Genomic DNA, 50,177 nt, shown 5'->3' with positions numbered 1-50,177 from the left:
CGCTCACCCACGGTTTCCCCGCCGCCGCACCCTCCTGAGCGCCGCGCCGTGGGGCGGGCTCGCCCATCCAACGGCACCGCCGAGGCCCGGAAGGACTCACTGATAACCGACGTGGACGATCAGCTTGCCCTCCTTGGGGCGAGCCCCCACGTAGACGGTCGCCGGGTCGAGCACTGTCGGCGGCAGGCGCAGGCCCTCGGAGAGACCCATTTCGCGTGCCAGGTCCTCCGGAGACTGGCCCGCCGCCGGCACCAGTGTGATCGTTCGCCAGCAGCCACCGGAGGCACACTCCATGCTCTTGTCGGCGACCGTCGCTCCGGGCGGCACCCGCGGCATCCGTGACTCCGGTGGCAACGATCCCTCGGTCTTGAACATCTGCAACCAGAGGAACGACAGGCACCACAGGCACGACAGCAGGCCCAGCGTGACGGACAGGGCCACGAGGATGCGCTTGGTGCGTCTCCTCAGCGCGGTCCGCGACGTCATCGCGCGAGGATAGCGGGGCACCGTCGGCCAGCCGGGGCGGGAGTGGGCTCGGGTCAGCCGGTGAAGGGCTCGGGTCCGAGACGGCCCCAGGCCACGAACGCGGCCAGCGCGAGGTAGATCAGATTCAGCACCACGAACCGTGCCTCGCCGTAGCGCAGGTGGGTGATCATCGCGCCGACCATCAGCAGGATCCAGCAGACGGCGGTCACCGGCACCAGCACCGGTGCGATGTCGAGCACGCCGGGCAGGATCAGGCCGACGGCGGCCAGGATTTCGAGGGCCCCGAGGGTCTTGACGAAGCGCACGCTGGCGTCGCCGGTCCACCCGCCGCCGTTGGCCGCGGACAACTTCTGCTTGGGTACGAATGTCTTGGTGATGCCGCCGGCCAGGGCAATTGTGGCCAACAGTCCGGCCGCGATCCACAGTGCCAGGTTCATGGTTTGCCTCCGTATCGGTTCGCACAGGAGACACCGCCGGCCGTCGCGCTGTGACAGCTCGTGAAGTGACGAGGAGCACTGACGGCCGGCGTCACAGAAGGCGGTTGGCCGGTGTCTGGTGGGCGAGCAGCGGAACTGATGGTCCGCGTCCCTCGCCGGTCGCCGCACGGCGCTGCCTGACCGCGACGGCGACGCTGCGTCCGGTCGGGGCGCTCCGTCGGCAGGCATACCTGCTGTTGAGCGTGATGTCTGTGAGTCATCGTGATGACTCATAAACATCACGCTCAATAGGGGACATGGCTTGCCTGGAGCCGGGCCGAGCCGGGCCGACGCCGAGCAGAACTGGAGGACGCATGGATGCTGAGGGCGGAATCGTGGGTGCGGACGGCCGGGGGGACGCTGCTGTCGACGCGTTCGTCAGTCACCGGAACCTGCTCTTCACAGTGGCCTACGAGATGCTCGGCTCGGCCGCCGACGCGGAGGACGTACTCCAGGAGACCTGGCTGCGGTGGGCGGACGCGGATCTCGCGACGGTCCGGGACCAGCGGGCGTACCTGGTCCGGATCGCCACCCGACTGTCGCTCAACCGGCTGCGTGCGGTGGGCCGGCGTAGGGAGTCCTACGTCGGCTCCTGGTTACCCGAGCCGCTGTTGACAGCGCCCGACGTCGCAGACGACGTCGAACTCGCCGAGAGCGTCTCGATGGCGATGCTGCTGGTGCTGGAGACGCTGACGCCGACCGAGCGGGCGGTGTTCGTCCTCCGTGAGGTCTTCGACACTGGATACGACGAGATCGCCGAGGCCGTCGACAAGAGTTCGGCGGCGGTCCGTCAGATCGCCCACCGTGCGCGGGCCCATGTCGCCGCGCGCCGGCCGCGCGGGATGGTCTCCCCGGCGGACACCCGACGTGCGCTCACGGCGTTCCGGCTGGCGGTCGAGACCGGCGACGTGCAGGGCCTGCTCGACGTGCTCGCGCCGGATGTCGTGCTGCTCGGCGACGGCGGCGGGATCAAGCAGGCCGTGCTGCGGCCTGTCGTCGGGGCCGACAAGGTGGCCCGCCTGCTGTGCAGCACACACGCCAGGGTCGCGACCATGTCGCTGCATCCCGCCCAGGTCAACGGTCACCCGGCGCTGGTTCTGCGGCTCGACGGCGAGCTGGACACTGTCCTCGCGCTGCGTATCGACGGCGGCCTCATCAGCGGGGTCTACGCGGTGCGTAACCCCGAGAAGTTGTCGCACATGGGCAGCGAAGCGGTGCTGCGTCGCTGATGGCCCGGATCCGCTCTCAGGGGGGTCGGCCCGCGTTACGCCCGTCGGAAGGGATGGGCGAGATGGCTGAGCGGCAGGGTAGGGGTAACTCCCAATCCGACTGGGAGGTAGCAGGATCGAGCAAGATCTAGAAACCGTGGAAGCTCATTTCCATGACCACGCAGAAGATCTCCGGGTTTCATCGGGCCGCCCTGGCCCTCGTCCTTCCCGTCGCCGTGATAGCGGCAGTCGCCGGGTGTGCTGACTCGGCGGCGCCGAAGGCCGCGCCCGCTGCCAGTTCGGTAGCCGCAGCTCCCTCGACCTCGACAGGCGCGGCCGGCCCGGCAAGTGCGGCCCCCGCAGCGGGCTTGCACATGATCGCCAACAACGGGCATCAGCTTGCCTTTCACGTCACGCCCGGAAGTTCTCCCACCATCGTGCTGGACGCCGGCGGTGGCGAGGACTCCTCGTACTGGGATGCCCTGGTGCCGCAGCTGTCGCAGGCCACCGGATCGCAGATCATCACCTACGACCGGGCCGGTATGGGTGCCAGCGAGGAGGTGAAGGGCCCATGGGACCCCAAGGCCGCCGCCTCCGACCTGCAGGCCGGTCTGCGTGAACTCGGCGTCACCCAGAACGTGGTCCTCGCGGGCCACTCGCAGGCAGGAGAAGTGGCCCACTACTTCGTCCTCGCGAACCCCGGCGTTGTCTCCGGGGCGGTGCTCATCGATGCCAACGTGCCGCAATTCTTCACCGACACCCAGACCCAACGCCTCGTCGCGCTAACCACGCCGCAGATCGAAGAGCTCAAGAAGGCGCCGTCGACGAAGGCGAACCGCCAGCTCATCGCCACGGCCGACAACTTCGGTCCCACGCACCAGGCGTACCACAAGGTCTCCTGGCCCGACGGCGTTCCCGTCATCTATATCGTGTCGGACAAGACGCCCTTCGATGGATCTCCGCAGGACGCTCAGGCCTGGCGCGACGCAGCAGCGGCGTTCACCAAGGCGGGGCCCGACCGCACACTCGTCATCGCCGAGGGAAGCTCGCACGACGTTCCCCAGGACAAGCCCGCCCTGGTGCTCAAGGAAATCGAACAGATGACCGCCACCGTCAAGTAAAGGCCATCGGGCCGACGGCTGACAGGACCGGCGAGCCTGGTTGACCGGGGCACTGCCGTAGGCGAGCGCGACAAGCCACACGGTCCGGATCCCGATGACGGCGAGGCGGTGGTCGAGATTCGGGGAGCGGGCCGAGAGTGCTGACGCGATGGGTAGCGTGTGTGCGGGTGTCGATCGATCGAGCCGTCGATCGGCGATGCGAGCCTCCGTGGACCGCGGACGGACACCATGGTTGCTGGATTCCACGCGACGTGGGGGGACACCGACCGTGGGGAAGTGCGGATCGCCGGCCAACATGAATCACCAGCCAGGCGGCGCGGCACGGTGCGCAATGATGGAGTGAGATGACCGATAACAGCGGAACCGCCCTGTCCGGCGGCTCCTCGCCCTCGCGGGAGGGCTCCGAGCCGGGTCGCGTCGCTCGCAGCGGTCCGATCCCGCGCTCGGCGCTGGCTCAGCGGATGAGCCTGCTGGGCTGGTCGCTGGTGCTGCTGCCGGGCGCGGCCCTGGGTGCCGTGCTGGCCACACTCTGGATCACCTCGATATCGATCGCCGCGCTTGGCGCCGGAATCCCACTGACCCTGCTCGCGACCGTACTGGTGCGCTGGTTTGCCGACCGGCATCGCCAGTGGGCCGCCGACCGGCTCGGCGAACCGCTGCCCGCCCGGCCCTATCAGCCGACGCCGGACGCCGGGTGGCCGGTGCGGCTCTGGACGATCCTGCGCGACCCGGCGACGTGGCGGGACTGGATCTGGTTGGTGATCAACTCGATCACCATTTGGTTGAGTTGCGGACTGTCGCTGCTGTTCTTCGTCCTCGGAGTCGTATACCTGATCTATCCACTCATCTATCAGCTGACGCCTTCTCAGGTATTCCGCACTCCGATGGGGGAGGGCTTCCGGCTGCACAGCGTCGCGCAGTCGTTCGGGCTGGTACCGCTCGGTCCGGTTCTCCTTCTGCTCTGGTACGTCACTGCGGTGCGCCTCGCGAACCTCAACGCTCGGGTGATCCGCGCTCTGCTCGGCCCCACCGAACAGGCGCGCCTGCGGGCCCGCGTCCAACAGTTGGCGACCTCGCGAGCTGAGACCGTCGACACCCAGGCCGGTGAACTGCGCCGGATCGAACGCGACCTGCACGACGGCGCGCAGGCCCGGCTGGTGTCGCTGGGTATGAGCCTGGGCTTGGCCGAACAGTTACTGCCCAAAGATCCGCAGGCCGTCCAGCAGTTGCTGGCCGAGGCCCGCGAGTCGATTTCCAGCGCCCTCACCGAGCTGCGCGACCTGGTACGAGGCATCCATCCGCCGGTACTGGCCGACCGTGGCCTGGACGGCGCCCTCAAGGCCTTGGCCCTGGTCAATCCGATCCCGACAACGGTGGTGACCCGCCTGCCCGGACGGCTGCCGGCCCCGATCGAGTCCGCGGCCTACTTCGCCGTCGCCGAGGCCTTGTCGAACGCCATCAAGCACGCCCAGGCCCAGCAGATCCGGATCAGCGTGGAGTTCGCACCCCACCGGGGCGGCGCTGCCGGGGAACTGACGATGCTGGTGTCCGACGACGGCCGTGGGGGTGCTTCGATCGATTCCGGCACGGGCCTGCATGGCATCGTCCGTCGCCTGGCGGCCTTCGACGGCACGCTGACCGTTGACAGCCCGCCGGGCGGACCAACCGAGGTGAGGATGTCGCTGCCGTGCGTATCGTGATAGCCGAGGACCTCGCCCTGCTCCGCGAGGGCCTGATCAGGATCCTGCGGGCCAATTCATTCGAGGTCGTGGAAGCCGTTGACAACGGCCCCGCGCTGATCCGGTCGCTGACGACGCACCGCCCCGACGTCGCCATCGTCGACGTGCGGTTGCCGCCGACCTTCACCGACGAGGGGCTGCGTGCCGCGATCGAGGCCCGCCGCCAGATCCCAGGGCTGCCCATCATGGTGCTATCGCAGTATGTCGAGCAGATCTACGCCAGGGAGCTGATGTCGGATCGCGCGGGCGCGGTGGGCTACCTGTTGAAGGACCGGGTTACGGACGTCGACCAATTCGTCGCCAGTGTCCGGCAGGTCGCTACCGGCAGCACCGTTATGGACCCCGACGTGGTGAGTGCGCTACTCACCCACCGCTCCACCGACCCTAAGCTCCTGGAGCTGAGCCCACGCGAGCATGAGGTCCTCACCCTGATGGCCGAGGGCCGCTCGAACGCTGCGATCGCCGCCCGGATGTTCGTCACCGAGAAGACCGTCAGCAAACACAGCAACAACATCTTCACCAAGCTCGGTCTCAAGCCCTCCGAGGACGACAACCGCCGCATCCTGGCGGTCCTCGCCTACCTGGAAGGCTGACCCCTCGCCCAGGGGCTTCTAGTACGGGGGCGTGGGCGTCTCCGGCGATCGGTGGCGGGAGCGTCGGGCGTCCGCTGCGGCGACGCCGAGCAGCACCACGGCCGCGACCGTACCGGCGGTGAGCGGCTGGAGGTGCAGTGCTGCCGGGATCAGCAGGCCGAAGGCCAGGAGGCCGGCCAGCCGGGACCGGGAAACCCGACCGAAGACCTGGTATTCGAGTGCCGATCGTCCGGCGAGGAAGAGCACCGGGCCGCCGAAGATGGCGATGAGCCAGGTCGCCGGGAGGTGCCCGAGCGGCTCGGCGATGAACAGCTCGAAGCCGACGCCGGTGAGCACGATCCCCGCGATCATGACCATGTGGGCGAAGGCCATGTCGGTCGCGAGCCGGGCCGGGTTGCGGGAACTGTCGACGGCAGTGCCCAGCATTCCTCCCGCCACGTGGAAGTAGATCCGCCAGAGCAGGACGGTGCTCGCCAGCGCCAGGACGAACCCACCAGTCTGGTCGGTGTGGAACTCGCTGCCGCTGAAGGCGAGGCCAATGACGAAGATCGCCTCGCCGAGAGCGATGAGGAGGAACTGTTGGTACCGCTCGGCCAGGTGCTCGGCCGCGATCATCTGGACGCCGAGCCGTTGCGCGCCGAGTCGGGGGGTCGGCCAGCCGAGGAACAGCCCGGTGTAGTCGATCAGCACGGCGAGGGTCCAGAGCGCCCCGCGAACAGTGCCGTCGTTGACCAGCCCGCCGACGACCCAGAGCGGTGCGCTCAAACCGAACCAGAAGAGGATCCGGATCGACTGGTGGGGGTCCGGCCGGCCGTGCCCGGCGACGTGGAAGAAGACCACTCGGCCGATCTGGAGGGTCACCAGGGTGATGGCGAAGAGGGAGGCCCGTGCGCCGAAGCCGTGCGGCACGGCGACGGCCATCGTCATGGCACCGACCAACGTCATGATGATGACGGTCTGGACGATCGGGGCGTCCGGGTCCAGCCAACTCGTCGACCAGACCGTCACCGACCAGATCGCCCACAGCGCCAGGAACAGCAGCAGAGCCTGGCCGAGACCCGCGTACACGCCGCGGTGGCCGTCGGTGAAGTCGGCGATCAGCCGCGCCGAGATCCGGGTGAGGGCGAAGACGAAGACCAGGTCGAGGAAGAGTTCCAGAAAGGTGGCCCGCTGGCGGGTGGCTTCGCTGCGCAACAGTCCGTCGGGGGTGTTCCTCATCGGCTCGCCACGCGCTGGTGTCGGCGAACGATCACGTGCCCTCCCGTCGCGGTGATCTCCTGGCCTAACGAGCCAGGGGGCGGCTGTGGCACGTGGAGCGAAGGGGCCGGCGTCCCACAACAGTCACCAATCCGTCACCCGACCACTACGGCAGGTGTACGCCTCTACGCTCGTGGGCGTGCCCGGACCTGCCGAGAAGGCCACTGAACAGGACCGGCGTGACCTCATCGTCACTGTCGCGCGAGAGCTGGCCGAGACGGAGGGCTGGGCGGGTGTGACCACTCGACGGCTCGCCGAACGAACCGAGATCGACATGGGCGACATCTATCGGCACTTCGCCGATCTGGAGGCGCTGATCGCCGCCGTCGCGGTGTGCGCCTTCGCCGATCTGGCCGCCGACCTCGCCGAGGCGCACGCGGAGACCGTCGGGAGCCCCGAGGGGGTCTGGCCGGCGGTCGCGACCGCGTACCTCGACTTCGCGTACACGAATCCTGAGGTCTATGACGCGATGCTCGCGCTGACCCCCGACCTGGCCCTCGGCGTGGATGGTGTGCCGGCCGCGCCGCGGGCGGTCTTCGCCGAGCTGCGGGCGGCCCTGACCCCGCTGGCCGAGGGGCGGGACCCGGACACCCTGGCCGAGGTGGGTTGGAGCCTGCTGCACGGCGTGGTGATGCTCACCCGCGGTGGTCGGCTGCGACCCGAGGGGCAGGAGGACCGCGAGGCGTTGATCGCGCAACGGTTGCTGCGGTGGCCCTGACCAGGGCCGCCGCCGACGCCCCCGGTCGTGCTCAGTTGATGGGCTGGCGGTCGGCCGGGCCCTTGTCGGTGAACCGGAACGTGGTGTTCAGCTTGGCGTTGCCCAACTCCTTGAGGACGAGGCCGTTGCCGGGGAGGTGTTGGAGGAATCGGGTCTCGCTGCCGATCGCGTACGTGCCGTCGCCCTTGGCGATGATGGTGAACCGCTGGATCGGGTCGTCCTGGTCGCAGACGACGGCCCCGATGGTCAGTTCGGGTTCGATGTCCAGGCCGTTCACCTGCCAGCAGGACGGGTCGTCGTTGGCGGGGTGGTCGTCCTTGGTGCCGAAGGCCCTGATCACGTACCGGTCGCCGCCGATCGGTGTCGGCACGAACAGGATGCGACCGCCGCTGTCGCCGCCCTCCTCGAGTCGCCCGCTGATCTCCAACGGTTGCCCCGAACCCTGCACCCGGGTGATGGTGACCTCGCGCTTGCCGGACAGCAGTGGGTCGGTCGCCGCCGCCGATGACGTGGTCGGCGCCGCTGCCGTCGGCGTCGGCGCGCCCGTCACGGTGCCCGACGGCGTCGGCGTGCCCGCCGCGGTGCCCGGCGCCTTGTCCGCACCGCCCTGGCACGCCACCAGCGCGCTGGCGCAGGCCAGCATCGCCGCGCCGGTGACCCACTTTCTGGTGACCATGCCGTACTCCTCACGAGCCGTCCCGAACCTGGGCGGGAATCATCATGGATGTCGCCTCCGCTCGACGACGGCCGCGCCGGAACGGTTCACGAAAATCAGGAAGATCTCCCATCGATCTCCCGCCTATCCTGTCTCTCGGCCTTGGGGGCTGTTGCACGGGGAGGGCATGGCATGACGGTCGACGTGGCGGCGCGACGACAGGCGCAAGTGTTGATCTTTGATGCGGACGACACGTTGTGGGAGAACAACGTCGTCTTCGAGCGGGTGATCGACGACTTCCTGGGCTGGCTGGACCACCCCACCCTGGACCGGGCCGCGCTGCGGGTCGTTCTCGACGACATCGAGCGGGCCAACGCGGTGGCGCACGGGTACGGCAGCAAGGTCTTCCTGCGCAGCCTGGCGGAGTGCCTGGAGCGGCTGCGCGAGCGGCCGGCCACCGACTCCGAACGTCAGGAGATCGACCGGCTGGCGATGGCCCTCGTCGAGCACCAGGTGGAGCTGATGCCCGGGGTGGCCGACGCGCTCGACGAGCTGGCCGGCCGGCACGAGTTGCTGCTGCTCACCAAGGGCGACCAGGAGGAGCAGCAGCGCAAGCTGGACGCCTGCGGTCTGCTGCACCACTTCGGGGCCGCGCACATCGTCGCCGAGAAGAACGTCGACACGTACCGGTGGCTCACTCGGGAGCACGGCTTCGCGCCGGACGGCGCGTGGATGATCGGCAACTCCCCGAAGTCCGACATCCTGCCGGCGCGGGCCGCTGGGTTGAACGCGGTGTTCATTCCGAACGCGAACACCTGGGTGCTGGAGGACGACGAGCTGGACCCGACCGACGGCGGGGTGCTGCGGCTCGCCGCGTTCCGGGACCTGCTGCGCCACTTCTGACCGTACCGAAGCCAAACAGCGTCGGCGATCATGGTCGTGTTACGCCGTCCTGCCCGATTTTCAGCGTGGGATCAGTCCTGCCGCCGCTCGTCCGACGCGGCTTGTCCGGCCGGTCGGAGCGCGCCTAACCTGGTCCGGCGCTCACGACCCTTCGGGGTGTGTCGGGGCGCGTCGGCGTTCGGCGGGTGAGCACCGTGGAGCTGAGTGCGAAGTGGCTGGCTCACCCCGTTCTGGCGCGTGGCGTCGTGCCACGCCCGCGCGGCGGGGTGCCGGAGCTGTCCGCTTCCCTGCCGGACGGCCGAGGGTCAGGGCCGGGTAGTTGCGGACCCGGTCCTGACTCGGCCCGCGAATCGTTCGACCGCTGCGAGCGGGGCAGACCGCACGCCGGTCCGACTGTCAGGATGGCGGCATGAAGCGCAGATCTCTCCTCCTCGGCGCGGCGGCCGGTCTGGTCACCCCGGCGGTGCTCACCCCGGCCGCGCCCGCACTCGCGGCGGACCGGCCGCTGCTGCCGGGCTCGGGCACGGCCGTGGTGAAGCGACCCCTGCCGAAGTGGCAGCCCCGCAACCGCGCCAGCGCATTGACCACGTTGCCGGCGGAGACGAAGCAGGTGATCATCGTCGGGGCCAGCAGCTACACCACCACCTACGCCACGCTGGAGGCGTTCGTGCGGGTCCGGAGCAACTGGCAGCCGGCCTCGGCGTCGTTGCCCGCCCGGATCGGCTCGAAGGGCTTCAGCGACAACCACGTGGAGGGTGTGCCGACCACGCCGACCGGCGTCTACTCGATCGGCCCCACCATGTACGGCATCGCCGCGAACCCGGGCATGCGATTCCCCTACCACCCGCTGGTCAGCGGTGACTGGTGGAACGAGAACCCGTCGTCCCCGCTCTACAACACCTTCCAGCACAGTGCGACCAACCCGGGCGGGGCCAGCGAGGCACTGTGGAAGGAGGTCCCCGCGTACACGCACTTCGCGGTGATCACCTACAACATGCCGCCGAACGTGCCGAAGCCGGTGCCGAACGCGGGCAGCGGGATCTTCCTGCACCAGTTCAGCACCAGCGCCGGCAACGCCACAGCTGGTTGCGTCTCCCTCGCCCATTCTCACCTGGTCGACGTGCTCAAGTGGCTTGACCCGGCGCTCTCACCTCGCATCGTGCTCAGCCCGTACGCCCAGCTCAGCCGATACTGAGAGCCGCCGCGACTCAGCCGGCCTCGCGCCGGACGATCGCCACCGCAACCCGGCAGAACTCGTCCATGTCCGGGTTGAACCCGGCAGCGATGTCGGGATGCAACCCGGAGCGGGTCTCCTCCAACAGTCGCTGGCAGACCTGCTCGACCGGTTCGCCGGCGTAGCCGGAGCGGACCCGCTCGGTGGCCGCCTGAAGCGCCGAGGTCAGCTGCTCCTCAAGCGGGCCGCGCAGCTTCTGCTGCACGGGATCGAGCCCGCGGGGGTCGAGCGTGACATGTGGCTCCGACATCGGTGCTCCCTTCGTCGGCGTCCGCGATACCCCACCGCGGACGTCGGTCAAACCCCGGTCGGTACGGCGGCGACCCGCACCTGGTACGAGAATTCCTCCGCCGGCTCCTCGTGGTACGACAGCCGGCGGATCTGCCGGTCGTCGTCGTAGAGTGCGACGTCCACCAGCACGCCGAGGTGGGCGAGGCCGATGCTCGACACCCGCTTCTTGTCCTGCAACACCGCGCAGACGCCGCCGAGAAGGGTGCTGGCGTCGGACGTACGGTGCCCGGGCGGGCAGCGCAACACCAGGTCCACCTCGATCGGCCCGGGCAGCGGCGTCCAGCCGGTGCGTTGGGCCGCGGCGAGGGCGGCCTGGAGCAGGGTGCGGACCCTCGTCGCCTGCCGGTGTCCGGCGGCGAAGATGGACAACGCTTCGGTCTTGACCGGTGGCAGGCCGCTCACCTCGAACGTCAGGGCGAGAGCGCGGGTGTCCTGCACGACGGCACCTCCTCGTTGGGACGATCCTGCCGAACCGGGGGTGCGGCGGTGGGACGTTCCCGCGATTACCAACCGATCGGGCAGGCAGGGGTCGGCCGGAGGCGTGTCGACGGCGGCGGCGAACGCGCCGGCTAGGAAAACGCTAGCCGACGACGCCCGCTCTCGGTAGTCGGTCGTTCACCCGGTGGGGCGTGGTGCGAAGGCGCAGAACTCGTTGCCCTCGGGGTCGGCCAGCACCCACCACCAGTGCGCCTCGTCGAGAGGCTCGCTCAGCAGCGTCGCGCCCGCCGCGATCAGCGCGCTCGGCTCCGGGTCGACCAGGTCGACGTCCCAGTGCAGCCGGTTCTTGACCGTTTTGGGCTCGGGCACCCCGACGAACACCCAGTAGTCCCAGGGGAACCCGGCAGCGCCGGCCACCGACGAACTGCTCGACTCGTGCTCGACGGTGCCGCCGACCACCCCGGCCCACCAGGTCGCCTGCGCCGCCGGGTCGGCCGAGTCCACGACCAGCTCGAACGGGCCCGGTCGGGTGCCCTCTCGGGCCGGGAACGCGCAGAACTCGTTGCCCTCCGGGTCGTCGAGCACCCACCAGGACGCGTCGCCGGCCGGCTCGCGGACCAGCCGGGCGCCGTCCGCGAGCAGCGCCGCCGGGTCCGCGTCGGCCAACCGCAGATCCAGGTGTACGCGAGTCGTGCCGACCCGAGGCTCGGGCACCTTGTTCACCCAGATGGACTCGGCGTTGGAGCGCGCCGAGCGCGGGTCCACCCGGGTGTCGTCGTCACCGGCATCGGCCACGTCGCCGTCGAGTATCCGGGCCCAGAAGGCACCCAGTGCGAGCGGGTCGGCGGCATCGAGGCAGAGGTCCTTGAAGCGCGCGATCATCGTCCCAGCATGCCTGGTCCGGGCGAACGTGTCCGGGCAGAAGGTCCTTCGCCGACCTTCCGTTGCGCAACTCAACGACGGCTGGGCGCAGAGCAGGCCCATGTTCCTACCTCTGATCGTGATGGGCATCCTGACCGGACTTGTCGTCGGGTGGCTGTTCGCAGCGGCACTCGCCTACCGGATCGTGGAGGCGTCGGCCGAACGGCGACGCGCCTCCGCCGGGCTCTGGGCCGTCGCGCTGATCGCGCTCGCTCTGCCGGCAGTAGCCCTGTACGGCAACGTGCTGCGGACATTCCGAGATCACGGCGACGTCGGTCCGGTCTTCACCGTGCACAGCGCATTCACACCCGGCCCCTACTACCCGTTGGGGCCGGCCTTGCAGATTCTCGCCCTGACCATCGCCGGTGCCGTGTTCGCGGGCGCCGCGACCCGGCTCGCCCGTCCGGGCACCCAGCCGGAAACGCAGGAAGCAGCGATAGCAAGCTGAGGTCAGGCCGCTGCTGTCCGATGGCCGGGGCGGTAGTTCGTCATCGAACTGACTGCCGGCGGTCGCGGGACCTTTCCGGGTAGATCTTGGACAGTTTCCGTTCTGTCATAACGGAAACTGTCCAAGATCTCAGAGTGCCCTAGGTCGAGGGGTCTTCTCCGAGCTTCGTGTTCAGTGCTGCTTGGCGTACGCGACGAACGCTTTCCAGGCCGTCGGGTCGACGTGCAGGGTGCCGCCGTCGCGGTCCTTGGTGTCGCGCACCAGCACCACGCTCGGCAGGTTGTCGGCGACCTCGACGCAGGATCCGCCGTTGCCGCCGGACCGGGTCGACTTTCGCCACTGTGGGGTCAGCATGCCCATGACTTCGCCACTTCCTTGATCAGCTCGGTTGACTGCCGGCGGGGGAGCGCCTCGTTCCGCACGATCTCCCACGTCTTCGCCAGCTTAGCGACGTCGGTGGGCGCATCGACGAACTGCGCGGTGAGCTGGTTGTCGGCGTGAGCCACCCGCTCACCGTCCGGCATCTCGGCGATGATGAACTGACCGGCCAGCCCCAGATACATCCCAGCATCCACCGGCACGATGTGCACCTGGATATGCTCCGCCGTCGCCAACTGGACCAGGTGCTCGCACTGCTCGACCATGAGGCCCGGCTGGTCGAGCACCGGCCGGCGCAGCACCGCCTCGTCCAGCACGGCGATGAGCTGCGGCGGGCGTGGGCGGTGCAGCACCGCCTCGTCCAGCACGGCGATGAGCTGCGGCGGGCGTGGGCGGTGCAGGATCGCCTGCCGCTCCAGCCGGGAGGCGACGATCCGGTCCACGTCCTCGGCGTCGAACCGTCCACCGGCCAACGTCGCGCGGGCGTACCGCTCGGTCTGGAGCAGGCCCGGCACGTACGCCAACTCGAACCAGCGCAGCGTGGTGGCCTCCCGTTCGAACTCGATCCACTCGCGCAGCCAGGCCGGCTCGGCGTCGAGCCGGGCCAACCCGTCCAGCATGCGGAGGAAGCGTCCGCCGGTCTGGTGGTGGGTGTCGACAGCCCTCATGTACTCCTTCGTGGGCGGTCGCCCGCCGGTCTCCACCGAGCTGACGTGCGAACCCGAATAGCCGATGCCCCGGCCGAAGTCGTCCTGATTGAGCCCGGACCCCGTCCGGAACAGACGCAGTTCCTCCAGCACGTAGTCGGTGACGGTCCCCATCGATTCCCCAACCTTTGCTCAGTCTGGCTCGGCGTGTCCGTCATGGGTGCTCACCTGGACCGCTGAGCTGCACAGATGGCGCGACCACGTATCGACGGTAGTCGCCTCATCACCAGACTGTCACCAGTGGCGGGTCCGCTGGTGGCCGGAATGGCGGCGGTGGGCCCTGCCCTCCGGGGTCGCTCCCGTTTCCCCCTTGCGGGAGCGGCCCCGTCCCCGTCCCCGAGGAGGTCGATGTGCTCACCCCGACAGGCCAGCAGCCCTCGACGTGGTGGCGGTGATGGTGGTCCGGCCGCCCGTCCCGCATGTCGCCATGCGCCCGCTGTGGCGGTGCCGCAACTGTGGCGCCGAGTGGCCCTGCCAACCGGCCAAGCTCGCCCTGCTGACGGAGTACCGGACCAGCCGGACCGCGCTGCTGATCTACCTCGGCACTCTGATGCACGAGGCGACGAACCAGCTCACCCAACTCCACCCGGATCATCCGCCGACCGGGATGACCGAGCGCTTCCTCTCCTGGGCCAGGGCCCGGGGTTGACGCTCGGGCAGCCGTCGTTCATCCCGGAAAGGGGATCAGTGGCACCCCGTCGGAGTATCCGGGCCCCTCACTGGTCAGCACCGCGGCGTCGTGGGTCAGGCCCGCCACGGCGGCTGCGGCCAGGTCGAAACGGCGGGTCCTGCGCTGCCAGAAGGTCAGCTCCGGTAGATCCTCCGCCTGCTCGGGTAGAAGCGCGCAGGAAGTCAAGGCCAGCAGCTTGTGCAGCAGGGCCAGGTCCTTGCCGGTCGCCATGGTCAACGCTTCGGTCGCTGCCACCACCGGCACCCCGAACCGCACCCCGTCCTCAATCACCTCGTGGACGGGCTCGCCCACGTGCACCGTCCGGAGGACGGCGTATCCCAGCAGGGCCGACCGGTCCAGGATGAGCCGAACTGGTGGTGTTGTCTCCGAGGTCATGCGGCGTCGGCGCGGGGCGCGGTGTCGTCACCGTTCATCTCGGCCTCCATGGCGGCGCGGATCTTGGCGCGCTCCGCCTCGAACCGCTCCGCAGGCCACTCAGCCTCCACGCCCAGGCGGCGGGCCCGAGCCTCGGCCACACCCTGCTCAGTGATGTGAATGCCGGCGGCGAGCAACAACTCCTTGTGCTGCTCCACCCGCTTGCGCCGACGCACCGACTCGGTGACGTAGGCACTGGCCATGCGGTTGCCCTGGCTCTCCAGGATCTGACTCACGTCTGGGGGGACGGAGATCGTGAAGCGGCGCTGAGGCTCTGTCATACGCGCAGCTTACACCTGTCATACTCCGGACTGGCGCTGCTCGTACCGTCAGGCGGGGTTGACTCTGGTGGCTTCCGGGTGCGAGGTGTCGGAGTCGGTCCGGCCCTCGCGCAGTGACAAGCGACGCGCCAGCACCGTGGCGCCCGCGAGCGCGGCCAGGACCATGGCGATCTCCGCGATCACCACCGGCGGTGCCGCGCTGTAGTCGGTGGTCCGGGCGAAGGCGACGGTGATCGGCGTGATGACGATGCCGGCCACCGGCATGAGGACGCTCATCAACTGAGCCGTCCGCCGGATCCTGGGCAGGTCGCGAAGCCGGGTCCGCACCGCGATGACCGCTCCCGTGACGACCACGGCGGCCGGTATGCCGTAGTAGACGGCGACGGCGAGCTGGACCGGTACGTCGATCGAGCGGGGGATGTCGACCATGCGGACGAAGGCCGGGTAGGCCGCCATCAGGAGGCCGAAGCCGAGCACGACACCGAGCAGCGCGCCGATCAGCGCGGTGCCGAGAATGCGGCCGTAGTCGCCACGCACCCGCTGGACGCCAGCCTCGTCGGCGAGCCGCCGCGCGAAGCCGGCCACGTCATCGCCGATCAACTGCGTGGGATCGCCCCCGTCGGCAGCCGCGGCCCGTAGGTCGAGGCGCAGGTCCGCGGCGAGTGCCGCCCGATCGGCCGAGCCGACCCCGTCCCCGCGCCACGTCTGGTCGGCCTCGCCCAGAAGGCGGTCGATGGTGTCCATGGGTCAACTCCTCGTGGGGTTGTGGTCGAGCGGACAGAGAGCGGCGTCGACGGTGTCGGTGAAGCGGTTCCACTGTTTCTGCCAGGCATCCAGGTGGATCCGACCGGACCCGGTCAGCGCGTAGACCTTTCGGGGCGGGCCGGTCGGGCTGACCTGCTGTTCGTGAGCGACAAGGCCGAGTCGGCGCATGCGAGTCAGCAGGGGATAGATGGTGCCGTAGCTGATGGCGCCGAAGCCGGCCGTCTCCATTCGCCGAACCAGCTCGTAGCCGTGCGCTGGCTCGCGTGCCAGCAGCGCCAGCAGGCACATGTCCAGCGCGCCCCGCAGGAGTTGGGTCTGCCGGTCGTTGTCGTCGATGGACTGGCTCTCCGCCGCTACCATGCGACACATACTACCTCGCTATTCGGCGTCACGATATAGCGGTGTGGACTTCCGCTGTGACAGCCAGGTTTCGCGACTTCACGGGTGGGGCAGAGTAGCCGCTACAGAGCATCCGGGCCGGAGTTTCCGCAGCTTGCCGGCTCGGGATCGGCTCGCCGTGCGCCGGGGCACGGATGCCCTCCCCGGTCTTTCGCCGAGGAGAGGGGGAGGGCGATGACGGACCCCGAAACGGCTCGACACCGACGCCGGCCGGTTGTTCGGCTGGGCGCGGCGGCTGCCGCGCTGGCACTTGTGGCGCCGTTGGCCGCGTGTGGCGCGGACGACGCTGGTGGCCCACCGACGATCAACCTGTACTACCCGCCCGAGCAAAACCTGCAGAAGGTCGTCGACGACTGCAACGCGCAGGCCCAGGGACGGTACGAGATCGCCTACCGGGTGCTGCCCCGGCAGGCCGACGACCAGCGGGTGCAGATGGTGCGCCGACTGGCCGCCGAGGACAGCGGGATGGATCTGCTCGGGCTGGACGTCACCTGGACCCAGGAGTTCGCCAGCGCCGACTGGATCCGCGAGTGGACCGGCCAGGACAAGGCCGAGGTCGAGCAGGGCACCCTCGCCGGGCCGTTGGACACCGCCCGGTACGAGGACAAGTTGTACGCGGCGCCGAAGAACACAAACGTCCAGTTGCTCTGGTACCGCAAGGACCTGGTGCCGCAGCCGCCGACCACCTGGGACCAGATGATCAGCGCGGCCCAGCAGCTCAAGGACCAGGGCAAGCCGTACCAGGTGCTCACCATGGGCGCGCAGTACGAGGGTCTGGTCGTCCTCTACAACACCCTTGCCGAAAGCGCCGGCGGGAAGATCCTCAGCGACGACGGCACGAAGGCCGTGATGGACGAGGGCACGGTCCGGGCGTTGGAGCAGCTGAAGAAGTTCGCCACGTCGGGCGTGACCTCGCCGTCGTTCAGCAACGCCACCGAGGACCCGGTTCGGCTGGAGTTCCAGTCCGGCGCGGGCGCGTTCCAGGTGAACTGGCCGTTCGTCTACCCGGCTCTCCAGGAGGCGAACCCGGAGCTGGCCAAGCAGGTCGGCTGGGCTCGGATCCCGGGCATCGACGAGGGCACCCCCAGCAAGGTCACCATCGGTGGGGTCAACCTGGCGGTCAGCTCCTACTCCAAGCACCCGGAGCAGACCTTCGAGGCGGCCCGGTGCATCCGCAGCGCCGAGCACCAGAAGTTCTCCGCCATCAACGACGGTGTGCCGCCGACCATCGAGGCGGTCTTCGACGACCCGGAGATGACCGAGGCGTACCCGATGAAGGACACCATCCTCGAGGAGCTGAAGGAACCGGCGACGCGTCCGCTGACCCCCGCCTACCAGAGCATCTCCACAGTGATGTCGGCGATCCTGTCGCCGCCGTCCGGCATCCGCCCGCAGCAGACCGCCGACGAGTTGCGCGGCGCCATCGCCGACGCCCTCCAATCCAAGGGGGTCCTGCCGTGAGCATCAACGCCACGCCGGCCGGCGCCGATGTCGCCGCCGACGAGACCAGCGAATCCACCGACCGGCGCGCCACAGTGCCCACCCAGCGTGGTGGCCGTCGCAAGCCCCCGTTGAGCGAGAACAAGAAGGCCGAACGCCGGCTCGGCCTGCTGCTCTGCGCGCCGGCCGCGCTGGTCATGATCGCGGTGACCGCGTACCCGATCATCTACTCGGTCTGGCTCTCGTTGCAGCGCTTCGACCTGCGTTTCCCCGACCAGCGTGAGTTCATCGGGCTGGAGAACTACGTCACTGTGCTCACCAACGAGTTCTGGTGGACGGCGTTCGGGGTGACCATGCTGATCACGGTGGTCACCGTGGCCGTCGAGCTGGTGCTCGGCATGGGCCTGGCGATCATCATGCACCGCACCATCATCGGGCGCGGCCTGGTCCGGACCTCGGCGCTGATCCCGTACGGGATCGTCACGGTGGTCGCCGCGTTCTCCTGGCGGTACGCCTGGACGCCCGGCACCGGCTACCTGGCCGACCTGTTCAGCGACGGCGCGCCGCTCACCGAACGGGCCAGCTCCCTGGCGATCATCATGCTGGCGGAGATCTGGAAGACCACCCCGTTCATGGCGCTGCTGCTGATGGCCGGGCTGGCGCTGGTCCCCGAGGACCTGCTCAAGGCGGCCTCCACCGACGGCGCGACCGCCTGGCAGAAGTTCACCAAGGTGATGCTGCCGGTGATGAAGCCGGCGATCCTGGTCGCGCTGCTGTTCCGCACCCTTGACGCGTTCCGGGTCTTCGACAACATTTTCGTGCTGACCGCCGGAGGCAACGAGACGTCGTCGGTGTCGATGCTCGCCTACAACAACCTGATCCGGGGCCTCAACCTCGGCATCGGTTCGACGATGTCGGTGCTGATCTTCATCACTGTGGCGATCATCGCCTTCGTCTTCGTGAAGCTGTTCGGCACCGCTGCTCCGGGCAGCGACGACGGAGAGAGGCGCTGACATGGCTGTCGAAACCACTACCAGGGCAAAGCTGCGCTGGGGTCTGCTCGACGTCCTCGTGGTCGTCTTCGCGCTGGTCCCGGTGCTGTGGATCGCGTCGCTGTCGTTCAAGACACCGGCCACCCTCACCGACGGGAACTTCATCCCCCGCGAATGGACGCTGGACAACTACCGGACCATCTTCGACACCGACCAGTTCGTCCGGGCGCTGGTCAACTCGATCGGCGTCGCGCTGATCGCCACGCTGATCGCTGTGGTGCTCGGCGCGATGGCCGCGTACGCGATCAGCCGGCTGGACTTCCCCGGTAAGAAACTGCTGGTCGGCGTCTCCCTGCTGATCGCGATGTTCCCGCAGGTGTCACTGGTGTCGCCGCTGTTCGAGATCGAGCGTCAGCTCAAGATCTTCGACACCTGGCTGGGGCTGATCCTGCCGTACATCACCTTCGCGCTGCCGCTGGCGATCTACACGCTGTCGGCGTTCTTCAAGCAGATCCCGTGGGATCTGGAGAAGGCAGCGAAGATGGACGGCGCCACCCAGGCCCAGGCGTTCCGGCGCGTCATCGCGCCACTGGCCGCGCCCGGGCTGTTCACCACCGCGATCCTGGTCTTCATCTTCTGCTGGAACGACTTCCTGTTCGCCATCTCGCTGACCTCGACCGAGCGGTCCCGCACGGTGCCGGCCGCGTTGTCGTTCTTCACCGGTGCGTCGCAGTTCGAGGACCCCACCGGGGCGATCTGCGCCGCCGCCGTGGTGATCACCGTTCCGATCATCCTGTTCGTTCTCTTCTTCCAGCGTCGCATCGTGTCCGGTCTGACCTCCGGCGCGGTAAAGGGATAGGTGGGTAGTCATGGCTGACATCGTGCTGGACAAGGTGAGCAAGAGCTTCCCGGACGGGACCGTCGCCGTGCAGGACGTCGACCTGGAGATCGCCGACGGCGAGTTCGTGATCCTGGTCGGGCCCTCCGGCTGCGGAAAGTCCACCACCCTCAACATGATCGCCGGGCTGGAGGACATCAGCTCCGGTGAGCTGCGTATCGCCGGGCAGCGGGTCAACGACAAGGCCCCCCGGGACCGGGACATCGCCATGGTGTTCCAGTCGTACGCGCTGTACCCGAACATGACAGTGCGGGAGAACATGGCGTTCCCGCTGCGGCTGGCGAAGCTCGACAAGGAGACCATCGACCGCAAGGTCGACGAGGCGGCGAAGGTGCTGGAGCTGACCTCGCTGCTGGACCGCAAGCCGGCCAACCTCTCCGGTGGCCAGCGTCAGCGGGTGGCGATGGGCCGGGCGATCGTCCGCCAGCCGAAGGCGTTCCTGATGGACGAGCCGTTGTCCAACCTCGACGCCAAGCTGCGGGTGCAGATGCGCACGGTGGTGTCCCGCCTGCAGAAGCAGCTCGGCACCACTACCGTCTACGTCACCCACGACCAGACCGAGGCGATGACCCTCGGCGACCGCGTGGTGATCATGCGCGGGGGTGCGGTGCAGCAGGTCGGGCCGCCACAGGAGCTGTACGACAACCCGAAGAACCTCTTCGTTGCCGGCTTCATCGGCTCGCCGTCGATGAATTTCCTGCACGCCGCCGTGCAGGACGGCGAGCTGCACACCGCCCTGGGCACGGTGCCGATCGGTGACCGGGTCCGCCGGGAGTTGGAGGCGGCTGACGCGCCCCGTGAGCTGATCCTCGGCATCCGGCCCGAGCACTTCGAGGACGCCGAACTGGTCGACGACGACACCCGTCGGCGGGGCATGGAGTTCGAGGCGCCGGTGGACATCGTCGAGTCGATGGGCTCGGACAAGTACGTCTACTTCACGGTCGAGGGGGAGAAGGCCAGCGCCGCCGAGTTGGAGGAGTTGGCCGCCGACGCGGGCGCCGCCGACTTCGCCGGCGGCGGCGGCAATCTGGTGACCCGGTTGTCAGCCGAGTCCCCGGTAGCCGAGGGGCAGACGCGCCGAGTCTGGTTCAACCTGGAGAAGATCCACCTGTTCGACCCGGCCAACGGCCGCAACCTGACCCTGCACGAGGGTCGGGCCGCCGGCGCGCTCGCCGACTGACGCCCCATTTTCGCGCCGATCTTGCACTTTCGGTTGTCGGCATGAGATGGATTGCCCCTTCTGTCGGGACAGAAAGTGCAAGATCGGCGCGGCGAGGGCGCGCGGGGCGCCGTGTCCTGCGGCGTGTGGGCTGGCGTGGCAGGGTGGTTGCAGGTTTCGTCGTGAGGCGGGGGCGGGATGAATCGACGATTGGCCGCGCTGGCAAACGCGCACGGTGTTTCCACCTGGTACGAGGATTGGCGGCACCGCCGCGTCGATGTCGCACCGGAGACCGTGGTGGGTGTGCTGGGGCTGCTCGGCGTGGACGCCACCAGCCCGTCGGCGATCGCCGACGCGCTCGTCGCCGCCCGTGCCGTCGACCGGAGTGCCCTTCCGGAGACTGTCGTGCTCACCCACGGTCGCGGCCGGGCGCTGCCCGGCCCGGGGGTGGTGACCCTGGAGGACGGTGGCCGCCGCGCGGTCGACGGTGAGTTGCCGGCCGACCTGCCGCTGGGTTGGCACCGGCTGGCCTGCGCCGACCGCGAGGTGACACTGGTGGTGGTGCCGCGCCGGCTGCCGGTGCCGCCGTCGAGCTGGGGGTGGATGCTCCAGCTCTACGCGCTCACCTCGGAGCGTTCCTGGGGCATGGGCGACCTCGGTGATCTCGCCGAGTTCACCGGTTGGGCCGGTGCCAACGGGGCGGGTCTGGTGCTGCTCAACCCGCTGCACGCGGTCGGGCCGGCGCACCCGGTGGCCACCTCGCCGTATTCGCCGGCCAGTCGACGCTTCGTCAATCCGCTCTACCTGCGGGTCAGCGACACCGCCGCGTACCGGGCGGCCGACCCGGCGACCCGTGCGGTGGTCGACGCGTTGCGTCCCGACCGGGGGCCCCTGATCGACTACGACGAGGTGTGGGCTGCCAAGCGGCGCGCCCTGGAGTTGCTGCACCCGTACGCCCAGCCGATGGATCTTGCCGCGGACCCGGCGCTGACCAGCTTCGCCACCTGGTGCGCGCTCGCCGAGCGGCATGGCAACGACTGGCGGGCCTGGCCGGCGGAGCTGCACCACCCGGACGCCCCTGCGGTCGCCGAGCAGCGTCGCCGCCTCGCCGACCGGGTCGCCTTCCACGCCTGGCTGCAACACCTCTGCGACGAGCAGCTCGACGCCGTCACGGCGGCGGCCCGCTCGGCGGGGATGCCGGTCGGTGTCGTGCACGACCTGGCCGTCGGCATCGACCCGGGCGGCGCGGACGGGTGGCAGCTCGCCGACGTGCTGGCCCAGGGCGTGCGGGTCGGCGCGCCACCGGACGACTTCAACCAGCTCGGTCAGGACTGGGGGCTCGCCGCGTGGCGCCCGGACCGGCTCGCCGCCACCGGTTACGCCGCGTACCGGGACATGCTGCGCCGCGTCCTGCGGCACGCCGGTGGCCTGCGGGTCGACCACGTCGCCGGCCTGTGGCGACTGTGGTGGGTGCCGCCGGGCGGCGGCGCGGCCGAGGGCACCTACGTGCGCTACGACGCCGAGGCGATGCTCGGCATCCTCGCGTTGGAGGCGCACCGGGCCGGCGCTGTGGTGGTCGGTGAGGATCTCGGCACCGTCCAACCGGCGGTGACCCGAGGGTTGCGGGGGCGCAACATGCTCGGCTCGACAGTGCTGTGGTTCGCACGCGACGAGGCCGGTGACTTCGTCCCGCCGGCCCGGTGGCCGCGAAGCGCCCTCGCCACCATCTCCACCCACGACCTGCCCACCGCGCCGGGGTTCCTGACCGGTGAGCACGTGCGGGTGCGCGACGAGTTGAAGCTGCTCGGCACCGACGTGGCGGTGGAGCAGGCCCGCGCCACCGCCGATCGGGACCGGCTGCTCACGATGTTGGCTGCCGAGAACCTGCTGCCCGAGCCGACGCCGGGGTCCGAGTCGGCTGAACCGGCAACCACGCCCGACGACGGTGAGGTGGTGGTGGCGATGCACGCCGCGCTCGCGGCCAGCCCGACCCGGCTGCTCGGCGTCTCCCTCTACGACGTGTTGGGTGAGGTGCGCCAACCCAACATGCCGGGCACCGTCGACGAGTATCCGAACTGGCGGCTGCCGCTGCCGGCCAGCGTGGCGCAGATCCGCGCGGACCCCCGGGTGGCCCGGATCGTCGACCTGCTCAGCGCCGCCCGCCCACGACCGGCCGACCCGGCACCGCCGCGGCAGTAACCGCCACCGGGTCAGGTCAGCCAGTCGAAGCGGGCCGGCAGCCCGAGGAAGTCGGCGTAGCGCCCGAGCGCCTGCTCCACCCGGGCCCGCGCGGCGACGTCGAGCGCCCTGAGCGGCTGGATCGTCACTGTGACAGCGGTGCGGCCGACCTTGCGTTTCCACACGCCCACCACGCGCCCGGCGCGGACCACTGTGGCCTGGAAGATGCCGTTGTTGCCCGGCACGACGGCCGCCTGGTGGGCGGGGTCGAGCATCAGCGTGCGGTCCCGGAAGCCGAGCAGATACTCGTCGAAGCCGGGCAGCGCCAGCACGTCGTCCGGCGCGGTGCGTGGCGCGTCGGCCACCGCCGCGTCGACGTACATCGGAGTGCCGTCGACGCGTACCGTGCTCAGCGCGTCGTCGGCGGCGGCCAGGCCGCGCCGGGCGTCGGTCACTGTGAGGCCACTCCACCCGGCGAACTCGCGGTCGGTGACCGGGCCGTGCCCGCGAACGTAGCGGTGGGCGAGCACTGACAGCGCCTCATCCCGCTCCAGCCGGCGGGACGTGGGTGCCCACTCGTCGAGCAGGGCGAAGGTCTGTTCGGTGCCGACGTTCGGCGCCACGCAGGTCACGCCGCGAACGCTCGAATACCACAGCAGGTGGTAGCCACGCTGCCCGTCGGTGCCCAGGCCGGCCGCCCGCAGGGTGGCCAGGCACTGCGCGCGGGTCAGCCGACCGCCGCCGGCCAACGCGGCGCCGAGGACCTCCGCCGCCCGGTCCGCGTCGGCCTCGGTCAGCCCGAGCTGCGCCCGCCGGGTCGCCGCGCCGGCCAGGGATCGTACGCCGGTCAGCTCCAGCATCCAGCGGGCGTCGGCGGGCGGGACGAGGTGCACGGTGCCCCGCATCGGCCAGGTGCGCAGCGCCTCGCGTCGCTCCAACGCCGCCTGCACGTCGGTGACGCTCTGACCGGGTAGCCGGGCGCCCAGCGACCACAGCCCGCTGGCCAGGTCCTGTGCCTGCATCGCGCCGAACCACTCGACCACCTCGGCGACGGTGCCGGGGTGGGTGCTCGGGTGTGGGCGCAGCAGCAGGCTGGTCATCCGCAGCGCCAGCGCGTCTGCCGCGCTGAGGTCGACAGGCATCGGGCGCTCCGTTTCGTGGCCGGGTGGCCAGCAAGGCCGGTTGGGTGGCCGGGTGGCCAGCCTAGGGCCGACCACCGACACTCCTGCTGGTGGGAGGCGTAACGGCGGTCGTCGGGGGAATGCGGCTCGCCGGAAGTGCGCGCGCCGCGCGTACGGAAGGGAATCTCATGACTGCCGCAAGCGAGCCGGCGCGGGGCGCCGGCGTAACGGCCGGATCCCGTGGCCATCGGGGGGACGCGCGCGCGAAGACGAGCGCCGCGGCGACCTTCGCCCTGGTGTTCGGAGTGGCCGGTCTGTTCAGCGTGTTGACGGCGATCCTCGCCTGGCTGGGGTTGGTGCTCGGCATCATCGGGATCATCCTCGGCATCGTCGGCCTCAAGATGGCGCGCCGACCCGGGGTCACCGGTCGTGGCGTGTCGATCGGCGGCCTGGTGCTCAGCATCCTGGCCGTGCTGATCGGGCTCGGCCTGGCCGCGGGCATCACCACGTTCGTCAACAACGACAACGCTGTGGACCGCTTGCAGACCCAGGTCGACAAGCTGCGCGACAAGCTCGACTGACCCGCTCGTGCCGGTCTGGGCCGGCCCGCCACCCGTCCCGGTCGGCCCCAGTAGGGTGGGCGGCGTGCTCCGTCAGGTCACCGCGATCCGTTACGTCACCCCGCTGCGCGAGGGTGGGTCGCTGCCGGGCGTGGTGGAGGCCGACGACCTGGGCACCTACGTGGCGAAGTTCCGCGGCGCCGGGCAGGGGCCCAAGGCGCTGATCGCCGAGGTGATCTGTGGTGAGCTGGCGCGCCGGTTGGGGTTGCGGGTGCCGCCGCTGGTGGTCCTCGACATCGACCCGGTGATCGGGCGGGCCGAGCCCGACCAGGAGGTGCAGGAGCTGCTGCGCAGCAGCGGCGGCGCCAACCTTGGGATGGACTTCCTGCCCGGGGCGCTGGGCTTCGACCCGGTGGCGCACCCCGTCGACCCGGCGCTGGCCTCCCGGGTGCTCTGGTTCGACGCGTACGTGGAGAACGTCGACCGGAGTTGGCGCAACCCGAACCTGCTCGTCTGGCACCGCGAGCTGTGGCTGATCGACCACGGCGCCTCGCTGTACTTCCACCACAACTGGCCGCGCGCCGAGGCCGCTGTGCACCGGGCCTACCGCGCGGAGGATCACGTGCTGGCGCCGTACGCGTCGCGGCTGGCCGAGGCCGACGCCGAGCTGGCCCCCCAGGTCACCCCGGAGCTGCTCACCGAGGTGTTGGCCCTGGTGCCGGGGGAGTGGTTGACCGCCGCCGACTTCGAGACGGCCGACGCGGCGCGCGGCGCGTACCTGGATCACCTGTCCCGCCGGGTCGCCCGCACGGCCGACTGGCTGCCATCGGGGAGCGGGGCATGAGGCAACCCTTCGAGTACGCGCTGATCCGGCTCGTGCCGCGCATCGAGCGCGGTGAGCAGATCAACGTGGGGGTGTTGCTCTACTGCCAGCAGCGCGACTTCCTGGCCGCGCGGACGCACCTGGACGCCGACCGGGTTCGCGCGCTGGCGCCCGACGTCGACCTGCCGGCGGTGGCCGCGGTGCTCGACTCCTGGGACCGGACCTGCTCCGGTGACGGGCCGGCGACCCGGATGCGGCTCGGTGAGCGGTTCCACTGGCTGGCCGCACCGCGCAGCACGATGATCCAGACGGGGCCGGTGCACACCGGTCTCACCGTCGACCCGGCGGCCGAGCTGGACCGGCTGATGGCGACCCTGGTCCGCTGAGCCGAGGCGAGGGCAGGGGCGCGGGAGCGGTGATCGTCCCCTGATCGCGCTACGCCAGCGCCGTTGCCGGCGGAGCGCGATCCCCCGTTCAGGTGCCCGGTGCGGGGCGGCGGCTCGAACCCGCCGGCACCGATGGCACCAGGATCGCGGTCCGCGCGCGACGTCGGGCCGGAACGACCGGGAAGTTGCGGAAAACTTGAGCCGGCGGACCGGTGGCCGGCCGCGCCGGAGGCTGTCGTTAGAGCACGTCCGCCTCCGGCGGACCGGTGGCCGGCCGCGCCGGAGGCTGTCGTTAGAGCACGTCCGCAGCGGGTAGTCGCGGGAGCTGATCCGAGACGAGAAGGGGACACTCTGATGGCTGCCCAGACCAAGGTAGCGGTGATCTACTACAGCGCCACCGGCACCACCTACCAGATGGCGCAGGCCGTGTGTGAGGCCGCCGGGGACGCCGGCGCCGACGTGCGCCTGCGCAAGGTGCGCGAGTTGGCGCCGGACGAGGCGATCCGCTCCAACTCCGGCTGGCAGGCGCACCACCTGGAAACCCAGGATGTGCCCGAGGCGATGCTCGACGACCTCACCTGGGCCGACGTGGCGATCTTCGGTGCGCCGACCCGGTACGGCATGATCGCCGCCCAGTTGAAGCAGTTCATCGACACCACCGGCCCGCTCTGGAGCCAGGGCGGGCTGGTCAACAAGGTCTATTCCGCCTTCACGTCGACGGGCACCTCGCACGGCGGGCAGGAGACCACGCTGACCTCGCTCTTCAACGTCTTCTACCACTGGGGCGGTGTGGTGGTCACCCCCGGTTACACCGACACCAGCCAGTTCATCGCCGGCAACCCGTACGGCGCCTCGCACACGAGCAACAACGGGGAGATCGCCCCGGACGCCGTGGCGCTCGGGGCCTGCGCGCTGACCGCCCGGCGCGCCGTGCAGCTGGGTGCCGCGCTGAAGGCGGGCCTGGCCGGCTGACGGTTGACAAACGAGGGCGACCGGCGGCGCGGGCGGGGGCTCTCGGCCCGTCCGCGCCGCCGGTCCATCCAGCCCTACCCCCGGGCCGGGGCGACTATGCGCCCGGGCGCGTCGCGGACAGCTCGTCAGGGCGCGTCGCGGGCAGCAGCCCGGTCACCAGTTCGCTGAGCACGGCGAGCCCGTCCGGGCTGAGCACCGACTCCGCGTGGAACTGCACCCCCGCGAAGCCGCGCCCCCGCAGGGCGTGCACGGCGCCGTCGTCCGGGTCCCGGGCCAGCTCCACCGGCCCGTACGCGGTGGTCAGCCGGTCGACCTCGGAGCGGGCGGTGAACGTCGAGTAGAAACCGACCCGGCGGGTCCGCCCGAACAGCGTCACCTCCCGCTGCAACCCCTGGTAGGGCGCGTCCCGGCGGTGCAGCGTCAGCCCCAGCAGCCCGGCCAGCACCTGGTGGCCGAGGCAGACCGCGAGGGTGGGACGGCCGGTGGTCAGCAGTCCGGTCAGCAGCTTGCGCAGCGCCAGCATCTTCGGCTCGTCCGCGCTGCCCGGGTCGCCCGGTCCGGGACCGGCGACCACCAGGTCGTAGTCGTCGACCGGGCCGCTCGCGTGCCACTGGCGGGTGGTCACAGCGAGGCCCAACGCGCTCAGTTGGTGGGCCAGCATTCCGGTGAAGGTGTCCTCGGCGTCCACGATCAACACTCGGCGGCCGACCAGTCCGGGCAGTCCGGGTGCGTCCGGTGAGCGCTGGTCCAGCCAGAACCGTGCCAACGGTGCGTTGCGCGCGGCCAGCGCGTCGCGTACCGCCGGGTCGTCGGCCAGCCGCGCGACCGGCCCGCGGTCGCCGACGGCCGCGGCCGGCCCGAGGCCGAGCGCGGCCAGCACCCCGGCGGCCTTGGCGTGCGTCTCGGCCACCTCGCCGGCCGTCGTCGAATGCCGGACCAGTGTCGCGCCGACCGGCACCCGCAGTCGGCCGGTGGGGGAGATCTCGGCGGTCCGGATCAGGATCGGGGCGTCGAGCGTCTGCCGGCCGGCCTCGTCGTGGCCGAGCAACGCCAACACGCCCCCGTAGTAGCCCCGGCCCCGGCGTTCGTGTCGGGCGATCACCCGGCAGGCGTTCTCGATCGGGCTGCCGGTGACGGTGGGGGCGAACATCGTCTCGCGCAGCACCTCCCGCACGTCGCGGGTGCCCCGTCCGGCGAGCAGGTACTCGGTGTGCGCCAGGTGCGACATCTCCTTCAACTGCGGCCCGATCACCTGCCCGCCGTGCTCGGCGACGGTGGCCATCATCTTCAGCTCCTCGTCGAGCACCATGTACAGCTCTTCGATCTCCTTCTCATCGGCGAGGAAGCGCAGCAGGGCCGCCCGGTCAGCGACGCCACCGGGGCAGCGGAAGGTGCCGCTGATCGGGTTCATCATCACCAGTCCGTCGTCGACGCTGACGTGCCGCTCCGGGCTGGCGCCGACAAGCGTCCGGGTGCCGGTGTGCACCACGAACGTCCAGTACGCGCCGCGTTCGGCGATCAGCAGCCGACGCAGTGCGGCGAGCGCGGCCCCCAGCGGTGGGCCCTGCACTGTGGCGTGCAGGGCGCGGTGGATGACGAAGTTGGCGCCCTCGCCGCGGCCGATCTCCTCGGACAACACCCGCTGCACGGTCCGCGCGTACTCCTCGTCGCTGACGTCGAAGCCGGCGTCGGTGGTGTGCACCGGTTCGTCGGGCAGCACGGCGAGGGCGTCGGTCAGGGTGATCCGTTGGTGCTCGCGGATCTGGAGGAACTCCAGTGGTGCGGCGTCGTCGACGCAGGCGAAGCCACGTTCGGTGATCTGCCGGTACGGCACCAGGGCGAGCGTCCGTGCCCCGGGCGGGCCCGCCGGCAGCGGGAGGTCGGTGAGCGCTTCGACGGTGTCGACCGGGCCGGTGAACAGGTCCAGGTCGTCCGCGCCCTCGCGGCGCAGCAGCGCGAACGGGCCGGGGTCGACGCCGTGCGCGACGGCGGCGAGCAGGTCGGTCAGGTGGGTCATCGGAGTCTCCGTCGGGCTGGGTGCCGCCGTCGAGCGGCCCTGGAGCCGGGAGATCCGGCGACCGCCTCGATGGCGGCCGCGTGGATGGAGCTACGCGCGGGAGATGGCCGCCGGGTCGGCGGGCCACCAACTGGTCAACTGCGCGAGCATGTGATCCACCCTACGCGCCCGTCGGCAGGCTGGCACGGGGTAACTTGACCGGCGATGAACATTCTCGCGCTCGACCTGGGCACCTCCTCGGTACGCGGGCTGGTGCTGGACGCGGACACCCAGCCGCTGCCCGGCGCTCTGGCCCGCCGCAAGGTCGATCTCGCCATTGGCGACGACGGCACCGGCACGCTGTCCGGTCGGGACTATCTGGCCAGCCTTGTCGAGTGTCTGGACGAGCTGGCCGACTCGGGGCACCTGCACGACGTCGGCCTGGTGGCGGTCTCCGCCCAGTGGCACTCGGTGCTCCCGCTGGACCGCGACGGCGCCCCCATGGGCCCGGTGGTCACCTGGCTGGACACCCGGCCCGCCCCGGTCGGGCGCACCGCCGGGCCGGCCGACCCGGACGGCTTCCACCAGCGCACCGGCTGCTGGTGGCACCGTTCGTACTGGTCGATGCGGTTGCCCTGGTTGCGTGAGCAGTCCGGCACCCCGATCGCCCGGTTCGTGGGTCTGCCCGAGTACGTGCTGGGCGAGTTGCTCGACTCGGCACCCATGTCGATCTCCCAGGCCTCCGGGACCGGTCTGCTGGATCTGCGCACCCTGCGCTGGGACGAGGAGGCGCTGACGCTGGCCGAGGCGCGGCCGGAGGAGCTGCCGCCGCTGGGCGAACTGGACTGGCACGGCCGGCTCCGGGTCGACCTGGCCCGTCGGTGGCCGCAGTTGGCGCAGGCCCGCTGGTCACCGCCGGTGGGCGACGGTGGGGCGTCGAACGTCGGCTCGGGCTGCGTCGACCCGAGCCGGGCCGCCGTCACGGTGGGCACCTCCGCTGCCGTACGGCTGATGCAGCGGATCCCGGCGGGCGAGCCGATGCCGCGCCTGCCCGAGCGGTTGTGGCGGTACCGGGTCGACCACGACCACGTGGTGACCGGGGCCGCGTACGCCAACGGCGGCAACCTCTTCGCCTGGGCGGACCGGGAGCTGCGGTTGCCTCGGGGCGCCGAGCTGGACGCGGCGCTGGCGCTGGTGCCGGCGGGTGGTGGCCGGCCGTCGGATCCCCGCTTCGGTGGCGACCGGGCGCCCGGGCTGGCGCCGGCGGGCAGCGGTGAGCTGCGCGGTCTGAGTTTCAGCACCACCTCGGTCGACATCCTGGCCGGGCTGATGCAGGGGTTGTGCGAGCTGGTCGCCGAGGATCTCGGGGTGCTGGAGTCCACAATCGACAAGCCGGTCGGTGTGGTGTTGGGCGGTGGTGCGGTGGCCGCCTCGGTGTGGTGGCGGCAGGCCTTCGCGACCGCGCTCGCACCGCGACCGGTGTCGCATCAACGCAACCCGGAGATCGGTGCCACAGGTGCCGCGTTGGTGGCGCTGGGGCGCTTCGGTGACGCGATCGAGCTCGCCGACATCGGCCGGACGGACGAGCTGGTTTTACCGACCACGGCAGGAGGTTCCCACCCGCAGTATCCTTCCTGAACCTTGGCCTCGCCCGGGCCGTTGACAGCGGTACCGAGCCTGGTTGGATGGACTGCGCTCCCCCGACCGCGGTGGACGCGGTAGGACGGAGGAGGCAGGGTGGCGGCAGGTCCCGACCCGGCGAACGGCGCGGTGTCGAACCATCGCCGACGCCGCTTCGATGTCCGAGTCGTTCCGCATCGACGGCGCTCGCCGTTCCGGCTGCGCGACTGGCGGATGAGCACGAAGCTCGCCACGGTGCTGCTGGTGCCGTCGATGGCGTTCCTCCTGCTCGCCGGGGTGCAGACCAGCACCCTGGTGGGGCGGACGACGGCGTTGAACGACTTCTCCAGCCAGGTCGGCATCGGCAGGCAGATCACCGCGGCGGTGCACCAGCTCCAGCAGGAGCGTGACCGTTCGGCGGGGGAGCTGGGTGAGCTGCGTAAGGGTGGTGACCGGCAGGCCGCCGCGAACGACCTGAAGCCGTTGCAGGCGGCCACCGACAAGGCCATCGTGGACCTCAGCCGGGCCGCCGAGCCCCTGGCCGACGCGGACGCGTCCTGGCGGGTGGCCTTCTCCGAGGCGCTGGAGGCGTACGACCAGGTGGTCGACATTCGCTCGGCGATCCCGCCGGCGGTGCTCAGCACCGAGACCATCCTGGGCAACTACCACCGGGCCGTCGGGGCGTTGCTCGACCTGCTCGCGGAACCGACGCCGGGGCAGAACCAGCCGGCGTTGAACGACGCGGTGCTGCGCTACGTCCAGTTGGCCCGGGTCAAGGAGCTCTCCTCCCGGGTGCGGGCCCAGCTCTACGCCGCCGCCCGCGCCGGTGCGTACGGCACCGAGGACCGGGTGGTCCTCGCCGACCTGCGCGGTCAGCAACTCACCGCGCTCGGCGCGTTCCGGGTGGCCGCGACCAGTGCGCAGATCCGCCGCTACGACGAGACCTCGGTGTCGCCGAGTTTCCTGGTCGCGACGGGGTTGGAGGAGCGCAGCCTGTCCTCCGGCGCCGCGTCGCCGCAGGTGTTGCCGTCGGAGCAGTGGTGGTCGGCCAGCCAGCAGCGTCAAGAGCTGCTGCGTCAGCTCGAGGCGGGTGTGCTCGACGACGCCGTACGGCAGGCAGAGGATGCCAGCGACGATCAGCTGCGGACGACCCTGCTGGTCGTCGGCGGGGTGGTCACGGTCCTGCTGGCCGCCCTGCTGATCTCGTTGCTGATCGGGCGGTCGGTCGCCCGGTCGATGCGGCTGCTGCGTAGCCAGGCGCTGCGGATCGCCCAGGTCGAGTTGCCGGACGCCCTGGACCGCCTCAAGACCGTCACCGGTGGGGTGCCGCGCATCGATGTCGCGCCGGCGGTGGTCCGCTCACTCGACGAGATCGGTGAGCTGGCCGAGGCGTTCGTGGCGGTGCACCGTAGCGCGGTCACTGTCGCCGTCGAGCAGGCGTTGATGCGGCGCAACGTCAACGCGATGTTCGTCAACCTGGCCCGCCGTAGCCAGGTGCTGGTGGAGCGTCAGCTCGAGCTGCTGGATGACCTGGAGCGCGAGGAGAGCGACCCCGACCAACTGGAGAACCTGTTCAAGCTCGATCACCTGGCCGCCCGGATGCGCCGTAACGACGAGAGCCTGCTGGTGCTCGCCGGCACCGACTCGACACGTCGGTGGAACCGGCCGGTCGGGCTCGGTGCGGTGCTGCTGGCCGCCGCCGCGGAGATCGAGCAGTACCAGCGGGTCCGGATCGAGTCGGTGGCCGATGTGCACGTGGTCGGGCACGCGGTTGGCGAGTTGGTGCACCTGCTGGCCGAGCTGCTGGAGAACGCCACTGCCTTCTCCCGCCCGGACACCGTGGTCGTGGTGACCGCCCGGGTCGAGGCGGGGGGTGCGCTGGTCGAGATCGTCGACCGGGGTCTGGGTATGAGCCCGACCGCGTTGGTGCAGGCGAACGAGGTGCTGGCCAGCCCTCCGGCCGCGGACGTCGCGGCGGTGGAGCGGATGGGGCACTTCGTGGTCAGTCACCTGGCGGCCCGGTTGGGCGTCCGCGTGCGGTTGGAGGGCGGCGAGGACGGCCTGGTCGCCCGGCTCGCCCTACCAGCGGTGTTGCTGGCGCCGGCGGGCAGTGTGGAGCTGGATGCGCCTCCGTCGGCGCGGATGCTGGCGGCGAGCGCGGCGCGAGGGCTGGTTCCGCAGCCGCAGGCAGCCCGGCAGGCCGCGGCCCCGACGCTGAACGGCGGGGTGCGGGACCTGCCGGTGGCCGGCCGCCCGCCGGGCGTCGGCGTGCCGCGTCAGGGCCGCCCGGTGCCGGTACGCGCCGAGGACGTGTTGACCCCCGCCGCTGCTCGCGGTGCGGGCGGGGGCTGGTACTCGCGGCAGGGCCCGACCGCGCCGGTGGTGCCCGCCGCGGCGGCGCCACCGACGATCCCGGTGACCGCCGGCACGAATGAGCGGGGATTGCCGGTGCGGGTGCCCATGGCGCAGTTGAGCGCTGTCACCCGTTCGGCACAACCGATGACGGCACCGACCCGCACCGACCCGGACCCGGAGGCGGTCGGCGGCATGCTCTCGCGGCTCTACAGCGGAGTACGGCGCGCCGAGGCTGAGGACACCACCGAGATACCCGTGCCACCGTCCGGGGGGCACGACGAAGGGGGACGACGACAGTGACGACGTTGAGCCAGGAGGCGCGTGACCTGAGCTGGCTGGTGAGCGCGTTCGCGGAGCGGGTGCCGGGTGTGGCGCACGCGGTGGTGGTCTCCTCTGACGGGCTGCTGGTGGCGATCTCCGATCACCTGCCGCGCGACAACGCGGACAAGCTCGCCGCGGTGACCTCCGGGCTGATGAGTATCACCGCCGGCGCGGCCTCGATGTTCGACGGCGACATCGTCAAGCAGACGGTGGTCGAGATGGGCCGTGGCTACTTCCTGGTGATGCAGATCCGCGACGGTTCGATTCTGGCCACGCTGGCCGCCGGTGACGCGGACATCGGCGTGGTGGGCTACGAGATGGCCCGGTTGGCCAAGCAGGCGGGGGAGATGCTCACCCCGGCCCTGCGGGCGGAGTTGCAGCAGGCGTTGCCCCGCTGAGTGAGCCGGCCGAGGCCCGGACGGTCACGGCTCACCCGAGCCGAGCCGTCCGGGCCCGGCCGTCCGGGTGGCGGCGCGGTCAGAAGCCGCCGTCGGCGATGACGGAGCGGTACCAGGTGGCGGAGTTCTTGAGCACCCGACGCTGGGTGGCGTAGTCGACGTAGACCAGGCCCCAGCGCTGGTCGTAGCCCTGGTCCCACTCGAAGTTGTCCAGCAGTGACCAGACGTGGAAGCTCTCCAGCGGCACTCCGTCGGCGATGGCCCGGTGCGCGGCGGTGAGGTGGTCGCGGAGGAACCTGATCCGCCCGATGTCCTGGACGGTGTCGTCCGCGCCCAGGGTGTCCGGTGTGGGTAGCCCGTTCTCGGTGATGGTGAGCGGGATCGGTCCGTACTCGCGGGTGATTCGGGTCAGCAGGTCGTACATGCCCTCGGGGTAGATCTGCTGCCATTCGGCCTCGGAGGTCGCCCAGCGGTGCGCGGTGCCGCCGTCGCCGGTGACGTAGATCGGGGTGTAGTACTGCACGGCCAGCAGGTCGATCGGCGCGGAGATGGTCTCCAGGTCGCCGTCGCGGATGCCCTGGACCATCCGGCTCTGCGGGCCCAGGTCGGCCAGCAGGTCCTCCGGGTAGCTGCCCTTGAGCAGGGAGTCGAGGTAGAGGCGGTTCTCGTAGGCGTCGTAGAGGTGGGCGGCCGCGGCAGCCTGCGGGGAGTCGTCGGCGGGGTAGCAGGGGTGCAGGTTGAGCGCGGGGCCGATGCGGCTGTCGCTGCCGGTGGCCCGCAGCGCGGCGACGGCGTACCCGTGGGCGAGTTGCAGGTGGTGGGCGACCAGGTAGGCGGCGTCCGGGTCCTGCCGCCCGGGGGCGTGGTGGCCGGTGAGGTAGCCGTTCTGCACCACGGTCTTGGGTTCGTTGATGGTGAGCCAGGCCGGCACCCGGTCGCCGAGGGCGCGGAAGACCACGTCGGCGTAGTCGGCGAAGCGGTGGGCGGTGTCGCGTGACTCCCAGCCGCCGGCGTCCTGGAGCGCCTGCGGGAGGTCCCAGTGGAACAGGGTGGCCATCGGGGTGATTCCGCGCTCGTGTAGGCCGTCGAGGAGGCGGCGGTAGAAGTCGAGGCCGCGTTGGTTGGGCGTGCCGGTGCCGTCGGGCTGGATCCGGGGCCAGGAGATGGAGAAGCGGTAGCTGCGCAACCCGAGGTCGCGCATGAGGTCGAGGTCCTCGGCGTAGCGGTGGTAATGGTCGATGGCCACGTCGCCGGTGTCGCCGTTGCGGGTGCGACCTGGGACGCGGCTGAAGGTGTCCCAGACCGACTCGCCGCGCCCGTCCTCCTTGGCGGCGCCCTCGATCTGGTAGGCGGAGGTGGCCGCGCCCCAGCCGAAGTTGTCCGGGAAGCGCAGCGGGCCGGCGGGCCCAATAGGTATCGACATGGATTCTCCTCATGGATACGGGGCCACCGCCGAAAGATTCGGGAGCGCTCCCATGATAGGGCAGACGCTGCCGGCCGGTCAGCCGGCCGTCAGAATGGCCGGCGCTGGCGGGTGGGAGACGGGTGTGGCCCCGAGCAGCGAACGAGGCCGTCCGGGCGGCGCGGCGCGCCTGTCCCGTCGGCCTCTTTTCCTATCGTGTACGGGGGTTTAGTGTGGGGACGGGGGAGGGCAACCCCCGTCCCCACCGTAACTGCACACGCACGGGCGGAATTTGGGTCCTGCCGTGCATGTCGCGCGGGAGCCGGGCCACGCGAGTGGCTCTGGTTCCACCTCCCTCCCTGTGGCGGGACGATGGCTGACGACGGCGTCCGGGCTGGCCCGTCGTCGGCCCTCGGTCTGGTTCGCTGGGCTCGTCAGGAACGACCCCAGCGATCTTCTTGTTGGAACCTTGTCGATGGAAGCGCTCCCATCGACCGATGTTGCGACTGTAACGCCCGTCACGCCTTTGTGAAAGACCCAAAACGAGATCGAAACAAGGAGCTGATCCGGCGCTCCGTGCGCTTGTTGTGGGAGCGCTTCCATGGCACACTGTCGATTCGACGCGACAGGAGCCACCTCGCGTGAAGTGCGGGTCCACCGAGGGCAACCGGCAGCACCAGCTCCGGTCACGGTCACCCGAGCGCAGCCGGCGGGACCCGCTCCCGCGCGGGCCGCACGCCCTACCCCGGCCGGGCCCGGGGAAGACCACCTTCCCGGCGCCTCGACATCCCCGCGGACCACCACCACCCTCGCGGGCAGGCGCCTCGCCGGGGACCATCCCGGCCTGGTCCGAGGAGACACCGCGCACATGAGACAACTGGCAATACGCCGGCGCGTGGCGCTCGCCGCCGCCGCGCTGCTCGCCATCGGCGGGGTGACCCTGCCGGCCGGCGCCGCACAGGCCGCACCCGCCTGCGACGTGGTCTACGCGACAAACGACTGGAACACCGGCTTCACCGCGAACGTCACCATCAAGAACCTTGGTGACCCGGTGAGCAACTGGACGCTCAAGTGGACCTTCCCAACCAGCGGTCAACGGGTCACCCAGGGCTGGTCGGCCAGATTCAGCCAGACCGGCAGCGAGGTCACCGCTACCAACGAGTCGTACAACGGCAACCTCGCCACCGGGGCCTCCACCACCATCGGCTTCAACGGCGCCCACTCGGGCAGCAACCCGAAGCCCACCTCGTTCACTCTCAACGGCACCCCCTGCAACGGCACCCCTGCCAACCAGCCGCCGACGGTCTCCCTCGGCCTGCCGACCGGGCCGTTCACCGCGCCGGCCGACGTGCCGCTGACGGCCACCGCCAGCGACCCGGACGGGACGATCAGCAAGGTCGAGTTCTACCGCAACGGCCTGCTGATCAACACCGACACCTCCGCTCCGTACGCGTACACCCAGGAGGACCTGCCGGCCGGCAGCTACACCGTCCAGGCCAAGGCGTACGACAACGGCAACGGCATCGGGGTCGACGAGAAGGCGTTCACCGTCGGGGCCGCCACCGGCCCGACACTGGTCGCCACCCCGTCCGCTGTGAGCGTCACCGAGGGTGGCAGCGCCACCTTCAACCTGAAGCTCAGCGCCGCTCCGACGGCCAACGTGCCGGTCACCCTCACCCGCACCGGTGACACCGACGTCACGGTCTCGCCGGCCACCGCCACGCTGACCCCGAGCAACTGGAGCACCGGGGTCACCGTCACTGTCTCCGCGGCGGAGGACACCGACACCGCCGGCGGCGCCGCCACCATCACCGCCTCCGCCACCGGTCTCGCTTCGCTGGCGGTCAGCGCCACCGAGATCGACAACGACACCCCCGGCGGCGACAACGCCTACACCGCGAAGTTCCTCGAGCAGTACGGCAAGATCAAGAACTCGGGCTACTTCAGCCCCGAGGGCGTGCCGTACCACTCGGTGGAGACGCTGATCGTCGAGGCGCCCGACCACGGCCACGAGACCACCTCGGAGGCGTTCAGCTTCTGGCTCTGGCTGGAGGCCTACTACGGCAAGGTCACCCAGAACTGGGCGCCGTTCAACAACGCCTGGACGGTGATGGAGAAGTACATCATCCCCACCCACGCCGACCAGCCGACCGCCGGCTCCGCGGGCACCCCGCAGTACGCCGCGGAGTACAACCTGCCCAGCCAGTACCCGTCGGCGCTGAACCCGAACGTCTCCGTCGGCCAGGACCCGCTCCGCTCGGAGCTGCAGTCCACCTACGGCACCGGCGACATCTACGGCATGCACTGGCTGATGGACGTCGACAACACCTACGGCTTCGGCCGCTGCGGTGACGGCACCACCAAGCCGGCCTACATCAACACCTTCCAGCGGGGCACCCAGGAGTCGGTGTGGGAAACCGTTCCGCAGCCCTCCTGCGACACCTTCGAGCACGGTGGTCAGTACGGCTACCTCGACCTGTTCGTCAAGGACACCGGCGCCCCCGCCAAGCAGTGGAAGTACACGAACGCCCCGGACGCCGACGCTCGGGCCGTGCAGGCCGCGTACTGGGCGCTGACCTGGTCCAAGGCGCAGAACAAGCAGGCCGACGTCGCCGCCACCATCGCCAAGGCCGCGAAGATGGGCGACTACCTGCGGTACGCGATGTTCGACAAGTACTTCAAGAAGATCGGCAACTGCGTCGGGGCCAGCACCTGCCCCGCCGGCAGCGGCAAGGACTCGGCGCACTACCTGCTGTCCTGGTACTACGCCTGGGGCGGCGCGTACGACGCCAGCCAGAACTGGTCCTGGCGGATCGGCTCCAGCCACAACCACTTCGGCTACCAGAACCCGTTCGCGGCCTGGGCGCTGACCAACACCCCGGAGCTCAAGCCGCAGTCGTCGACCGCTGTCGCCGACTGGACCAAGAGCTTCGAGCGGCAGTTGGAGTTCTACACCTGGTTGCAGTCCGCCGAGGGCGGCATCGCCGGTGGCGCCACCAACAGCTGGGACGGTAGCTACGCCCAGCCGCCGGCCGGCACCAGCACCTTCTACGGCATGTTCTACGACGTCGACCCGGTCTACAACGACCCGCCGTCGAACCAGTGGTTCGGTATGCAGGCCTGGTCGATGCAGCGCATCGCCGAGCTGTACCAGCAGACCGGCAACGCGAAGGCCAAGGCGCTGCTGGACAAGTGGGTGCCCTGGGCGATCGCCAACACCACCCTCGGCACCAACTGGTCGATCCCGTCGGACATGGCGTGGACCGGTCAGCCGACCACCTGGAACCCGTCCAACCCGCAGCCCAACACCGGTCTGCACGTCGAGGTCATCAGCAAGGGTCAGGACGTCGGTGTCACCGCCGCCTACGCCCGGATCCTGATCGCTTACGCGGCCAAGTCCGGCAACGTGGCGGCCAAGGACACCGCCAAGGGGCTGCTCGACGCGCTGTCGGCCGCCAGCGACGCCAAGGGTGTCTCCACCACCGAGAAGCGTGGCGACTACCGGCGCTTCGACGACGTCTACAACGCGTCCACCGGGCAGGGCCTCTACGTCCCGCCGGGTTGGACCGGGACGATGCCGAACGGCGACGCCATCGCCGCCGGCAAGAGCTTCCTCGACATCCGGTCCTTCTACAAGAACGACCCGGACTGGCCCAAGGTGCAGGCGTACCTGGACGGTGGTCCGGAGCCGAGCTTCAACTACCACCGGTTCTGGGCGCAGGCTGACGTCGCCATGGCGTACGCCGACTACGGCAGCATGTTCCCGAACGGCTGAGACGACCCGGGGTGGGTGGCGTGGACCGCCCACCCCGGGATCCGGCCCCGGTCCGGGGAACGACGGACCGGGGCTGGCGGGACGGCCTGACACCCACGGTCAGGCCGGGGTGGGCCGGCCATCTGGCCGACGCAGCGGATCGGCTGGCCCACCCCACCGCCCGGACTGGAGCCAGCCGCGAAAAAGCCCAGAAATTCGGGCCCTCGCGGGATCACACCGAGGTCTGTGACGGAGTAACGTACGTCACCGGAGAGGCCGCTCCCCCCGTGGCGGCCTCTCCACTTTTTTGCCCCGAGTCCGTCCGCCCCGTTGTCCCGGGTCCGCCCGCGCGGGGCGGGTTTCAGCGAGGCGGCGCGACCGGGTGACGCAGCCCCGGGTGCCCGGCCGGCAGCGAGCGCCGCAGCACCACCCAGCTCAGCGCCAGCGCCGCGGCGACCAGCGGCCAGGTCAGCGCCACCCGGGCCACCACCAGCGCGAGCACCTGCCCACCCAGGTAGAGCGGAACGAACACGGCCAGCCGCAGCAGATAGGTGGCCGTCCACACCCAACTGGCCCGGCCGTAGCCGCGCAGCAGCGCCGGATCACGCCGCCACCCGGCCCGTTGGCCCAGCACCGCGCCGACCAGCACACCGAGCAGTGGCCACCGCACCACGATGCTGACCGTCCACGCCAGAGCGCTCGCGGCGTTCGACAGCACCTGGATCAGAAAGAAGTTCTCGGCCCGGCCGGTGCGCACCGCGATCAACGCGGCGACGCAGACGGCCAGCAGCCCGATCAGCACCGAGCGCGGCCGGCCACCCCGACGCAGCCGTACGCCTGCCACCACCGCGCCCACGGCCAACGCCGCGCCGACCCCGCCCCACAGCGACTCGCCGCCCAGCAGCCAGCCCGCCGCGAACGCCAGCGGCGGCAGGGTAGCGTCGATGGCGCCGCGTCGCCCACCCAGCAGATCCGTCAGCGACTCGGCCCGTGCCGGCCCACCCGGACCGGTGTCGGTGCCGCCCCGCACCGACCCTTCCGACGCCGGGTTGTCGCCTTCCCGCTGCTCCGGGCCGGGTTCGGCCGGGCCGCTGTCGCGCTCCGGTGTTCCGCTCACCACCGCCTCCTCGCCTCCGGCACAACCTAACCGGCCATTGGCGGCAGGCCACCGGTCGGACCGCCGACACCTGCCGCTACGGTGTGCGGATGCGCGCGACGGCACGGGGTTGGACCGCGGTCTGGTTGGTCGTACTGGCCCTCGTCCAGGCGGCCGCCTTCCTCGCCGTGTGGCGGGTGGCCGTGCACTCCGAGATCGGTCAGTGGGTGGACACTGTCGCCCTCACCGGCAACCGGATCGGGCAGGACACCATCGACGGCCCGGTCGACCGGATCCTCAACGCGATGTCGGTGGTCTCGCTGCTGGCCGCCACCGCGACGATCGGGTTCATCGCGCTGATCCGAGGGCGGATCGCCCTGGCGATCACCGCGACCCTGCTGATCGCCGGAGCGAACGTCACCACCCAGCTGCTCAAGTACGGGCTGAACCGGCCCGACTTCGGTGTCGACCCGGAACGCGCGGCGGTGGGCAACAGCCTCCCGAGCGGGCACGCCACTGTGGCGGCCTCGGTGGCTGTCGCGCTGATGCTCGTGCTGCCGCGCAAGGTGCGGGCCGTCGGTGCCTTCATCGGTGCCGGCTACGCCGCCGTCGCCGGGGTCGCCACCCTCTCCGCCGGCTGGCACCGACCCAGCGACGCGGTCGCCGCGTACCTGGTGGTGGGTGTGTGGGCGGCGTTGGCCGGGTTGCTGCTGCTGGTCACCCAGCGGGAGCAGGCCGAGATCGCCCCCGGCGACGCGCACCGGGTCGCGGCGCTGGTGCTCGGCCTCGGCGGTGTGCTCGCCCTGGTCGCCTGCGGGCTCTCCCTGTCCTGGCTGCTCGACCTGCGCGACACCGGGCCGGAGGAACTGGCGCGCCGCCCCTTGTTCGTCGGTTACGCCGGCAGCGCCGCCGGGATCGCCGGCACGATGGCGGTGGTGATGGCGTTGGCGCTCACCGTCGTGCACCGGCTGGTGCCCCGGGTCAAGGGCTGAGCCGCCCGGTGGAGCCGGTCCTGGCGGCGTTCTCCGCCGAGTGCGCCCGGTTCACCGAGATCCTGGCCGAGCTGACCGACGATGAACTCGGCCGTCCTACCGACTGCCCTCCGTGGAATGTCCGGGACCTGATCGCGCACACCCGCACCGGCGTTGGCCGACTGACCGACATGCTCGCCGCGCCCGCCCCACCTCGCGCCGAGGTGGACGCCGCCGGCTACTTCGGGGCGGCGAAGTTCACCGCCGAGGTCGACGCGGACCGGATCGCCGGCGGCCAGCGGGAGGCGCTGACCGTGGACCGGGCGGCGCTGGCGACCGAGTTCGACCACGCCTGGCGGGCCACCGAAGCGGCGATCGCCGCCGCGCCGCCCGACCGGGTGGTGCGGACCCGGCACGGCGACGCGATGCGCCTCGGCGAGTTCCTGCGGACCCGGGTCGTCGAGGTGGGTGTGCACGGGTTGGATCTGGCAGCGGCGCTGGACCGGCCCCCGTGGCTCACCCCACCGGCGGCCGTGGTCATCGCCGAACTGCTCACCGGCGGACGCCCGACACCGGCCGGGTTGGGCTGGGACCGGCTGACACTGATCCGCAAGGCCACCGGGCGGGCGGCGCTGACCGCCTCGGAACGGGCAGCGATCGACGCCGCCGGCTTCCGCTGGCTCGCCTTCGGCCGCTGACCCCGGGGCATCCGGAACCGCTGCCGTTCGGTCGGTGCTGACCCCTTGCTGACTGCGCTGACCTGTCAGCTCGCGGCGCGGGGCGCGGGGACGTGCGGGGCGACACCCCGCAGGTGCGTCAGCACCACCGGGTCGATGCGCCCCGGCACCAGCCGCTCCTCCAGGTTCTCCAACCCGGCCCAGGAGATCAACGCCGCTTCCGTGTCGTCCTCGTGCACCGGATGGCCCAGCGCGCCGAGCAACGCCGCCACCTCGGCGGCGACCGCGCCGCTCAGGTCGAGCAGTGTGGCCGGGTCGGGTCTGCCGAACAGCATGGTGTGCACAGTGAGCAGGCGACCCAGTTCGGCGACCGGGTCGGGGTGGTCGTCCACGCGCAGGTCCACCACCACGTCGCTGGTGCCGCCGTACCCGCCGCCGCGCTCGACCACCAGCAGGCCGGCGCTCTGCCGGCCGCGCCTGTCGCCTCCGGCCTCGTCGCCGGCCCGCAGCGCGGCGACCAGCCGCTCGGCGAACGGCAGCGCCGCTCCCGCCAACCAGGCCTCGCCGAGGGCGTCGACGACCTCCGGGCCGGTGAGCACGTTGCCCTGCGCGGCCCAGCCGTCACCGGTCCGCCCGCCGGCCCACGGATGGCAGGCCGGCCCGGTCCAGCTGGCGCCCGCGCCGGTGGCCCCCACGACGCCGAGCTGACGGTGCTCCCGCTCGGGGTCGGCGGCGATCAGCCCGGCCACCACGTCGGCGGGGGCCACCCCGGTGCGCAGCAGGGTGAGGCCCTGCGGGCGGTAGGCGAGGTTGACGTGCGCCTGGGTGGCCAGCGCGCCCACCTCGGCGGCGGCGGCCGGCACCAACGCCCCGGCGGCGAGGAACTTGCTGGCGACGGCCACGCCGTGCAGGCGGCCGTCGGCGGAGCGGGCGACGAGCGAGAAGGTCACCGGCCGAGGGTAACCGTCCACGCCGACGTGACATCGACGCGCGAGGCTCAGAACGGTGGTGCGGCGGCCTCCGGTGGGGCGCCGTGGGCCCGCCGGGCGTCGGCCACCGCGACCGCGGCCAGCACCACCACCCCGACCGCGGTCGCGATCACACCGGGCAGGTACAGCAGCGGCACCGACGACGCCACCAGCACCGTGACGGCGATCCACCGGGACGGGGAGACCCGCCCGAACACCTCGTACTCCAGGCGGGCCCGCCCGGCCAGGAACAGAGCCGGTCCACCGAGCACCATGGCCAGCCACGCCCCCGGGATCCGCTCCAGCGGATGATTGATGATCAGCTCGTAGCCGATCGCGGTGGCGGCGAGACCGATCACCATCAGCAGGTGGGTGTCGGCCGCCGACCGACCGATGGTGGCGGGGTGACGGGCCTTCATCACCGCCTCACCCAGAATCCGCCCCGCCCGCTGCACGTAGATGCGCCACAGCATGATCGAGGTGGCCAGTGCCAGGCCGAACGCCCACACGTGCCCCGACTCGAACGGGCCCGCGCTGTACGCGAAACCCGCCACCAGGATCGTCTCGCCCAGCGCGACGAGGAAGAACTGCTGGTACCGCTCGGCCAGGTGTTCCCCGGCGATCTCCCACTTGGAGATCGTCGAGCGACCCAGGCCGGGCACCGGCCAGCCACAGCGGGCGGCCAGGTACTCGAAGGCCAGCGCCGCCGACCAGAGCAGCACCTGCGCGTTGGTGGACAGCATCGCGCCGCTGATCCAGAGCACACCGCTGACGGCGAAGATCACCGCCATGCGCACCTTCAACCGGCGGTACGGGTGCGGCCCGAGCGCGATCGACAGGATCACCGGCCGGGTCACCTGCGCGATGACGTACGCCACCGCGAACATCAGCGCGGTTTCGCTGAACGCCCGGGGGACCGCCACCCCCATCACCATGCTGCACACCAATGCGGTGATCACCACGGTCTGCAACGGCACCCGGTACGGGTCGTACCGGCTGGTCGTCCACGCGGTGCCCTGCCAGACCGCCCAGAGCGCGAGCAGCAACAGCAGTGTCTTGCCGCCGCCGGTGACAGTCCCCCAGCCGTGCTCCCGGCCCGGAACCTGAGTCAGATCCTCGAACGCGCGCGCCGAGATGCGGGTGAGCGCGAAAACGAACACCAGGTCGAAGAAGAGTTCCAGGAACGTCGCCCGGCCGGGCGTGGCCGCCGCCGGGACCGGCTCCAGGTGTCCCGCTGCCCTGGAACCCATGGTCAGCGGCCTGCGTCGTCGGTCCGGTCCACCTCGAAGTGGTAGCACTTTCCACCGGCGCGCACTGCCGGAAACCGGCGATTCTGCCCAACCCGGGGATCTTGCTCGGACCGGCGTCAACGGGCACGATCGACCGGTGACGAATCGATGGGGCATGACGGTGCCGCTGGGCGGAATCGCGCTGGCGCAGCACGACGCGGCCTACGCGGCCCTCGACCGGGCCGGGTTCACCGACGTCTGGTCGTCCGAGGTCGCCGGGACCGACGCGTTCACCCCGCTGGCGCTCGCCGCGGCCTGGCAGCCCGGCCTGCGGCTCGGCACCGCGATCACACCGGTCTTCACCCGGGGCCCCGGCCTGCTGGCGATGAGCGCGGCGGCGCTGGCCGAGGCCGCGCCGGGCCGGTTCTCACTCGGCATCGGCGCGTCCTCACCCGTGCTGGTACGGGACTGGAACGCGGTGCCGTTCGACGAGCCGTTCCGCCGCACCCGCGACGTGCTGCGCTTCCTGCGCGCCGCGCTGGCCGGCGAGACCGTCGACGAGGCCTACGACACGTTTACGATCCGCCGGTTCACGCTGGAACAACCGCCCGCGGTGCCGCCACCGATCCTGCTCGCCGCGCTGCGCCCGGGGATGCTCCGGCTGGCCGGTGCGGAAGCCGACGGGGTAATCCTGAACTGGCTCAGCGCCGACGACGTGCCGCGCGCCCTCGCCGAGCTGGGCGAACGGCGTACCGACTTCGAGGTCGCCGCCCGGATCTTCGTCTGCCCCACGGAGGACGCCGCGTACGCCCGGGCGCTGGGCCGCCGGCTCATCACCAGCTACCTCACCGTCCCGGCGTACGCCGAGTTCCACCGTTGGCTCGGCCGCGACGAGACGCTCGCGCCCATGTGGGCGGCCTGGGCCGCCGGTGACCGGCGCGGCGCCAGCGCGGCGGTGCCCGACGAGGTGGTCGACGCCCTGGTGCTGCACGGCTCAGCGGAGCGGTGCCGCGCCGAGGTGCGCCGCTACGCCGACAACGGGGTGGACGTGCCGATCGTCGCGCTGCTGCCCACCCCCGAGGTCACCGCCGGCGGTGCGACAGCGCTGCTCAGCCTCATCGCCCGGTTGGGCGCCAACTCCGTGGAGGCGTCCGCGTGAACCTCACCGACCGGATCGTGGTGGTCACCGGCGGGGCCGGAGGCATCGGGGCGGCGCTGTCGCGCCGGTTCGCCGCCGAGGGTGCCGCCGCAGTGGTGGTCGCCGACCTGGACGCCGACGCGGCCCGCGCGGTGGCCGAGGGCATCGGCCCGGTCGCGCACGCCCGCGCCCTCGACGTCACCGACGAGGAGCAGGTCCGCGCGCTGGTCGCCGACACCGAGCAGCGGTACGGCCGGATCGACCTGTTCTGCGCCAACGCGGGGGTGACCACCGGCGGGGGAGTGGAGGTCGACGACGCCGGCTGGGACCGCTCCTGGCGGGTCAACGTGCTGGCCCACGTCTACTCGGCCCGCGCGGTGCTGCCCGGAATGCTGGCCCGGGGCGGCGGGCACCTGCTGCACACCTGCTCCGCGGCCGGTGTGCTGACCGCTGTGGGCGACGCCGCGTACACAGCGACGAAGCACGCCTCGGTGGGGTTCGCCGAGTGGTTGGCCATCACCTACCGGGACCGGGGCATCCGGGTCAGCGCGCTCTGCCCGCAGGGGGTGGACACCCCGATGCTCGCCGACGGGCTCGCCGACGGTCACCTCGGCGCCCGGGTGGTCGCCGCGTCCGGTGCGGTGCTCACCCCGGACCAGGTCGCCGACGCGGCCATCGCCGGGCTGGCCGAGGAACGGTTCCTGATCCTGCCGCACCCCGAGGTCGCCGACTACGCGCGCCGCCGCGCCGAGGACCCGGACGGTTGGCAGGCCGGCATGCGCAAACTCATCCGCCGGCTGACCGCCTAACGCCCCGCGCCCCCCGATCAGCGCGGCGATCTTGCACTTTCGGTCGCCGATCTGCGTGCAATGCCCCTTCGGCCGGGACAGTAAGTGCAAGATCGCGCAAAAGGGCGGGGTTGGGGCACTGGCGTGACTAGCGGGGGCGGCGTAGGGGGGACGGGTGCACGGACCAGAGCAGGCGGCGCCACCAGGGGCGGGCGGAGCGCAGGGTGGCCACGTAGGCGGTGGCCACCTCGGCGGCACGAGCCGCCTGGTCGGGCGTCGCGGCGGCGGGGGCGAAGCCCACCTGATTGAGCAGGGCCGCCAACTCGTCGACCGCCAGGTTGGACGCGCCCACCGCCGCTGTGCCGCCGATGGAGGCGTCGGCGGTCGTGTCGTGGCCGGTCGTGCCCGCTTGCACGTCGGCGAGGGTCCGGCGGGCGTGCCCGGCGATCTCGGTGGCGGCCAGGTCGTCCCCGACCGGTCTGCCGGCCAGCCGGAGCGCGTCGGTGACCTCCCGCCAGGCGCCGGCAATGCGCTGGCCGGGGTCGCCCCGCACGAGCCGGCTGCGGGTCAGCGAGCGGCGCATCGCCAGCAGGGTGAGCAGGAGTGCGCCCACCACCAGCAGCAGGCCGCCGCTGCCGCCGGCGACCAGCACCGGTGTGGAGACCCCGTCCGGGCCGGGTGGGGCGTCGGCGGCGGTCGCCGGTTCCGGTGAGGCGCTGGGCTCCGCAGTCGGTGCCGGCGCCTCCGAGGGCGGCGGGTCCTCCGGCGTCGGGCGGAAATCCTCCTCCACCGGTCTCGGCTCGTCGTTGGGGCGGGGCAGCGGGTCGAACGCGACCCAGCCCAGCCCGTCGAAGAGGACCTCCGGCCAGGCGTACGCGTCACCGGCCAGCACCGGCCCCTGCCCGCTGGTCCGGAAGCCCACCACCACCCGCGTGGGCAGCCCGGAGAGCCGGCCGAGGACCGCGAACGCCGCCGCGAACTGCTCCGAGGTGCCTTCCTGCCCACCGCCGTTGCGGGGCCCGAACAGGAAGAAACCCAGATTCGGGTACGCGTGCCCGCTCGGGGCGTCCGCCACCACCCGGTAGTGCTCGGCCAGGAACTGCTCGATCGCCGACGCCCGCGCGTACGGTGCGCCGTTCTCCTCGGCGAGTTGGGTGGCCAGCCGGCGCATCGGGTCGGGTACCCCGTCCGTGACCCGCAGCACCCGGGCCACCTCGTCGCCGGCGGGCACGTTCGCGCTGGCCAACAGGTTCTGATCGGGGCGTTCCTCGGCGGAGGTCACCGTGTACCGCAGCCCCGGCGTCAGCCCCTCCGGCCGGATCAGCGTCCCGCTCGCCGGGTCGTACGCCACCCGCGCCCCACTGACCTCCCGGGGCGTCGCCACGGCGGGCAGCAGCCGGCCGCTCAGCTCGGCCACGCTGATCTGCTGGTGGACCGTCTGCACTGTGCTGTCCCGGGCCGCGGTCGCGGCCGGCAGGATCCGACCGGCGTTGCGGTACGTCGCGCCGACGCGCCAGGTCACCCCGTCGTAGTCGCTGAGCACCGCCAACCGGATCCGCACACCGCGCGTGGTGTCCGCCGCCGGGTCGGCCTCGGGCGGGGCGTCGGCGGGCGGCGCGTCGGGGCGTTGCGTGCTCACGTCGAGGAGCTTCTGCTCCGGGTGCAGCGCCCAGCCGGAGATCCGGATCAACGGGTTCTCGTCGAGCGTCTGCACCTGCGGCGGCTCCACGTACCGGCGTGGGTCCACCGGCCGCCCGTCGACCTGCTCCGCGACGACCGGGCCGAGCAACGCCACCAGCCCGACCACCACCGCCACCCCGAGCGCCGCGCTGGTGGCCAGGCGCAGTCGCACCGCCGCGCGTACCCGGGGGGTCAGCTCGGCGGTCGGATCGCCGCCGCCCGACGCGGTCCGGGTGGGGGTCGCGAGGCCGAGGGCCGCGACCGCGACGAACACCAGCGTCGACCCCAGCGCCGGTTCGGCGTTCGGGCCGACCACGTAGAGGGCGGCGGCGTAGAGCCCCGCCGCCGGCAGGTAACCCAACAGGACCCGGCCGGTGCGCAGCGCCACCTCCGCGCCGGTCAGCCCGGCCAGCCACGCCGCGACGACCGGCACCAGCACGGTGTCCGGGGTGGGCTCCACCGGGATCATCGCGGTGAGCAGCCGGGGAATGCCGTTGCGGGCGGCGTCCGCGGTGACCTCCAACAGCCCGCCCGGTAACTCGGCGCGGGTGGCGGCCAGCCGCAGCGACCACAGTGTCCAGCCGGCCATCGCGGCGACCGACACCGGCGCCACCAGCCAGGACGGCAGCCGCCGGGCGGCCACGCTGACCAGCACCGAACCCGCCGCCGCGCCGACGACAAGCCAGGTCAGCAGGCCACCGGCGTACACCCGGCCGAGCACCACCCCGGCGAGCGCCGTCAGCCCGATCAGCGCCAGCGGCACTACCGCCGCCCGCAGCACCCGCACGGCGACCGTCACCACCGGCGTACCCCGTCCCACTCGGCGGCGAACTGCGCGCCGTCCGCCGCGTCGACGACCACCAGGCCGGCGGTGCCCGGCGGCGTCGGCTCGGCCGCGCCGAACACACCGACCACCACCGACGGGTACGCCCCGCGCAGCGCCCCGACGTGCCCCAGCTCGTCGCGGCCACCCGGCCCGGTCAGGAAGATCAGGGTGTCGCCGAGCCGGTCCTGTCGCAGCCGGGTGGTGGCCGCCCGCACCGCGTCACCATCGGCGGACAGGTCGGCGGCGGCGAGCCGGTCCAGCGGCCCGAGAGGGCCGTCGGCCTCGCCGTCCGGGCCCGTGACCTCCGCCGGTTGCGCCGGCTTGGTCGGCTCCGCCGGCTCCGCGGCGGCCACCAGCAACAGCACCGGCAGGTCGGCGCGGTGCGCGGCGGTGACGACCGACGCCGCCGCCTCACAGGCCGACTCGAACGACTCCGCCACCCCGGCGACCCGCTGCGGGTGCGCGGCGGCACGGTTGTCCAGCAGGACGACCAGGCGCGGCAGACTGGTGTCCACGTTCTCCCGCACCATCAGCTCACCCACCCGGGCGCTGGTACGCCAGTGCACCCGGCGCAGCTCGTCGCCGACCACGTACTCCCGCAGCGAGTCGAACGTGATCGACCCGTGCGGGACCCCGTCCACCCGGCCGTCGAGGCTGCGCCCCGCGCCTCGGGGCACCGCCGTCAGCGGATGGATCCGGGGGTGCACCCAGACCGGCACCGCCGCACCGTACGGGCGGGCCAGCGCCACCAACCCCAGCGGGTCGCGGCGGGTCACCCGCAGCGGACCGACCGGCACCACCCCACGACGATCGGTAGGCACGTCGTAGCGGACCTCGGTGTCCCGGCCGGGTCGCAGGCGCAGCACCGGCACCGGCACGGTCCGCTCCCCGCACCGGTCCTCGGCCAGCAGGTTCGCCGAGCGAAGCCGCCCGGTGTTGCGCACCGTCAACGTCATGCTCGCCGGCTCGCCGCGCGCCACCCGGTCCGGGTCCGCGCGGCGGGTCACCGTCAGCCGGGGCCGCCAGGCCGCGACCAGCGCGGCGTAGCCGACGGCCGCGCCGGCCGCCGCGCCGAGCAACGTCAACTCGGGGTACGCGAACCGGAAACCCACAGCCAGCAGCACCACGGCGGCGACGAGCAGCCCGACCCCACGGGCAGTGATCCCCATCGCGCTGCTGCCGGTCAGCCCTGCACCGGAGCGGGTTGCCCCGACGGGAGCGGCACCGGCACCGAGGCGACGGCCTGACGCAGCACCTCCGCGGGGGTCATCCCGCGCACCTGGGCGTCCGGGGTGAGCAGCAGCCGGTGCGCGAACACCGCCTCGACGAGCGCCTTCAGATCCTCCGGCATGATCCAGCCCCGCCCGTCGATCAGCGCGTACGCGCACGCCGCGCGGGTCAACGCGATCACGCCCCGGGGGCTGACCCCGACACGCACCTGCGGGTGGGTACGGGTGGCCGCTGCCAACCGGACCGCGTACGCGTAGAGCGGCTCGGCGATGTGCACCCGGCGGGCCATCCGGACCATCTCGCCGACGGTGGCGGTATCGGTGACCGGGGCGAGCGCCTCGGGGGACCGCACTGTCGCGCCGCGCAGCACCTCGACCTCGACGGCCTCGTCCGGGTACCCGACGGAGAGCTTCACCAGGAACCGGTCCAACTGCGCCTCGGGCAGCCGGTAGGTGCCGTCCATCTCCACCGGGTTCTGCGTGGCGACCACCAGGAACGGCGACGGCACCGGATGCCGGACCCCGTCCACAGTGACAGTCCGTTCCTCCATCACCTCCAGCAGCGCCGACTGGGTCTTCGGCGACGCCCGGTTGATCTCGTCGGCGATGACGATGTTGGCGAAGACCGGCCCCGGATGGAACTCGAAGTCCCGGGTCGCCTGGTTGAAGATCGTCACGCCGGACACGTCCGAGGGGAGCAGGTCGGGTGTGAACTGGATGCGCCGCCACTCGCCCTTGACAGTGGCGGCGATGGCCCGTGCCAGGGTCGTCTTACCGACCCCGGGCACGTCCTCCAACAGCACGTGCCCCTGGGCGAAGAGCGCGGTCAGTGCCAGCCGCACCACCTGCGGCTTGCCGAGCACCACCGCGTTGACGTTCTCGGCCAGCCGGGCGGCCAGGGCGGCGAAGCCCTGCACCTCCGGCTGGGTGAGCGGCTCGTGGGTGTTCACGGTCGGTGGTGCTCCTCGCCTGGTGTCCTCAGCAGGTGGGCAGGACGTTGATGTTGTCGCCGCCCTCCAGGTTGAGCCAGGCCCAGGGGATGTAGTTCTTCTTCCCCCCGTAGTTGACCTGCACCCA

49 protein-coding genes (1 of these 49 running past the window's edge) are annotated in these 50,177 nt (G+C 71.3%); 26 read left to right on the top strand and 23 right to left on the bottom strand.

Going from position 1 to position 50,177, the window contains the following annotated elements; genetic code table 11:
* Positions 1 to 96 precede the first annotated feature (96 nt).
* Both AB0C19_RS02470 and AB0C19_RS02465 read right to left on the bottom strand, forming a co-directional pair.
* On the bottom strand, positions 97 to 486 hold the full coding sequence (locus AB0C19_RS02470; protein ID WP_357178233.1) for a hypothetical protein: 390 nt from the start codon (positions 484 to 486) through the stop codon (positions 97 to 99).
* A gap of 53 nt (positions 487 to 539) precedes the next feature.
* Entirely contained in the window at positions 540 to 923 is a 384-nt protein-coding gene (locus tag AB0C19_RS02465) for a DoxX family protein (protein WP_357178230.1), read from the bottom strand.
* A 353-nt stretch (positions 924 to 1,276) separates the two neighbouring features.
* On the opposite strand from AB0C19_RS02465, the gene AB0C19_RS02460 reads away from it, so the two are divergent.
* The 4 genes from AB0C19_RS02460 (at position 1,277) to AB0C19_RS02445 (ending at position 5,623) form a co-directional block, all read left to right on the top strand.
* Positions 1,277 to 2,191: an RNA polymerase sigma-70 factor gene (locus AB0C19_RS02460; RefSeq protein WP_357178227.1), complete on the top strand. Its 915-nt coding sequence runs from the start codon at positions 1,277 to 1,279 to the stop codon at positions 2,189 to 2,191.
* 152 nt (positions 2,192 to 2,343) lie between these two features.
* Positions 2,344 to 3,291 carry an alpha/beta hydrolase gene (locus AB0C19_RS02455; protein WP_357178224.1) on the top strand — a complete coding sequence of 316 codons (948 nt, stop codon included), beginning with the start codon at positions 2,344 to 2,346 and terminating at the stop codon, positions 3,289 to 3,291.
* A gap of 461 nt (positions 3,292 to 3,752) precedes the next feature.
* On the top strand, positions 3,753 to 4,991 hold the full coding sequence (locus AB0C19_RS02450; RefSeq protein WP_357178221.1) for a sensor histidine kinase: 1,239 nt from the start codon (positions 3,753 to 3,755) through the stop codon (positions 4,989 to 4,991).
* Complete coding sequence (locus AB0C19_RS02445) at positions 4,979 to 5,623, top strand: response regulator transcription factor (RefSeq protein WP_357178218.1); 645 nt, start codon at positions 4,979 to 4,981, stop codon at positions 5,621 to 5,623. The genes AB0C19_RS02450 and AB0C19_RS02445 overlap by 13 nt, the downstream gene beginning before the upstream one ends.
* A gap of 18 nt (positions 5,624 to 5,641) precedes the next feature.
* Here AB0C19_RS02445 and AB0C19_RS02440 read toward each other — a convergent pair whose 3' ends face one another.
* Complete coding sequence (locus AB0C19_RS02440) at positions 5,642 to 6,841, bottom strand: low temperature requirement protein A (RefSeq protein ID WP_357178215.1); 1,200 nt, start codon at positions 6,839 to 6,841, stop codon at positions 5,642 to 5,644.
* A 178-nt stretch (positions 6,842 to 7,019) separates the two neighbouring features.
* Here AB0C19_RS02440 and AB0C19_RS02435 point away from each other — a divergent pair, with 178 nt between their 5' ends.
* A complete protein-coding gene (locus AB0C19_RS02435; RefSeq protein ID WP_357178212.1) occupies positions 7,020 to 7,598 on the top strand; it encodes a TetR/AcrR family transcriptional regulator in 579 nt (192 codons plus the stop codon).
* 31 nt (positions 7,599 to 7,629) lie between these two features.
* Here AB0C19_RS02435 and AB0C19_RS02430 read toward each other — a convergent pair whose 3' ends face one another.
* Positions 7,630 to 8,274 (bottom strand): hypothetical protein, encoded by a 645-nt coding sequence (locus tag AB0C19_RS02430; RefSeq protein ID WP_357178209.1) that lies wholly within the window; start codon positions 8,272 to 8,274, stop codon positions 7,630 to 7,632.
* A gap of 171 nt (positions 8,275 to 8,445) precedes the next feature.
* Here AB0C19_RS02430 and AB0C19_RS02425 point away from each other — a divergent pair, with 171 nt between their 5' ends.
* Together AB0C19_RS02425 and AB0C19_RS02420 are read left to right on the top strand one after the other, a co-directional pair.
* Positions 8,446 to 9,156 (top strand): HAD family hydrolase, encoded by a 711-nt coding sequence (locus AB0C19_RS02425; protein WP_357178206.1) that lies wholly within the window; start codon positions 8,446 to 8,448, stop codon positions 9,154 to 9,156.
* 409 nt (positions 9,157 to 9,565) lie between these two features.
* On the top strand, positions 9,566 to 10,351 hold the full coding sequence (locus AB0C19_RS02420) for a L,D-transpeptidase family protein (protein WP_357178203.1): 786 nt from the start codon (positions 9,566 to 9,568) through the stop codon (positions 10,349 to 10,351).
* 13 nt (positions 10,352 to 10,364) lie between these two features.
* On the opposite strand, the gene AB0C19_RS02415 is transcribed toward AB0C19_RS02420, so the two are convergent.
* The 3 genes from AB0C19_RS02415 to AB0C19_RS02405 all read right to left on the bottom strand — a co-directional run bounded on the left by AB0C19_RS02415 (position 10,365) and on the right by AB0C19_RS02405 (position 12,001).
* The gene (locus tag AB0C19_RS02415; protein ID WP_210781930.1) at positions 10,365 to 10,640 is read right to left on the bottom strand and encodes a hypothetical protein; all 276 of its coding nucleotides are present in this window, start codon (positions 10,638 to 10,640) and stop codon (positions 10,365 to 10,367) included.
* A 47-nt stretch (positions 10,641 to 10,687) separates the two neighbouring features.
* Positions 10,688 to 11,119: a hypothetical protein gene (locus AB0C19_RS02410; RefSeq protein ID WP_112583019.1), complete on the bottom strand. Its 432-nt coding sequence runs from the start codon at positions 11,117 to 11,119 to the stop codon at positions 10,688 to 10,690.
* A gap of 177 nt (positions 11,120 to 11,296) precedes the next feature.
* The gene (locus AB0C19_RS02405) at positions 11,297 to 12,001 is read right to left on the bottom strand and encodes a VOC family protein (RefSeq protein ID WP_357178200.1); all 705 of its coding nucleotides are present in this window, start codon (positions 11,999 to 12,001) and stop codon (positions 11,297 to 11,299) included.
* A gap of 100 nt (positions 12,002 to 12,101) precedes the next feature.
* Here AB0C19_RS02405 and AB0C19_RS02400 point away from each other — a divergent pair, with 100 nt between their 5' ends.
* Positions 12,102 to 12,488, top strand: a complete 387-nt coding sequence (locus AB0C19_RS02400; RefSeq protein ID WP_357178197.1) for a hypothetical protein — start codon at positions 12,102 to 12,104, stop codon at positions 12,486 to 12,488.
* Between the two features lie 171 nt (positions 12,489 to 12,659).
* Here the strand turns inward: AB0C19_RS02400 and AB0C19_RS02395 are convergent, their stop codons facing one another.
* Together AB0C19_RS02395 and AB0C19_RS02390 are read right to left on the bottom strand one after the other, a co-directional pair.
* Positions 12,660 to 12,842, bottom strand: coding sequence for a DUF397 domain-containing protein (locus AB0C19_RS02395; protein WP_112583309.1), 183 nt, complete (start codon positions 12,840 to 12,842; stop codon positions 12,660 to 12,662).
* Positions 12,836 to 13,687, bottom strand: a complete 852-nt coding sequence (locus AB0C19_RS02390; RefSeq protein WP_357178194.1) for a helix-turn-helix transcriptional regulator — start codon at positions 13,685 to 13,687, stop codon at positions 12,836 to 12,838. Before AB0C19_RS02390 ends, AB0C19_RS02395 begins: the two co-directional genes overlap by 7 nt.
* A gap of 313 nt (positions 13,688 to 14,000) precedes the next feature.
* On the opposite strand from AB0C19_RS02390, the gene AB0C19_RS02385 reads away from it, so the two are divergent.
* On the top strand, positions 14,001 to 14,222 hold the full coding sequence (locus AB0C19_RS02385) for a flavin reductase (protein ID WP_357178191.1): 222 nt from the start codon (positions 14,001 to 14,003) through the stop codon (positions 14,220 to 14,222).
* An 18-nt stretch (positions 14,223 to 14,240) separates the two neighbouring features.
* Here the strand turns inward: AB0C19_RS02385 and AB0C19_RS02380 are convergent, their stop codons facing one another.
* From AB0C19_RS02380 to AB0C19_RS02365, 4 genes are read right to left on the bottom strand one after another with little or no spacing between them, the layout of a single operon-like run.
* Positions 14,241 to 14,639: a hypothetical protein gene (locus AB0C19_RS02380; RefSeq protein WP_238686690.1), complete on the bottom strand. Its 399-nt coding sequence runs from the start codon at positions 14,637 to 14,639 to the stop codon at positions 14,241 to 14,243.
* Positions 14,636 to 14,959 (bottom strand): hypothetical protein, encoded by a 324-nt coding sequence (locus tag AB0C19_RS02375; RefSeq protein WP_266305026.1) that lies wholly within the window; start codon positions 14,957 to 14,959, stop codon positions 14,636 to 14,638. Before AB0C19_RS02375 ends, AB0C19_RS02380 begins: the two co-directional genes overlap by 4 nt.
* 48 nt (positions 14,960 to 15,007) lie before the next feature.
* Entirely contained in the window at positions 15,008 to 15,703 is a 696-nt protein-coding gene (locus AB0C19_RS02370; protein WP_357178186.1) for a hypothetical protein, read from the bottom strand.
* A 3-nt stretch (positions 15,704 to 15,706) separates the two neighbouring features.
* On the bottom strand, positions 15,707 to 16,084 hold the full coding sequence (locus AB0C19_RS02365) for a PadR family transcriptional regulator (protein WP_357178183.1): 378 nt from the start codon (positions 16,082 to 16,084) through the stop codon (positions 15,707 to 15,709).
* Positions 16,085 to 16,297: 213 nt separating this feature from the next.
* Here AB0C19_RS02365 and AB0C19_RS02360 point away from each other — a divergent pair, with 213 nt between their 5' ends.
* From AB0C19_RS02360 to malQ, 5 genes are all read left to right on the top strand, one after another.
* Positions 16,298 to 17,584, top strand: coding sequence for an ABC transporter substrate-binding protein (locus AB0C19_RS02360; protein WP_357178180.1), 1,287 nt, complete (start codon positions 16,298 to 16,300; stop codon positions 17,582 to 17,584).
* Positions 17,581 to 18,576, top strand: a complete 996-nt coding sequence (locus AB0C19_RS02355) for a sugar ABC transporter permease (protein ID WP_357178176.1) — start codon at positions 17,581 to 17,583, stop codon at positions 18,574 to 18,576. Before AB0C19_RS02360 ends, AB0C19_RS02355 begins: the two co-directional genes overlap by 4 nt.
* Before the next feature lies 1 nt (position 18,577).
* Entirely contained in the window at positions 18,578 to 19,414 is an 837-nt protein-coding gene (locus AB0C19_RS02350) for a carbohydrate ABC transporter permease (protein WP_238686695.1), read from the top strand.
* A 10-nt stretch (positions 19,415 to 19,424) separates the two neighbouring features.
* Positions 19,425 to 20,633: a sn-glycerol-3-phosphate ABC transporter ATP-binding protein UgpC gene (gene ugpC / locus AB0C19_RS02345; RefSeq protein WP_357178172.1), complete on the top strand. Its 1,209-nt coding sequence runs from the start codon at positions 19,425 to 19,427 to the stop codon at positions 20,631 to 20,633.
* A gap of 177 nt (positions 20,634 to 20,810) precedes the next feature.
* Positions 20,811 to 22,811: a 4-alpha-glucanotransferase gene (gene malQ / locus AB0C19_RS02340; RefSeq protein ID WP_357178169.1), complete on the top strand. Its 2,001-nt coding sequence runs from the start codon at positions 20,811 to 20,813 to the stop codon at positions 22,809 to 22,811.
* Positions 22,812 to 22,822: 11 nt separating this feature from the next.
* Here the strand turns inward: malQ and AB0C19_RS02335 are convergent, their stop codons facing one another.
* A complete protein-coding gene (locus AB0C19_RS02335) occupies positions 22,823 to 23,932 on the bottom strand; it encodes a winged helix DNA-binding domain-containing protein (protein ID WP_357178166.1) in 1,110 nt (369 codons plus the stop codon).
* Between the two features lie 119 nt (positions 23,933 to 24,051).
* Between AB0C19_RS02335 and AB0C19_RS02330 the strand changes: the two genes are divergently transcribed.
* The 4 genes from AB0C19_RS02330 to wrbA all read left to right on the top strand — a co-directional run bounded on the left by AB0C19_RS02330 (position 24,052) and on the right by wrbA (position 26,652).
* On the top strand, positions 24,052 to 24,492 hold the full coding sequence (locus AB0C19_RS02330) for a hypothetical protein (protein ID WP_357178163.1): 441 nt from the start codon (positions 24,052 to 24,054) through the stop codon (positions 24,490 to 24,492).
* Between the two features lie 64 nt (positions 24,493 to 24,556).
* Positions 24,557 to 25,315, top strand: coding sequence for a HipA family kinase (locus AB0C19_RS02325; protein ID WP_357178160.1), 759 nt, complete (start codon positions 24,557 to 24,559; stop codon positions 25,313 to 25,315).
* Positions 25,312 to 25,680 carry a DUF3037 domain-containing protein gene (locus AB0C19_RS02320; protein ID WP_091404117.1) on the top strand — a complete coding sequence of 123 codons (369 nt, stop codon included), beginning with the start codon at positions 25,312 to 25,314 and terminating at the stop codon, positions 25,678 to 25,680. Before AB0C19_RS02325 ends, AB0C19_RS02320 begins: the two co-directional genes overlap by 4 nt.
* A gap of 354 nt (positions 25,681 to 26,034) precedes the next feature.
* Positions 26,035 to 26,652: an NAD(P)H:quinone oxidoreductase gene (gene wrbA, locus AB0C19_RS02315; protein ID WP_238686701.1), complete on the top strand. Its 618-nt coding sequence runs from the start codon at positions 26,035 to 26,037 to the stop codon at positions 26,650 to 26,652.
* 94 nt (positions 26,653 to 26,746) lie between these two features.
* Here wrbA and AB0C19_RS02310 read toward each other — a convergent pair whose 3' ends face one another.
* Positions 26,747 to 28,669, bottom strand: a complete 1,923-nt coding sequence (locus tag AB0C19_RS02310; protein WP_357178155.1) for an anthranilate synthase family protein — start codon at positions 28,667 to 28,669, stop codon at positions 26,747 to 26,749.
* Positions 28,670 to 28,873: 204 nt separating this feature from the next.
* Here AB0C19_RS02310 and AB0C19_RS02305 point away from each other — a divergent pair, with 204 nt between their 5' ends.
* The 3 genes from AB0C19_RS02305 (at position 28,874) to AB0C19_RS02295 (ending at position 33,342) form a co-directional block, all read left to right on the top strand.
* The gene (locus AB0C19_RS02305) at positions 28,874 to 30,286 is read left to right on the top strand and encodes an FGGY family carbohydrate kinase (protein WP_357178152.1); all 1,413 of its coding nucleotides are present in this window, start codon (positions 28,874 to 28,876) and stop codon (positions 30,284 to 30,286) included.
* A 99-nt stretch (positions 30,287 to 30,385) separates the two neighbouring features.
* Positions 30,386 to 32,923 (top strand): ATP-binding protein, encoded by a 2,538-nt coding sequence (locus tag AB0C19_RS02300; protein WP_357178149.1) that lies wholly within the window; start codon positions 30,386 to 30,388, stop codon positions 32,921 to 32,923.
* A gap of 5 nt (positions 32,924 to 32,928) precedes the next feature.
* Complete coding sequence (locus tag AB0C19_RS02295) at positions 32,929 to 33,342, top strand: roadblock/LC7 domain-containing protein (RefSeq protein WP_355008432.1); 414 nt, start codon at positions 32,929 to 32,931, stop codon at positions 33,340 to 33,342.
* A gap of 79 nt (positions 33,343 to 33,421) precedes the next feature.
* Here AB0C19_RS02295 and AB0C19_RS02290 read toward each other — a convergent pair whose 3' ends face one another.
* Positions 33,422 to 34,765: a GH1 family beta-glucosidase gene (locus tag AB0C19_RS02290; protein ID WP_357178145.1), complete on the bottom strand. Its 1,344-nt coding sequence runs from the start codon at positions 34,763 to 34,765 to the stop codon at positions 33,422 to 33,424.
* Positions 34,766 to 35,612: 847 nt separating this feature from the next.
* On the opposite strand from AB0C19_RS02290, the gene AB0C19_RS02285 reads away from it, so the two are divergent.
* Positions 35,613 to 38,519, top strand: a complete 2,907-nt coding sequence (locus AB0C19_RS02285) for a glycoside hydrolase family 48 protein (RefSeq protein ID WP_357178142.1) — start codon at positions 35,613 to 35,615, stop codon at positions 38,517 to 38,519.
* Positions 38,520 to 38,859: 340 nt separating this feature from the next.
* Here AB0C19_RS02285 and AB0C19_RS02280 read toward each other — a convergent pair whose 3' ends face one another.
* Entirely contained in the window at positions 38,860 to 39,528 is a 669-nt protein-coding gene (locus tag AB0C19_RS02280) for a DUF3159 domain-containing protein (RefSeq protein ID WP_357178272.1), read from the bottom strand.
* 170 nt (positions 39,529 to 39,698) lie between these two features.
* Between AB0C19_RS02280 and AB0C19_RS02275 the strand changes: the two genes are divergently transcribed.
* Together AB0C19_RS02275 and AB0C19_RS02270 are read left to right on the top strand one after the other, a co-directional pair.
* Positions 39,699 to 40,586: a phosphatase PAP2 family protein gene (locus AB0C19_RS02275; RefSeq protein WP_357178139.1), complete on the top strand. Its 888-nt coding sequence runs from the start codon at positions 39,699 to 39,701 to the stop codon at positions 40,584 to 40,586.
* An 8-nt stretch (positions 40,587 to 40,594) separates the two neighbouring features.
* Positions 40,595 to 41,263 (top strand): maleylpyruvate isomerase N-terminal domain-containing protein, encoded by a 669-nt coding sequence (locus AB0C19_RS02270; RefSeq protein ID WP_357178136.1) that lies wholly within the window; start codon positions 40,595 to 40,597, stop codon positions 41,261 to 41,263.
* 65 nt (positions 41,264 to 41,328) lie between these two features.
* Here the strand turns inward: AB0C19_RS02270 and AB0C19_RS02265 are convergent, their stop codons facing one another.
* Together AB0C19_RS02265 and AB0C19_RS02260 are read right to left on the bottom strand one after the other, a co-directional pair.
* Entirely contained in the window at positions 41,329 to 42,192 is an 864-nt protein-coding gene (locus AB0C19_RS02265) for a DUF1028 domain-containing protein (protein ID WP_357178133.1), read from the bottom strand.
* Positions 42,193 to 42,239: 47 nt separating this feature from the next.
* Positions 42,240 to 43,460 (bottom strand): low temperature requirement protein A, encoded by a 1,221-nt coding sequence (locus tag AB0C19_RS02260; protein ID WP_357178130.1) that lies wholly within the window; start codon positions 43,458 to 43,460, stop codon positions 42,240 to 42,242.
* Positions 43,461 to 43,614: 154 nt separating this feature from the next.
* On the opposite strand from AB0C19_RS02260, the gene AB0C19_RS02255 reads away from it, so the two are divergent.
* Together AB0C19_RS02255 and AB0C19_RS02250 are read left to right on the top strand one after the other, a co-directional pair.
* On the top strand, positions 43,615 to 44,598 hold the full coding sequence (locus AB0C19_RS02255; RefSeq protein ID WP_357178269.1) for an LLM class F420-dependent oxidoreductase: 984 nt from the start codon (positions 43,615 to 43,617) through the stop codon (positions 44,596 to 44,598).
* Complete coding sequence (locus AB0C19_RS02250; protein WP_357178127.1) at positions 44,595 to 45,386, top strand: SDR family oxidoreductase; 792 nt, start codon at positions 44,595 to 44,597, stop codon at positions 45,384 to 45,386. Before AB0C19_RS02255 ends, AB0C19_RS02250 begins: the two co-directional genes overlap by 4 nt.
* Before the next feature lie 127 nt (positions 45,387 to 45,513).
* On the opposite strand, the gene AB0C19_RS02245 is transcribed toward AB0C19_RS02250, so the two are convergent.
* The 4 genes in view from AB0C19_RS02245 to AB0C19_RS02230 are tightly spaced (at most 28 nt apart) and all read right to left on the bottom strand, a layout consistent with a single transcriptional unit that may run on beyond the window.
* Positions 45,514 to 47,847, bottom strand: coding sequence for a transglutaminaseTgpA domain-containing protein (locus AB0C19_RS02245; RefSeq protein WP_357178124.1), 2,334 nt, complete (start codon positions 47,845 to 47,847; stop codon positions 45,514 to 45,516).
* Complete coding sequence (locus tag AB0C19_RS02240; protein WP_357178121.1) at positions 47,841 to 49,040, bottom strand: DUF58 domain-containing protein; 1,200 nt, start codon at positions 49,038 to 49,040, stop codon at positions 47,841 to 47,843. The genes AB0C19_RS02245 and AB0C19_RS02240 overlap by 7 nt, the downstream gene beginning before the upstream one ends.
* A 14-nt stretch (positions 49,041 to 49,054) precedes the next feature.
* On the bottom strand, positions 49,055 to 50,050 hold the full coding sequence (locus AB0C19_RS02235; RefSeq protein WP_112583044.1) for a MoxR family ATPase: 996 nt from the start codon (positions 50,048 to 50,050) through the stop codon (positions 49,055 to 49,057).
* 28 nt (positions 50,051 to 50,078) lie between these two features.
* Positions 50,079 to 50,177, bottom strand: the end of a protein-coding gene (locus tag AB0C19_RS02230) for a fibronectin type III domain-containing protein (protein ID WP_357178117.1). The gene runs 2,529 nt beyond the window's last position; 99 of the gene's 2,628 nt are visible here — the last part of the coding sequence; its start codon lies beyond the right edge, outside the window; its stop codon occupies positions 50,079 to 50,081.

Source organism: Micromonospora sp. NPDC048842, from assembly GCF_040649935.1.
Lineage (GTDB): Bacteria > Actinomycetota > Actinomycetes > Mycobacteriales > Micromonosporaceae > Micromonospora > Micromonospora hortensis.
Note: the sequence above shows the minus strand (reverse complement) of the source record. Positions and strands in the feature narration are given on the sequence as shown.

Bases quoted from the DNA above. Each gene is read 5' to 3' on its own strand.
- ugpC (WP_357178172.1), top strand. From the start codon at position 19,425: ATGGCTGACATCGTGCTGGACAAGGTGAGCAAGAGCTTCCCGGACGGG.
- AB0C19_RS02465 (WP_357178230.1), bottom strand. From the start codon at position 923: ATGAACCTGGCACTGTGGATCGCGGCCGGACTGTTGGCCACAATTGCC.
- AB0C19_RS02360 (WP_357178180.1), top strand. From the start codon at position 16,298: ATGACGGACCCCGAAACGGCTCGACACCGACGCCGGCCGGTTGTTCGG.
- AB0C19_RS02335 (WP_357178166.1), bottom strand. From the start codon at position 23,932: ATGCCTGTCGACCTCAGCGCGGCAGACGCGCTGGCGCTGCGGATGACC.
- AB0C19_RS02365 (WP_357178183.1), bottom strand. From the start codon at position 16,084: ATGGTAGCGGCGGAGAGCCAGTCCATCGACGACAACGACCGGCAGACC.
- AB0C19_RS02255 (WP_357178269.1), top strand. From the start codon at position 43,615: ATGACGGTGCCGCTGGGCGGAATCGCGCTGGCGCAGCACGACGCGGCC.
- AB0C19_RS02430 (WP_357178209.1), bottom strand. From the start codon at position 8,274: ATGGTCACCAGAAAGTGGGTCACCGGCGCGGCGATGCTGGCCTGCGCC.
- AB0C19_RS02310 (WP_357178155.1), bottom strand. From the start codon at position 28,669: ATGACCCACCTGACCGACCTGCTCGCCGCCGTCGCGCACGGCGTCGAC.
- AB0C19_RS02440 (WP_357178215.1), bottom strand. From the start codon at position 6,841: ATGAGGAACACCCCCGACGGACTGTTGCGCAGCGAAGCCACCCGCCAG.
- malQ (WP_357178169.1), top strand. From the start codon at position 20,811: ATGAATCGACGATTGGCCGCGCTGGCAAACGCGCACGGTGTTTCCACC.
- AB0C19_RS02455 (WP_357178224.1), top strand. From the start codon at position 2,344: ATGACCACGCAGAAGATCTCCGGGTTTCATCGGGCCGCCCTGGCCCTC.
- AB0C19_RS02290 (WP_357178145.1), bottom strand. From the start codon at position 34,765: ATGTCGATACCTATTGGGCCCGCCGGCCCGCTGCGCTTCCCGGACAAC.
- AB0C19_RS02330 (WP_357178163.1), top strand. From the start codon at position 24,052: ATGCGGCTCGCCGGAAGTGCGCGCGCCGCGCGTACGGAAGGGAATCTC.
- AB0C19_RS02240 (WP_357178121.1), bottom strand. From the start codon at position 49,040: ATGGGGATCACTGCCCGTGGGGTCGGGCTGCTCGTCGCCGCCGTGGTG.
- AB0C19_RS02260 (WP_357178130.1), bottom strand. From the start codon at position 43,460: ATGGGTTCCAGGGCAGCGGGACACCTGGAGCCGGTCCCGGCGGCGGCC.
- AB0C19_RS02380 (WP_238686690.1), bottom strand. From the start codon at position 14,639: ATGACCTCGGAGACAACACCACCAGTTCGGCTCATCCTGGACCGGTCG.
- AB0C19_RS02395 (WP_112583309.1), bottom strand. From the start codon at position 12,842: ATGCTGACCCCACAGTGGCGAAAGTCGACCCGGTCCGGCGGCAACGGC.
- AB0C19_RS02350 (WP_238686695.1), top strand. From the start codon at position 18,578: ATGGCTGTCGAAACCACTACCAGGGCAAAGCTGCGCTGGGGTCTGCTC.
- AB0C19_RS02450 (WP_357178221.1), top strand. From the start codon at position 3,753: ATGAGCCTGCTGGGCTGGTCGCTGGTGCTGCTGCCGGGCGCGGCCCTG.
- AB0C19_RS02470 (WP_357178233.1), bottom strand. From the start codon at position 486: ATGACGTCGCGGACCGCGCTGAGGAGACGCACCAAGCGCATCCTCGTG.
- AB0C19_RS02415 (WP_210781930.1), bottom strand. From the start codon at position 10,640: ATGTCGGAGCCACATGTCACGCTCGACCCCCGCGGGCTCGATCCCGTG.
- AB0C19_RS02390 (WP_357178194.1), bottom strand. From the start codon at position 13,687: ATGGGGACCGTCACCGACTACGTGCTGGAGGAACTGCGTCTGTTCCGG.
- AB0C19_RS02320 (WP_091404117.1), top strand. From the start codon at position 25,312: ATGAGGCAACCCTTCGAGTACGCGCTGATCCGGCTCGTGCCGCGCATC.
- AB0C19_RS02305 (WP_357178152.1), top strand. From the start codon at position 28,874: ATGAACATTCTCGCGCTCGACCTGGGCACCTCCTCGGTACGCGGGCTG.
- AB0C19_RS02370 (WP_357178186.1), bottom strand. From the start codon at position 15,703: ATGGACACCATCGACCGCCTTCTGGGCGAGGCCGACCAGACGTGGCGC.
- AB0C19_RS02400 (WP_357178197.1), top strand. From the start codon at position 12,102: ATGTTCCTACCTCTGATCGTGATGGGCATCCTGACCGGACTTGTCGTC.
- wrbA (WP_238686701.1), top strand. From the start codon at position 26,035: ATGGCTGCCCAGACCAAGGTAGCGGTGATCTACTACAGCGCCACCGGC.
- AB0C19_RS02375 (WP_266305026.1), bottom strand. From the start codon at position 14,959: ATGACAGAGCCTCAGCGCCGCTTCACGATCTCCGTCCCCCCAGACGTG.
- AB0C19_RS02460 (WP_357178227.1), top strand. From the start codon at position 1,277: ATGGATGCTGAGGGCGGAATCGTGGGTGCGGACGGCCGGGGGGACGCT.
- AB0C19_RS02420 (WP_357178203.1), top strand. From the start codon at position 9,566: ATGAAGCGCAGATCTCTCCTCCTCGGCGCGGCGGCCGGTCTGGTCACC.
- AB0C19_RS02285 (WP_357178142.1), top strand. From the start codon at position 35,613: ATGAGACAACTGGCAATACGCCGGCGCGTGGCGCTCGCCGCCGCCGCG.
- AB0C19_RS02405 (WP_357178200.1), bottom strand. From the start codon at position 12,001: ATGATCGCGCGCTTCAAGGACCTCTGCCTCGATGCCGCCGACCCGCTC.
- AB0C19_RS02385 (WP_357178191.1), top strand. From the start codon at position 14,001: ATGCGCCCGCTGTGGCGGTGCCGCAACTGTGGCGCCGAGTGGCCCTGC.
- AB0C19_RS02425 (WP_357178206.1), top strand. From the start codon at position 8,446: ATGACGGTCGACGTGGCGGCGCGACGACAGGCGCAAGTGTTGATCTTT.